This window comes from Mucilaginibacter sp. OK283 (assembly GCF_900110415.1).
Lineage (GTDB): Bacteria > Bacteroidota > Bacteroidia > Sphingobacteriales > Sphingobacteriaceae > Mucilaginibacter.
This window is the reverse complement of sequence record NZ_FODR01000013.1, coordinates 1-57,671: the sequence shown is the minus strand read 5'-3', so window position 1 is coordinate 57,671 and position 57,671 is coordinate 1. Positions and strand designations below refer to the sequence as shown.

Here is a 57,671-nt window from a genome sequence, read left to right as displayed (position 1 = left end):
ATGGTTGAGAGCGCGTTTACGCTGGTACCTATGGAGCCGATGTTGGCATTATCGTTATTGTTGTACACAATAAAACCATCTATAACATACAAAGGCGCATTACCAAACGATATGGAATTCCCCCCGCGTACCCTGATGGTGGCGCTGCTGCCCGGCTGCCCCGAGTTTTGGGTTACCGCTACACCAGATACGGCGCCCTGCAGTAAATTATCAAAACCCGCCGCCGGCTGGTTCAATATGTTTTTAGGAACTGATGCGATGGAGCCGGTGATGTCGCTCTTTTTTTGGGTACCGTAACCCACTACCACCACATCGTTCAGCTGGTTTAAACTTTCGGTAAGCAAAACGGTGATGGGACTGCCGTTTGCCACTACCTCTTTGGTTTTGTAACCAATAAAACTAATAACAAGTGTATAAGGAAACTTTTGGCCGGTAATAAACGAGAAACTGCCGTTTTGTGCCGCGGCAACGGCATGCGTGGTGCCCAGGATTTTGATTATCGCGCCAGCAATGGGTTGTTTGGTAGCCGAGTCGATCACCTTGCCCTCCAGGCGCGAATTGATGGTTGGGGGCGGTTCGGTTTGGGCCTGCAACAGGGCCGGAATGGTTGGGAGAAGCAGGAGTACAAAGAACTTAAAGGATATACTTTTTGCATGGATACATATTTCCATATATTTAACTGTTTTATGTTAATGACGTTAGTTGTTAGTAAAGCGGAAGGATAAGGGCCGGTGGTGATTGGCGTTACAGCCGGCTTTTTATCCTGATGACCGGCAAGGCTTCCTTGCCGGTTTTTTTGTATAATTATTTGTTATTTGTTCATTTTAATTGCAGTTTTTTTGAATAAAACCGGATTAATCTTTTACTTTTTTGGGAGTATCCGGTAATTCTTGATAATCAATAGGAGTATTAACTGGGGAGGGTGCCTGTTAGCAACAACAGGTACAACACATTCGCGCAGCACCGGCAGGTACATGCATTGCGGGTAAAGAATGGAGATGTAAAAAAGTCTTCATTACGGTTGTTTAACAGCGCAAATATATAAATTATTTTCAATTGCTATAAAGTCTATGGTTTTTATAGTGATTGATTAAATTTTTATGAATTTGATAATTACCACTCATTAGCTGCCTGTTTTTAAATTCAAAACTCACCATTCATAACTCACTACTGGCAACTCACCATTCACCATTTGCTACTCTACCATCAAAATGCTAATTTCCACCCATGCATCACCCTGAAGATAACCCCTGGAAAATAACCTCCGAGAAATCGGTTTACGATAACCCCTGGATCAATCTTACCGAGTACCAGGTAATTAATCCATCCGGCAACCCGGGCATCTATGGCAAAGTTCATTTCAAAAACCTGGCTATAGGCGTTTTGCCATTGGATAACGAACTGAATACCTATTTGGTTGGTCAGTACCGCTTTACCGTCAATGCCTACAGCTGGGAAATGCCGGAAGGGGGAGGCCCTGAAGGAACTGATCCGCTCGAATCAGCCAAACGCGAACTTCTCGAGGAAACAGGCCTGAAAGCTGGTAACTGGACAGAGTTAATGCGGCTGCATTTAAGTAACTCGGTGAGCGATGAATTGAGTATTATATACTTAGCCCGTAACCTTACCCAACACGAAGCCGAACCGGAAGATACCGAGCAGCTCATCATCAAAAAAATCCCTTTCGCCCAAATGTATAAAATGGTTTGCAACGGCCAGATTACCGATGCCATGACCGTTGCTGCGGTGCTTAAAGTACAATTATTGCTTTCAGAAAACCTTTTGTAACCCCGCACGTTTGCAAAAAATGCCTAAATTTGGCAGTCGATGAAAAAGTTTTTAGGCTATTTTCTTACCCCCGTGGCAACGGGAGTATTTTTATTGATACTGGTTATATTTCAGCCTATTCAATGGGTGTGTTTTCGTTTTTTTGGCTATTCGGCGCACAAAAAATCGGTTGATATCCTGAACCTGTTTTTATTGCGGTCGGTTTATTTACTGGGTAATACGGTAACCTTTGTCAATAACCAAAACCTGCCGGTTGGTCGTCCTATTATATTTTTAGCTAACCACCAGGGCTTGCTGGATATACCACCCATGATCTGGTACCTGCGTAAATACCACGCCAAGTTTATCTCTAAAATCGAACTTACCAAAAACATTCCCTCCATATCCTATAATCTGAGGCATGGCGGCGGTGCTAATATCGATCGTAAAGACCAGCGTCAATCCATCACCGAAATTATGAAACTTGGTGTGCGGATGAAGGAAAATAAATGGTCGGCCGTGATATTTCCTGAAGGGACGCGCTCTACAGACGGAACAATAAAAACCTTCCAGGTAGGAGGTATAGCCACGATACTGAAAAAGTGCCCCGAGGCGTTATTGGTGCCTGTTGCCATTAAGGATTCATGGAAGATGATCCGCTATGGCCAGTACCCCCTTAATACATTTACGCCCATGAAGTGGGAAGTACTTACCCCCATTGAACCAGCCGGCCGCCCGATAGAAGAAGTGGTATTGGAAGCCGAGAACCAGATCAGGGCTGCGCTATCTTCTTAATTTGAAGATTTGAAAATTTGAGGATTTGAAAATGCAGGGGTTGAGATGTGCATATTTCAAATTGTGCCCGATGTAATATTTATTGGGTGTAGGCTGTGCGGTTTAAAATCTTCAAATTAAAACCATTCCCGTATTACATTTTCAAATCCTCAAATTTTCAAATTCTCTTCAATTGTGTTGATATTCAGCTAAATGTTAACAAATAAATCACACCATCTTTACGTTTATATGAAACGTTATCGCTTATTTTTATAGACCTATAAAATGGGTCGGCTAAAATTTACTAAAAACAATTTTTATGACCTGGAGAAAATTTAGTGGAGAGGTGATCCAAACACCCATCATGGAGGAGGTTGAAAAGGCGATTGAACGCGAAGCCGCCCTCGGCAACAAGCTCAAAGTATGTATCGGAACAGATTCGCAGGTAAAAGGTAGTGTAACTGATTTTGCTACAGTTATCGTGTTTCTGCGCGAGAAACGTGGCGCTTTTATGTTTATCCACCAGGAGCGTACCTCGCAAAAAATGACCATTAAGGAAAGGATGCTGAGCGAAGTACAAAAATCAATTGACATAGCCTACAAGCTTTGCGACCTGCTTGACCTGTATGATGTGGAACTGGAAGTACATGCCGACATTAACACCAACCCAATGTTTAAATCAAATGCCGCGCTGCACGAGGCTATGGGGTACATTTTGAGCATGGGTTTTGTATTTAAAGCCAAGCCCGAAGCTTTTGCAAGCTCATACTGCGCCAATAAAATAGTGCAGTAAAAGCCTTGAAGTAAAGGGCGTGGTATTTATATTTGGTCTTTTACTACAAGACCGAACAAACTATGGCGCCACTAATTGAAATTAACGATCCGGCCCTTGCCGGCCCGAACACCATACTTATCGACGCCCGCGCCGGTAAAGATACCCATGACCGCTACCTTGCCGGTCACCTTAAAAACGCTGCGTATGTTGACCTGGACCGCGATTTAGCTGCCCACGTTACCGACGCCTCGGAAGGCGGACGCCATCCTTTACCTCCCATTGAAGATTTTGCCGCCCTTTTGGGCCGTTTAGGTATTACGCCGGAAAGCCATGTAGTGGTTTATGATGATAAATCTGCAGCTTTTGGCGGTGCCCGCTTTTGGTGGATGCTGAAGGCAATTGGTCATAACAATGTACAGGTATTAAACGGAGGCTTACAGGCTGCCAAAGATGCCGGCATCGAGTTAAGCACTGAAGAATTTACCCCAACCCCGGTTGATACCTACCCGGTACCTGCAGCCTACACCGGCACCGTGGCCATTGGCGAAGTGGCCATTGCCGCCCATGATGCAAACCGGATTGTGATAGATGTGCGTGAAACGCCGCGCTATTTAGGCCAAACCGAGCCTTTAGATTTGATTGCCGGCCATATACCAGGCGCATTTAACCTGCCATATGTTACCAACCTGGGTACCGATGGTAAATATCTTGATGCTGATACATTGCGCAAAATTTATGATGACGCAGTAGGCGATGTTGTCCACCAGGATATCATAGTACACTGTGGATCAGGGGTTACAGCTTGTCATACCTTGCTGGGTATGGAGTATGCCGGCATTACCGGGCCGCAATTATATGTAGGGTCGTGGAGCGAATGGTCAAGACGAAAATTGCCAATTAGTACGACTACGAGATAAAAATGTATATTTACAACGATATTGTACTTGATATTTGATTGTGAAAACATACGTTTTAAAAACCGAACAAAAAATACCGACTGGATTAGATGAGGCATGGGACTTTTTTTCCTCGCCCTTAAACCTGGCTAAGATTACACCGCCCGATATGAGCTTTGTGGTAACATCTGATTATACTGCCGATACCAAAATGTATCCCGGTATGATCATTACCTACAAAATTTCGCCGGTGGCAGGTATCAAGATGAACTGGATGACAGAGATAACCCAGGTTGCTGATAAACAGTATTTTGTTGATGAACAGCGCTTTGGCCCATATGCTTTATGGCATCACCAGCATCATTTTAAAGCCATCGAAGGCGGTGTGCAAATGAATGATATTTTGCACTATGCCATACCCTACGGCTTTATAGGCACTATTGCAAACAAGGTTTTTGTGGGTAAGCAAGTGAGCAAGATTTTTGCCTATCGCGAGAAAGCCATTGAGAGGCTATTTGGGTACTAACGGTGCCCATCAGTTGCATAACAGAGTTAGCCGGGTGCTACTCATGACAACTCAAAAAACGGAAGTCATCCCGAACTTGTTTCGGGACCCCACAGGACAGGTGACCCGCATGAAGCACACTTAGCATGTGGGGTGCCGAAACAAGTTCGGCATGACATTGGGGATTAAATCGTTCCGGTGGAACAGTTATTCCCCGTTCATGATCCATTCGTAATCATTACCAGATAAACAACGGTACCAGCCAAATTGGCGAGATGTAATAAGGGTCGTAGTAGGGTTCGTAGTACTCGATAGTTTCTTCTTCAACAATGGTAGTGGTGGTAGTGCCACCGCCGCCGTAATTGTTGTTGCTATTCTGTTTTTGCTCTTCCTCCATCAGTTTAATCATCAGCTCCGATCCCTGGTTTATCATATCTACCATGGCATCTTCGCCAACATCTTCGGGCTTAATAGCGGTGTTGCAAATTTCTTCTATTTCGCCCCAGGCGGTGTCGGCCATTAAATCATTTTGCCAGCCCGATACGCTGGTATCAAACCTGTTTTCGTTGATGAACGACATAAACACAATTTCGGCCGGGTCGGCTTTTTTAAACATGGCTACGGCAATGCGCAAATCGTCAAAACGCTCATTGTCGGTAAAGTTGAACCAGTCGTCGTCGGTATCAAAGTCGAAATAGCTGCTAAAAGCAAATTCGCCTTTTTCCAGGTCGACAAACGAAAAAACGTCATAAACTTTCAGGTATTCGGTATAGCGCTTCATAAAGGTATCAAACACGCCACGTCCCTTTGAGCTTACCTTATAAACCGAACCCGAACTGATAACGTAGCCGTTGGCAACAAGCTCATGAAACAGCGGCTGTAATACGGCATCGTCGCCATAAGCGCTGCTGCTAAACTGGTGGTTGCCATTTATCATTTCGTTTAAAACGATAATTGCTTTAAACGTTTTTTTATTATCGTCAGATAAAACGGTGTTTTTTCTTAATTGGATAGCCATAATTTAAGTAAATGTGAGCCCCCGCTAAATCTCCCCCGGTAGGGGAGACTTCAGGATTCAGTCTAATTAGAATATAAAAATTAATGAGATTGAAAATATTATCGCCTGCGGCCAAAACCACCGCGGCTGCGCCCGAACCCCGATCTGCTGCCCGAACTTCTGCCGCTGCCAAAGCTGCTGCCCGAACTGCTGCTACCAAAACCACCGCTCCTTACCCGGCTGCCCGAGCTGCGGTTGCTGAACGACCTTTGCGACCTGGTTGGCTGGCTCAAACTGCTCCGGCTGCTGCTCCTCGACGACATGTACGACGAGGTAGTAGGCCTGAACGTAGTATAAGTACGTGTACGGGTATAATAATGCGGATAATATCCGTAATGGTACACCGGCACATAATAAGCATGAGGGCGCATAAAATAGCTTAAGATCAAAAAGTCGGTTAACCCGAACGACGAGTGGTAATAGTTGTTATACCCCACATAGCTTGGATTACCCTGGATATCCAGGTTGGCGGTGTTGTTATTGCCCGTTGGCTGAACGTTAATGCTGGCCACCGTTACCGATTGCGAATTGCTAACATCATCAATTACGTTTAATTTGTTGTTGTCGGCCTCCTGTACCTTCAGGTAATCAATGTTGCCATCCTTATCCAAATCAAGGTTGTTGATCTGGTTGGCGGGGTTGTTAATGGCTTTTTCAAGGGTTTGCGGGTCGGTACTGTTTTTTACAAACTGGGCAAGCTTATTTACGTCAAAACCGGCAGTGGTATTGTTTTCGATAGTAACGTTGTTTTGCTGCGGCGGGTTTTGGCTGCATGCCGAAAGACTAACCACTAAACCTGTAAGTGCAATAAATATTTTTTTCATGATAATTTTATGGGTTGTTTGCCGGCACGGCGGTTTTTTGGTTTGGGTTACGCCGGCTGGCTTTTTTTGTATTTGTTTTTTTATTTAGATGCAGGATGTAATACGATGTTACAACTTTTTTTTAATAGCGTCAAGAATTAAGTGTCGGGATTCAAGATTGTGGTAACAACGATGCAAATAAAAGACTGTCATGCTGAGAGATAAAATTTAGCGAAACTCTGGAGGGGAGGTGACATTCAAAAATAAAAGACTGTCATGCTGAGGTACGAAGGATCTATTAGCTAACTTTTCTATCGGTCATGCACAGCTGATAGATCCTTCGTACCCCAGGCCAGCGAAATAAAATATGCCATAGTCAGGAACCAGGCAATCTAATTATGCTTGATGTTTTGCAGATTACAAAATTACTTTGTAGAAGCTACTACATCGGCCCGCTCATTCGCCGTGGGAGGGCTTGTTACTTTTGAAGCCCCAAAAGTAACCAAGACCGAGCATAGCGAGATAATGAGAACCATAAAAAACAAACAATAGCGAATAATGGCCGTCAGCAGGAATGCTTCTTTGCCGCACGGGCCTTTACCCTGCAAAACGACCAAAACCTGGGCTGGATTTATTTTGCCCCGGCGCAGTCGGCCCTCACACGTGCAAAAGCATCCTATGCCCTGCCACCGCATCACCCATCATCGTTTTGGCCGTTTTCGCCCGAAGCTCCCTCTGCTGACATTTTGGGGAAAACGAGATGATTTCGGCTTCCGAAGGCGATTTTTTCAGTTCCTTCCCTCGGGAGGGGCGCTATGGAAATGTGTGCAAAGGCAGGGAGGGGTTTAATGAGCTTTTTATTTTTCGGGGAACGATTTGGCAAAAACGCTTTGTTGTTGACGTTGTTAGCATAGCGGCGATTCGACTCACCCCGACGAGGCTACGCCCGTCACCCCTCTCTCCGACTGCGTCGCATAGAGGGGCAAAAAAAACAAAAAATAAGCTCCACCCTCTTTCCGGCGCAGCCGAAGAGAGGGGTGACGGGCGTAGCCTCGACCGGGTGAGTCTTCGCCAGCGTTCAAAGCCAATGTTAAGGTAAAACCAACTACTCCATCGGGCAACACCACCAGCTTTTCCCCCCTCCGCCAATTTGCCAATCCATCAAATATTAACTATTTTACCAACGCAGTTACCTATGGTTACACATTAAAAACATTACCTGTGTTAAAATATTGCCGCCTTATCGCTACCCTGTTTTTGTTGTTTACGGGCCCGGCATTTGCCCAGGTAACCGATTTTAGCAGCATTCCTAAAAGCAATTTAGACAAGTTGTTGAAAAACGGCCAACCTGCCGAACTCGGCCACAGCCATTTCCCTTTACTCGGGGAGTACCGGGATATGCACATTTTTACCATCAACGATTCTGTTTTTGGTGCGGTGCCCTTCAGGCTGTTTGTCCCCGAAACGTATAACCCATCGGTGCCAACGCCGCTGGTGTTATTGCTGCATGGCGCTGTAGGGGCATCTCATTTTAGCGATGCCATGGGACAGCACAAAGCCACCGAGGCCGACGACGATCCCTTTATTGGCAAATTGTGTAAAACAGGCAACATCATTATTATGCCTTATGGTGATGCAACCAAAAAGTTTAGCTGGGTGGTTAACGAATGGAGGCCCGGGGATAATCTCACTTTTAAAACATTGCTCAATATCATCAATGAAGTTAAACGATCAGTAAATATCGACGATGATAAGGTTTTTGCAATGGGACATTCTGATGGGTCCGACGGGGCTTTTGCGTTAGATGTGTATAACCCCGCGCCCTTTGCAGGTTTTTTGTGTTATAATTCTATGCTGACCAATATTTTTGCCAATGATATTTACCTGCCCAATGCTACCAACCGGCCGCTGTATGCCGTTCATTCTGATCAGGACGATATACGCCCCATTGAACAGGCAAGGGCAATTATTAAAGTGCTCGATTCGTTAAAGGTAAACGTTAAATATAAGGAATACTATGGTTACCAGCACTTTGATAAACACCTGGATATAGACTATCCCAACGCCCTCGAATTTATAAAAAACACCCAACGGAACCCATACCCCCATACCGTGTTCTGGGAAACCGGCAGCCATATCTTCAATAGCTGCGATTGGCTCGTTATCAATAATTGGGACTTTGCCTTACCTGCAGCCGGGTGGCACAAATCTTATTTTGTAAACAGTTACAATAAAATAAACAAGACCTGGTACAACAGAAGCAATTACGGTTATAACCCCAGCGCCGCTATAAAAGGGACTTTCAATAACAACGTGTTTGAAATTTCCACCTCGGGGGTAACCGCTTTTGAAGTTTTAATAAGCCCGCAAATGGTTGATATAACCAAAGAAGTAAAAATAATAGTAAACGGAAAAACGGCCTTTACCGGCAAGGTGAAGGCTGATGGCAATTTTTTCAAAAAGCAATTTGCGAAAACGCACGATAGGACGGCAGTTTGGGTTGCTGCGGTGCCGGTGAGGGTGGCTATTTAGTTATTTTTTCCGCGATCTGTGTCCTCGCCAGATTTGCTCCTGTTTCGCTTTGTTGCTGTTGTTCCATAGATTTCGACTTTAAAAAGAGCAGGGAGGTTATCGTTTCAAACAGCTCCGGTTTGAAACTTATCAATGAAAAATCGCGCGTAAATGTTCAACGTGACCTCCCTGTTCCAATACGCTTTAAATTATTTTTAATCATATTTGCAATATGATTAACCTAACCTTCAATAAAAACACAATCTGGCCCGTTGTAATGATCCCCATGGTATTGTTATCGCTTACCTCCTGTAAAAAACATCGTAATGAGCCCAATGTGCCTGTTAACCCCGAAAGTGCCATTGCTATTCTATCAATCAATAAAAATTCAGGGCCATATAAAACAGTGGTTGAAATTAGCGGTCGGGGCTTTAGCGAAGATGTTTCCCGCGACAAGGTTTGGTTTAACGGTAAGGAAGCGGATATTATAGCTGCTACGGCTAATAAACTTACCGTGTCGGTTCCTTTGTCGGCCGGGATTGGTAAAGTATCGTTTGCAATAGATAATGGCAAACCGGTAGCAGGTCCGGTATTTAATTACCAGTATACGATGTTGGTAACAACACTTGCCGGTAACAATAGGTGGGATAATACAGTATTGTTTAATAGACCTGTGAACCTGGTGTCAGATAACTTCGGAAATTTAATGGTTACTGATTTCGGCAATAACATGATACTTAAAGTTGATTCGACTGGGAGGACTACCACATTTGCGGGTACAACTACCGCCGGATTTCAGGATGGGCCAGTGCAAAACGCCACTTTTTCCGCTCCTCTCGGTATTGCTTTTCACCCCGATGGGAGTCTTTATATTTCTGAATCGGGAAACAACAGTATCAGAAAGATAGATACTTATGGTATTGTCAGTACTCTTTCCGGAAAATTCGGCGCACCGCAAAGTTTGCCTTCAGCTCATTGTATGGCGTTTGATAAAGATAAAAATATGTATATCTCACAATTCATAGCAAGCACAATTTATAAGGTTACCCCTTCGGGTAGTGTAAGTTATTTTGCCGGAAGCGGCACGCAGGGCTCGAGCGATGGTGTTGGTATCGCGGCTTCCTTCGCTTATCCACACGGACTGGTGTTTGATAAGGCCGGCAACCTTTTTGTAACCGATTGGTATAATAATACAATCCGAAAAATTACGCCATCGGCACAGGTAACAACCTTCGCCGGTAGCGGTGCCATCGGTGCCGCAAATGGCAAAGGCCGGAACGCGTCGTTCAATAACCCTGACGGTATTGCCATTGATAAAAATGGAAATTTATATGTAGCCGATTCGGTTAACAATATGATCAGGATGATAGACGCCACTGGGCAGGTAACCACATATGCAGGCACAGGTGCCATAGGCAATAAGGATGGCGCACCTGATAAATCATCTTTTTCATTTCCAACAGGTGTAACGGTTGATAGTAAAGGAATGGTATATGTTGCCGACCAAGGCAATAAACTGATCCGCAAAATAGGGTTGCAGTAGATTAGCCCCCCAGTGCCCCCGCAATAGGGATGGAAATGGATACCGCCCCGGCGCCTAAGGCCCTGTGCGCGTATGAATGTACAGCCCGGGCCGCAGGCATTGCCATGAAGAAGAATCAAGAATTAAGACAAACGATAGCGTTTTTATGGCTGATCCTGGTTAAATGATCGGGGCATCGAAGTGACTTGTATTGGCCAACACCAGGCACAAATGTTTGGGTGCGCCTAATTACGCTATCAGTTTAGTGTTAACCATGATAAAATATAAAGTGTTGATTATTAAATGATTATAAAAAATATATCTGAAATGTGTTAAGTTATGTTAACCATGTTTTATGCGTTTCCCAATATCTGCATGCCGGTTTACAGCCCTCCCTGCCCATGATATAATTGCAGAGGCTTGTCTAATTGTAGTTTGATAACGGTTATGTAAGGGTCTTTATATTTGTCGGGTACCTTGATGAAAACAAGGCCCGGTACCGGGCTCCAGGAAATTTTACCAACAATTTTGGGCTGTAAATGAGCGGTTGTTCCCACTACCTGTATATCTTTAATGGTGTTTTTCAAGCCCTTCAGCATAACATTTCCCGTGGTTTGTCCCGGTAAAAAAAGGTAAATGGTTGTTGAGTCTTTTGACAGGGTGGTAGGCCCGTAAAAATGGCCCTGGGGCAAACCGGGTAGTGTTCCAAAAATGGCTTCTCCATTTTTTTTGTTCCAGGCTCCAAGCTCTTTTAAAATATTTACCTGTTCGGCGGGGATGGTTCCATCTGCTTTGGGGCCAATATCTAATAAAAGATTGCCGCCGTTACTAACCGCATCTACAAAAATGCTGATTACTTCAAAAGGCGTTTTATAATTGACATCGTCGGGATGATAACCCCAGTTGTTGTTGGTTGTCATACATAATTCCCACCAATTAAAGTTAGGGCGGCTAACCGGGAAGTTTTGTTCGGGTGTCTCGTAATCTCCATAACCTTGCAGCCGGCCGTTAATGATAGCCGCCGGATTAAGGTTTAAAATTTGTTTCCTTACTTTTTCCGATTGCCATTCGGCAGCGCTGTGTTCCCAGTCGCCATCAAACCACCACAAGTCGGGTTTATATGCTTTATTTACCTCATCAATTTGCGCTTGAAAAAAATGCTGAAAGCGTTGCCAGCGCCCGGGATCATCGGCAACTTTATACCGGCTGCTGTCTTTTAAAAAACCGGGATAATCCGGATGGCTCCAATCTATCAAAGAAAAGTAGGCGCCGCGTTTAATCCCTTCTTTATCCAAAGCATCATAAAAAGGTTTTAACACATCCCTTTTTGCAGGCGAATTATCAACCACGTTGAAATGATGCTGTTTTGTGGGCCATAGGGCAAAGCCATCATGATGCTTGGTTGTGATAACTGCGTAGCGGGCCCCGCTTTGCTTAATTAAGCCGGCCCATTCGCCGGGGTTATACCGGGAAGCCGTGAAGCCTTTTAGCTGCTCCATATAGCTTTTGTAGCTTATCTTTTTGTTATGAAAGCTCCAGCTTTCATCAACCCCATTTACCGAGTAAATGCCCCAATGAATGAAAATGCCCAATTTTGCATCGGCAAACCATTGCATTTTTTTCCGGATAGAATCGGGTGCGGTTTTTTGCTGGGCGCAAACAGTTAAGGAATACGAAAAGAAACAGACAGCAATTACAATGCGCAGTGAGTTGTATTTAGGCATAAACAAAATTTGAAAAATAAAATTTATATAACTGGCTTGATCCAAATTGAAACCGGTGGTATACCTTACCCCGATAGACATTATTGTATTCGATCGTCACAAAGGTAAACAAACCGCTAATTGAGTTTTAGTTATTGAAATCATTTATCTAAATCAAACAATAGGAAGAGTGGAGGTTGCTTCGTGCTTACCGATGACATGTTAGGTGTTATACAAACATTGGCTTTGAACGCTGGCTAATACTCACCCCGGCGGGGCTGCGCCCGCCACCCTCTCTTCACCTGCGGTGTAAAGAGGGGCTTGAACGCTTAATATCAATATATTATAAAAAAAACAAGTAATAGATTTTCAAGCCCCTCTTTCCGGCGAAGCCGAAGAGAGGGTGGCGGGCGTAGCCTCGCCGGGTGAGTCTTCGCCGATACACGATATACGTCATTTCCTCTTTCAGAAACAGCGGATTCACCACGCAGCATAACGATCTTTTAAGAAAATAACCCTATTTTAGGGTTTACAACATCTACCTACCATGCTCAAAAACTACTTTAAAACCACTTTGCGATACCTGTGGAAGAACAAGGTTTTCTCCCTTATCAACATCATAGGCCTGGCCACCGGTATTTGTGTTTGTTTTTTTGCCTTGCTGTATGTTCATTTTGAATTAAACCGCGATAGTTATAATGAAAAGGCCGATAATATTTACCGCCTGGTAACTGATGTAAAAACGCCGGTAGGTGTTAATTACGAAAGTGCATCAACCCCTATGGGGCCGGCTATCAAAGCAGCCTTCCCCGAGGTAAAAGATATGGCCAGGGTGTTTATGGACGATATGATTTTGCAAAGCAACCCCGACAACGCGGTAAAGGAAGAAGTAGCCTACGCCGATTCGTCGGCCTTTAAAATATTTTCGTGGCCGCTGCTGCGGGGCGACATCAGCCACCTGTTTAATGCCCCCTGCGATGTGGTACTATCCGAAACCGCCGCCAAAAAATACTTCGGCAACGCCGACCCTATGGGCCAAACCATGCTCATCAACGGCAAAGCCAAATGCAGGGTAACCGGTATTATGAAGGATATTCCGTACAATTCGCACCTGCGGGTTGATGTTATTTTTTCTATCTCGACCCTGGTTGATGAAAACTGGAACCACTGGACCCGCTTTGGCTTTTACACCTATCTGTTATTACAACCCGGTGCATCCGCTGCAGCTTTGCAGGCCAAGTTCCCGGCTATGGTAAGAGCCAATATGGATCAAACCGATTTTAAGTACCAGCTATCTATCGAGCCGTTAAAAAAGGTTTATTTGTATGGCAAACCGCGCGGGCACCGTACAGGCACATCGGCCAGCGGCAGCATTACCAATGTGTATATTATATCCATCATAGCGCTGCTGGTGCTGTTTATTGCCTGTTTTAATTTTATTAATCTCACTACCGCGTTCTCGTTACAAAGGGCCAAAGAAATTGGCGTGCGTAAAGTGCTTGGCGCATCAAAATACCAGCTGATGCTGCAATTTTTTATGGATGCGGTAATACTTTGTTTAATTGCATTTATCATAGCCCTGCTGTTTGCATCGTTGTTGCTGCCCTTATTTAACCAGCTAACGGGCACTATTATAGCCGATGGTATCTTTCACAATGTGCAGCATGTATTATGGCTGCTGGCGTTGGCTGTTGGGGTAGGCATATTATCCGGCGCGTACCCGGCTTTATTTTTATCGGGCTTTAAACCCATCAGTAGCCTTAAAGGCAAAACGGGCTCGTCGGGTACGGGGCTTATGTTGCGGCGGTCGTTGGTGGTGGCGCAGTTTTGTATTTCTATATTCCTTATCCTGGCTACTACCATTGTGCATATGCAGCTTAACTTTATGCAAAACCAGCAGCTGGGTTTTCAAAAAGATCATAAGCTGGTGATTGATTACCAGTTTAGCAAAAGTATCAATCAACATACCGATGGGATAAGGCAGCAACTGGCGGCAATTCCGGGCGTTGGTATGGTTAGCCTGTCGTCGTCTATTCCCGGCACGTCAAACAACCAGTTTAATACGATGATTGAGAACAGCAAAGGCGAAAAGCAACAGCAGCGGCCCGACGTTTATTTTATTGACGATGTGTTCCTGAAACAATACCATATCGACCTGATTGCCGGGCGCGGGTTTCAAAAAAACCTGGCCCTCGATTCTATGAAGGCCATGCTCATTAACCATGCCATGTTAAAAAGCCTGGGCTTCAAAAAACCGGAGGATGCCATTGGTAAACATTTTAAACAGCTTAACCATACGGGCGAGATTGTTGGCGTGATCAAAGATTTTCATAACCATTCCTTTTTAGAAACCGTGCAGCCGCTTACCATAAGGGTAGATTTCAGCCATTTAACCAATATCACTATCGATATCACATCCACAGATGTACGGTCGACCGTGCATCAACTGGAAGCCACCTGGAAAAAAATACTGCCCGATGTGCCGCTGGTATACTTTTTTGCCGATGAAGCTTACAACCAGCAATATATAGCCCAGGAACGTTTTGGCAAGCTGTTCATCTGCTTTGCCATTGTGGCCATCGTTATCTCCTGCCTTGGGTTGTTGGGCCTGTCGGCTTATAACATAGCCCAGCGCAAAAAAGAGATCAGTGTACGCAAGGTATTGGGCGCCTCGGTCATGAACATCACCCTGCTTTTATCACAGGATTTTATCCGGCTTATTGTAATTGCCCTGCTCATAGCCTCGCCCATATCCTGGCTGCTGATGCACAACTGGCTCAATAATTTTGCCTACCGTATTAATATCCCGGTTTGGGTGTTTGTTTCATCGGGCCTGGCAGCTATGTTTATCGCGTTGGTGACTATTAGTTTTCAGTCTGTTAAAGCCGCTATCGCCAATCCCGTTAGGAATTTAAAGGCGGAGTAGGGGAGCAGTTTGGGCATTTCCCCGCCGGTAGAGGCGGGGCCGCGCTTTCCGTTCATACGCGCACAAAGCCTTAACCACGGGCCGGTATCCACTGCAATCGCTAATGCGGGGGAAGAGGGGATTTTGGGAAGACGAAAGACTTTCGAAGTTTCTAAAACTTCGAAAGTCTTTCGTCTTATTACACCGGCTGGGTCACCCTCCTTTGCTAAATCATTTCAGCTCTGGATAAGGCTACCGTGGATAGCTTTGTAAGTTTTTAAGGCTACCCAATTTTCCCCCAATAGCTAATCAATTTTTATACTGTCAAGCGCTCGCTCCATAGCGTTCTCCTTTACGCCGGGAACTTTTAATCCTTCGGCACGGAACACTGTCAGGTCTGTCATCCCTAAAAACCCAAGGAATGCTTTTAAGTAGGGTGCAACAAAGTCGTTTGCTTTTCCTGGGCCTTCTGAATAAACACCTCCCGAAGACATGGCCACATAAACTTTTTTCCCGGTTACCATTCCGATAGGGCCGTTTTCCCCATATCCAAAAGTGACCCCTGGCCTGGTAACATGATCAATCCATGCCTTTAGGGCCGAGTGGATGGTATAGTTAATCAGCGGGGCGCCAATAACGATGATATCCGCAGCAAACAACTGTTTAACCAGTTCATCAGACAGGCGGATGGATTCCACGTCTTCTGACGTAAGCTGATCTTTTGGAATAAAAAATGAGCGAAGCTCGGCAGCATTTAGGTGCGGAATCCCGATATCTGCCAGGTTTAATTCTTCCAGGGTGCTGCCCTGATATTTGTCCTGAATTTTGCTTACGATGGCATTACCCAGCTTAATGCTATACGATGATGCACCCTGGATGCTTGACTTTAAATGAAGGATATGTTTCATAATAAATTTGCTTTTGTATTTACGCGGAAAGGCTTTTTCCCTCCCGGATTATCGAAAGCAAAACTATGGTTACCAGGTGGCAAAAAGTGAGTAGTTACCCAAAGGTAAGCCGTTACATCCAGGTAAGTGATTACCTTTGCATCTATGAAAGTAATTAAAAATGAGACCATTCCGGGCAAGGCAGCATGTGCGCACTCGCTTAAAAACGTGCTCGACGCGCTGTACGTTTTGAACGGAAAATGGAAGCTGCCCTTGATACTTTCGCTTGTACAATCGCCCAAGCGTTTTAAGGAAATTCAGCACGAAATTACCGGCATATCGTCCAAAGTATTAGCCAATGAACTAAAAGACCTGGAGCTGAATGATTTCATCACGCGTAACGTATACCCCAGCACCCCGGTAAGCATTATTTATGAAGCAACTGCGTACAGCCGTACTTTAAAAAACGTTTTAGCCGAGCTAAGCGCCTGGGGCGAGCAGCACCGCGAAAAAGTAAAGCAAAGCATGCGGAAACAAGCCGGGGTACAAAAACAATCGCTTATAAATTGACAGGGAGATTAAAGAAATTTTGCCGCAGGTTAATGCTCTCAACAGGGGCCCGGCGCGTAAGCCGGTGGGCAGTAATGAGCCACACACTAAATCGATATGATAGGGCATAAACAATAACGGGCTACCCAAAGGATAGCCCGTTTTATAAAACCAGGTTAACCGGCGTTTACACCAATTGCGCCAAAGCTTCTTTGCTAAAACCTTTCAGCTCTTCGGTACGGTTATCGCGAATTTTTTGTGCCCAGTGCGGGTCGGCCAATAGGGGGCGGCCAACGGCTACCAGGTCAAAATCCCCACGGTCCATGCGGCGCAGCAATTCGTCTAACGAGCTTGGGTTTGAGCTTGCGCCACCAAAGGCAGCCAAAAACTCACCATCTAAACCAACAGAACCTACGGTAATGGTTGCTTTGCCCGTTACTTTTTTGGCCCAGCCGGCAAAGTTAAGGTCCGATCCTTCAAAATCGGTTTCCCAGAAACGGCGTTGCGAGCAATGGAAAATATCCACACCGGCATCGGCCATCGGGTTTAACCATGCTTCTAATTCCTGTGGGGTTTTTGCAAGCAGGTTGTTATAATCGGCAGGTTTCCATTGCGACAGGCGGATGATGATAGCAAAATCCTCGCCAACCTGTTTCCTTACTTCTTTAATTACTTCAACTGCAAAACGGCTACGTTCGGGCAGGGTTTTACCGCCGTAAACGTCGGTCCGTTGGTTAGTACCATCCCAAAAAAACTGGTCGATGAGGTAGCCGTGCGCACCATGAATTTCAACACAGTCAAAGCCTAATCTTTTGGCATCGGCGGCAGCACGGCCAAATGCGGCAATGGTATCGGCAATGTCAGCATCGGTCATGGTGGCGCCATTGGTATTGCCCGGCCTGTTTAAGCCGGATGGGCCTTCAAATGGCTGCGATGGCACCCAGCCTGAGCGGTGATTATCCATAATGCCCATATGCCAAATCTGTGGGCCCATAGCGCCGCCAGCGGCATGCACACCGTTAATCACATTTTGCCATCCGGTCAAAGCTTCGGTACCATAAAAGTGGGGGATGTTGGCATCGTTTGATGACGATATCCTATCGATAACTGTGCCTTCGGACAGTATCAAGCCCACTTCGCCTTCGGCGCGTTTGCGGTAATAAGCAGCAACGTCGGCAGTTGGTACACCGTTTGGCGAAAATGAGCGCGTCATGGGCGCCATTACAATGCGGTTTTTGATATTTAACGATTTCAGGCTAAACGGCCTGAACAAGGTGTTATTAGTGCTCATGTATAGTTTGTGTTTTGTAAATGCTTATTATAATTCCGATTCAATCAGTTTACTTAAGGTTGCAAAGGCTTCTTCGTTTCGTTTGTAGTAAGTCCACTGCCCAACACGGGTAGCCGTAACCAGCCCGGTGCGCTGCATTAGTGCCAGGTACTCTGATACGGTAGATTGTGTAAGCCCGGCCTTAGCCTGAATTTGACCAACGCAAACGCCGTTGGCAAACCCATATTCCTGCTGGGAGGGAAAATTTAGTTCGGGCTCTTTAAGCCATTGCAAAATTTGCAGCCGGGTTTTGTTTGATAGCGCCTTAAATATCTCTAACTGATCCATGGCACAAAGATATATCGACTTTTCCCGATATGTCAATTAATAATAGAGAGATGACATTGGCTTGATAGTTAATACCATTACATAATGTGCGTTTTTCTGTTTGATAAAATTTTATTCTGTTTATTTTTATAATACGGAATTAAATTTTGATATTTGAATTTATAAACATCTAAACCAAATAATTAGTATGAATACACTTTTTAAATTATTCGCTTTAATTTTACTGTTATTAACAACGTTAACCGGGTATGCCCAAAACAACACAAAAGAAAACATTGCCAAAGTTGAAAACGGTTTGTTTGCGCCTATCCAAATAGAGGGCGAAAAAAACTGGAATATATTGGATAGGATGGCCTTTTATAAAACGCCTGGGTTAAGTATAGCGGTTATTCAAAACTATCGGCTGGTTTGGGCAAAGGGCTATGGTTTTGCCAACGATAGTTCAAAAACGCCGGTTACCACGCAAACGCTTTTCCAGGCTGGTTCCATAAGTAAATCGTTAAACTCTGTTGGCGTACTTAAACTGGCGGAGGAAAAGAAAATCGATTTATATGCCGATATCAATATCTACCTAAAAAGCTGGAAGTTTCCATATGATAGCCTATCCAAAGGAAAAAAGATCACCATGGCAAACCTGTTGAGCCATACCGGTGGGATAAACCTGCAAGGCTTTGGAGGTTATCTGCCAGGCAAGCCACTGCCAACCATAGTGCAGGTTTTAAATGGCGAAAAGCCGGCCAACAGTCCCCGTATACGTTCTGCTTTTGAACCTGGATTACGACCTGAATATTCAGGCGGTGGGATTATCATTTCGCAGCAAATTGTAATGGATATCACCGGGCAGGATTATGCCGGTTACATGCAACAAGCGGTGCTAAAACCGTTGGGCATGAATAACAGCACCTTCAGCCAGCCTCCTGCCGCCGTTTATGAGGGCAAGCTGGCCACCGGTTATAATATAGTTGGCAACCCTATACCCGGAAGGTACCGTATTTTTCCGGAGCAAGCCGCCGCCGGCTTGTGGACGAATCCTACCGACCTGGCTAAATTTGTTATCGGAATGCAATTGGCTTACGAGGGTAAATCGGTTAAAGTTTTAACACAGCAAAGCGCCAGGCTGATGTTTACACCGTACCAAAATAAAATAGGAATAGCACTTGGTGCTTTTATTAATGTATTGGATAGTACAAAATATTTCACCCATCCGGGATCGACTGTAGGTTTTCAGAGTATTTATTATGGCAGCCTGCGGGGCGGCAATGGCGTAGTAGTGATGCTTAACAGTGGCAGCCAGCAATTGGCCACCGAGGTGGTAAATAGTGTGGCAAAGGTTTATGACTTTAAAGATCTGTACCATCCAAATATTAAAAAACGGATTTCTACGCCTGCTGCCGATGTATTACAAACCTATACCGGACAATTTCAGCTGGCACCCAACAGAGTTTTAACCATTTTATTTGAAGAAGGCCACTTTTATGTGAGGATGCAAGGCGAAATGAAGCGTGAACTATTGGCCGAGGCCCCAAACAAATTTTTCCTGCGCGACTTGCCTTATGAACTGGAATTTGCAAAGGATACCGATGGAAGTGTTAATTTGGTATTGTATGCCGATGGGCAAAAAGTACAAACCGAACGGGTGAAATAAAATGGAAAGGCAAGGGATCTGGTTAAAACATAGCGTGCACCGCTTTACATATTATACCATTTTTTTCTTTTTTATAACAAGTACTTCGTCATGTTTAAGTAACAGCAAAAAGAAAATAGCGCTGCCTAAAGGAGAAAGTCGCGCTGAATGGTGGCAGCGTATGCTTAACCGGGCAGAAAAAGATCATGAAATATATGGTGCTTTTGACGTATCTAAAGATACCATAATATTGCTAAGGCGTTCTGTTGGTATCGAGTTAAGTGCAGATAATAGTAAAACATGGAAGTGGTTAGGTAAAAAAATATTCCGCATAGATGAGTTTACAATTGATGATAAAGGAATATGGTGGGGATTGGAACGCTGGATGGGCATTCATGAACCAAGTTATTGCAGAATGCACTCCTCCAATGATGCTGGACAAACCTGGACAACATATGAGTTCAATACGAGTATCTTTTTTCCATTTCATATTAATTCAAAACCCCGCCAGCCACTTGAAGTAATTGATGGCTGGAGCAAAAAAGTTCATAGGCTCGTAGGTGGCGATGCCTCCCAAAACTGGCGGTTTATAAAACAACTGCCTGATAACGATAACGACATAACAGATCTGTCGGTGGGGAATTATTTTATCAGCAATGACAACGATCACAATAAACTTTATGTAAAAAGGCAAAACGGCAAAACAGATACTTTGATGAGCTTTACCAAAGCCTATAATATATATGAAATGGAGCTGAGCAAAAATACCATATATGTTGCTGGCCCGGATACCAGTGGCAAAAACTCCTATTTTGCAGTGATAAAAAATGAAAAGTTATTACATGAATTTACCATTCCCGGTGGCGATATCAATTTGATAAAAACGCAGTTTAACCATATTTATTTGACCAGCACCGATGGCGCATATCAATATAAAAATAATTCGGTAGTCAATATTTATAAATAAAATTCTTATCAACCCCAGGTTTTAAATGTTTAGCCGGCTCCCCGCAGCTTTGCGTTAAGGACAAAGTGGATACCGGCCTTGTGTGGGCATCGTGGGCTGGACGCGCCTAATGCCTGTGTAGTATGAACGGATGGCCTGGCCGCAGGCAACGCCCATAATATAGAAAGCTATCTACGCCAATTCCAGCTCCCTTTTCACCGCCGCCTGCCTTTTATACAGTGCCACCGCAAACAAAGCCCCGGTTACGGCCATTACAACCCCTACCAATTCGGGCGAGGTAAAGCCATAACCCATGGCAATAGGCAGGCCGCCAAGAAACGCGCCTAAGGCGTTGCCGGTGTTAAAAGCGGCCTGTGTGGCTGCAGCGCCCAGCATTTCGGCCCCTTTGGCGGTGCGGATCATAAGGATCTGGATAGGGGAGCCGATGGCCATAGACAGGCTGCCGGTTATAAATGTCATGACGAGCGACAACACCTGGTTGCCCGATACAAAATAGATGGTAGTGAGCGCCACGGCCATGCTGATGAGTAGTATTAAGCAGGCTTTTACAGGGGCAACCCAGTCGGCCAGTTTGCCGCCCATAAAATTGCCTATTACCATGCCAAGGCCGGCAATGATGAGCACCAGCGGTACCGTATCTTTCGAAAAATGGCTCACATCGGTCATGAGCGGGGCTATATAGCTGATCCAGCAGAACAGGCCGCCAGTGCCAATGGCGGTGATGAGTAAAATGAGCCAGGCCTCGCGGGTTTTAAAAAAGCCCAATTCGGATTTAATGTCGCCCTCACGGCTTACCGGTAAAGCCGGAAGCCAGAGCTGGATAAACAGTAGCGCCATCAGCCCGATAAAAGCGATAAGCCCAAACGTGTACCGCCACGAATAATGGTGACCGATATAGGTACCTAAGGGTACGCTTAGCAGGTTGGCAATGGTTAAACCGGCAAACATTACAGATATGGCCTGCGCTTGTTTACCTTTCTCGGCCAGGCGGCTTGCCACTACCGAGCCGACGCCAAAGAACGCGCCATGTGGCAAACCGGACAACAACCGGGCAATAAACAAGGCATTATGATCGGGCGCGAAAGCCGAGAACGCGTTGAAAACCGTGAACATGACCATTAAGGCGATCAGTATTTTTTTAGGTGGATAATTGCTGCTGATGGCCACCAGCAAAGGCGCGCCGATGACAACACCAAGGGCGTAGGCCGAGATAAGGTGCCCGGCCACGGGTATGCTCACCCGGAAATCTTTGGCGATATCGGGCAGCAGGCCCATCATTACAAATTCGGTGGTGCCTATGCCAAGGCCGCCAAGGGTAAGGGGAATTAAATTCTTTTTCAATGGGGGTTAAATTATGGTGATGCCTGCTTGCTTATAAGCGGTTAGCCTATCGTCGCTGGTTTCGGCATCGGTAACAATAATATCTATAGCTGTCGCGGGGCTGATGTAGTACGATTCGGCGGTATTTAATTTATCAATGGTGGATAGGGCGATGGTTTGGCCGGCCATTTCCATCATGGTACGTTTTACCTGTGCTTCATCGTGGTTTACAGTAGTGAGGCCCATGGTGGGGTGAATGCTGCAAACGCTCATGAGGCACAGGTCGGCACGGAAGTTTTTGAAAGTCTGGATGGTTTCGTAACCTATAGTGGTAAAAGCGGTTTTACAAAGCCGGCCGCCTGCAAATATCACTTCGGCCGTGGGATGATCTTCCAGCACACTCACTACCGGGAAGCTGTGGGTAACTACCGTGATCTTCATATCGGCAGGGATCAACTCGGCCAGTGCCTGGATGGAGGTACCGCCGTCGAGGAAAATTACCTGCCCTTCTTTTATAAATTGTAAGGCTTTGGAGGCTACAATACGTTTTTGTGCCATATCGTGCTTTTCCCTTGCCCGGAAGTGCCGCGGCGTAGGCGAATGTGCCACAGCCCCGCCGCGAACGGCTTTCAGCAAGCCCTGGTCCGACAGGATCTTGATATCGCGGCGGATGGTATCTTCAGATACATTGAGCGCGTTGCTGAGGTCCGTAAGTGATACGCTGCGCTGCCTTGCCACATGCGCCAATATTTGTTCTAAGCGTTCGTCCTTAATCATAGCTTAATTGCAATTTGTTGCAAACTTAAAAATAAAAAGTTGCAAAATATTGCAGAAAATGATTTTATTTGCGGAAAAATATTGCAAACCAAATGAAAAAAACGATAGCAATTGACATGGATGGCGTAATGGCCGATACCGAGCCCCATTTTTTTGACTACTATGAACAGGAAACCGGCATAAGGCTTACCCGGCAGGATATTGCAGGCATGACTGAGTACGATGCTTTTAAAGGCAAAGGCCATGGGATGGTGAATAAGCCCGGATTTTTCAGGACATTGCCGCTGATGGAAGGAGCGGTTGAAGCGGTAAAATCGTTAATGGAAGATTTTGACGTGTACATTGTATCGGCAGCCATGGAGTTCCCGCTGTCACTTCCCGAGAAGTATGAATGGCTTGCCGAGCACTTCCCGTTCATCCACTGGCGAAACATTGTTTTTTGCGGCGATAAAAGCATTATCAAGACCGACTTTTTAATTGACGACCACTGCAAAAACCTGGACTACTGCCACGGCAAGCCCATTATGTTTGATGCTTTCCACAATACCAACCTGCATCACCACCAAAGGGTTAATAGCTGGGCCGAGGTGCTGGAGTTGCTTGAAGGAGAACGGGAAAGAGTCAAGAATTAAGAATCAAGAGTTAAGTGGGGTAATTGATAAGTAGTGTGCTTTTGGCATTAAGATAGTCATGCTGAACTCGTTTCAGCACCCCACAGAGCAGGTAACCACCATGCTTTTATGCTATCCATGCCGCAGACTTAGGGTGTGAGGTGCTGAGATAAATTCAGCATGACAATAGGAGAATAAAGCACCCCCCTTTTTCATTTATTAAACTACTTTAATTTTATTGCGGCTAAGCCTCAGTTCCTTTGTATCACATTAAACGTAAACATCGCCAGAAGAAACCATTAAACAATACGTAGCCTCGTGGAACGTACAAGGCGAGGACGACATTAAAGCGGCATTCACAAAATGTTGGGCTGCGGGAGCTATTTACACCGATCCTAACTATGAAAATGTAACCGGGGTTGACGGCATTGCCGCGCTGTGCCTAGGGTCACACCAGTTAGCGCCAGGTCGCATCTTTCACGTACACACCCTGCCCGAGCATCACCATAATGTTGCCCTTTATACCTGAACGGTTGATATCCCCGGTAAAGAAACCAAAGGCGGTACCGATTATATTGAATTTGACGCGGAGGGTAAAATAGCAAGATTGGTAAGCTTTTTTCCGCCGTTGCAGTAGGGGGGGCACGGTGGAGAAAACTCACCCGACGAGGCTGCGCCCGTCACCCTCTCTTCGGCTCCGCCGGAAAGAGGGGCTTGAAGATTTGGTATGTCTACATTGCTGATTAATAGTTAATTAAATTTCAAGCCCTCTTTTCACCGCAAGGTGAAGAGAGGGTGCCGCGCGTAGCGCCGGCGGGTGAGTCTTAGCCAGCGTTCAAGCCGATATTTGTTTGTATATTAATATATCATGGGTAGTTAAAAAGCATCTACTCTACGCCTTACATAGTTTGCGCACAGATGCTTCGTACCTCAACATTGACAGGTGGCTTTTGTTATGATTAAAAATAATCTCCATATCTGAAATCTATAATCTGCACATCAAAAAATAAACCCCGCATCACTATCCGGGTTATCCAGTTTATCGCTCTTGCGCTCGCCGCCTACGGTTACGTGCAGCATGTTTATTTGTTGGGGGTGTTCGGTATAAAGCAAATCGTCATGCACATCAACCTTTTTGGGTTTGATGATGCCTTTGGCTTCAAAGTAAACCCAGGCGCCATCTTCCTGTATTTCGTAGCCCAGGTAGGTTAGGGCAATAACTTTATTATCGGCTTTTATTGCCAGGTGCTTTTTGATGTAGTCGTTCAGCATATCGTTCAGTTTAGCCTTGTCTTTGGGGTGAACGATATCAACCGGGGTTTTGTATTGCTTTTCTATGGTGCGCTCCAGGTCGTCGTAAAAAATGCGGCAGCTTACCTCAACGCTTTGGGTTTTGGCGTTGTGGGTAATTTCGGTAACGCTTACAAAAAAGGGGTGGAATAAGCTGAACAGGCTTATCATCATCAACTGTAACATCTCTCGCTCGGGTGTTTTATTTTCGACAAAAAACGTTATTTTTATTGGCAATTGCGAATTAGCTCAATGACTGACTTTTCATTATACTTCCAGTTAGGATGGCAACACATCTGTAACTGGGAGGGGTATGACCATATTTTATTCGTCGCCGTGCTTTGCGGTACCTACCTGCTGGCCGACTGGCGCAAGGTACTTGTACTCGTTACCGCCTTCACTATCGGTCATTCTATCACGCTGGTTTTAAGCGTGTTAAATGTTATTCATGTCAACACTTCGCTTATTGAGTTTTTAATTCCTGTAACTATTGTATTTACCAGTTTGGTTAATGTGCTTAATAAAAAGCGCACCACCAACACTATGCTGCTTAACTATGCGCTGGCCTTATTTTTCGGCCTTATCCATGGCATGGGCTTTTCAAATTACTTAAAAAGCTTGCTGGGCAGTAGTACCAATATCACTGGCCAACTGCTCGCTTTTAACCTTGGGCTGGAGTTTGGGCAGGTATTAATTGTAATATCTGCGTTACTTATCTCATTCCTGCTCGTCAAATTTGCCAAAACACCACAGCGCGACTGGACGATGTTCCTGTCGTCGGCCATATTTGGAATTGCTTTTATTATGTGTATCGAACGTTTTTTCCTAATTAAATTCAGATGAATAAATTTTACCCTGCCCTATTTTCATGCCTCATGCTGGCCTCGGCATCATGGGCACAACACGACAACAATCCCGGCTCAAACCACGGTAACCGTTTCGAGCAGCTGGGTACCATGCTAAGCACCCCAAACAGCTACCGTTCGGCATCTGGTGCGCCGGGCCCCAAGTATTGGCAACAAAAAGCCGATTACGAAATTAACGCCACGCTCAACGACGATAAGCAGCGTTTGGATGGATCGGAAATTATTACCTACAGTAACAACTCGCCCGATGCGCTTACTTACCTGTGGGTTCAGCTGGATGAAAACCAGCACATGAAGGATGCCGAAAGCTTTACTACTGCCGAAAGCAAAATGCAGGGCAAAATGACCATGCGCCAGCTACAAGGCGTTATGGGCCACAACCTTGATTTGGGTAACCACATCGAGAGCGTAAAAGATGCAAATGGCGGTACTCTTACGTATACCATTAACGAAACGATGATGCGTATTGAGTTGCCGACCACATTGGCACCGGGCGCAAAATTCAAGTTTAAAATTAACTGGTGGTACAATATATCTGATAGAATGACCATCGGCGGCCGCGGCGGGTACGAGTACTTTGCCGAGGATAACAACTACCTATACACGATGACGCAGTGGTACCCAAGGATGGCCGTTTACAGCGATTTCCAGGGATGGCAAAACAAACAGTTTTTGGGCAGCGGCGAGTTTGCCTTAACTTTTGGCGATTTTAAAGTGAACATTAATGTACCTGCCGATCATTTGGTAGGCGGTACAGGCCAGTGTTCCAACTATGCCCAAAACCTTACCGGCGCGCAGCTAAGCCGCTGGAACAAGGCACAAACAGCAGCCACGCCTGTGCAGATAGTTACTTTGGATGAAGTTAAAAACGCCATGAAAGGTCATGCAGCAGCACGCAAAACATGGAGTTTCCATGCCGAAAATGTGCGCGATTTTGCATGGGTATCATCACGCCGTATTGTTTGGGATGCCATGAGCGCCCAGATTGAGGGCGGCCGTAAAGCGATGGCCATGTCATACTACGGCCCCGAGGCTTACCCGCTGTACAGTAAATACTCTACCAAAGTGGTTGCGCATACCATCAAAACATATTCAAAACATACCATCCCGTACCCTTACCCGGTGGCTATTTCGGTTGAGGCGGCAAACGGTATGGAGTACCCAATGATTTGCTTTAACTACGGCCGTGCCGAAAAGGATGGTACTTACAGCGAGGCCACCAAAAACGGGATGATAGGCGTAATTATCCATGAGGTTGGCCACAACTTTTTCCCGATGATCGTGAACTCGGATGAGCGCCAGTGGACCTGGATGGACGAAGGCCTGAACACTTTTGTACAGTACTTAACCGAGCAGGAGTGGGACTCTAAATACCCATCGTCACGCGGTCCGGCCTATAAAATTGTTGATTACATGAAAATGCCGAAGAACCAGCTGGAGCCTATCATGACCAACTCTGAAAATATTATCATGTTTGGCCCCAACGCTTACGCCAAACCGGCCACCGCGCTTAACGTGCTGCGCGAGACCGTAATGGGCCGCGAGTTGTTTGATTATGCCTTTAAAACTTACGCCAAACGCTGGGCCTTTAAACACCCTACGCCCGAAGACTTGTTCCGCACCATGGAAGATGCATCGGCTGTTGATTTGGATTGGTTTTGGCGCGGCTGGTTTTACGGAACCGAGCCAGTGGATGTATCGCTTGATAGCGTGAAATATTACAAATTAAACAGTAAAAACCCCGCCCTTGAAGGCGCTACCGACCGTGCCGCGTATGACCATAATATGGAAAATATCAGCACCACCCGCAACAAAGCGGCTGGTATGCAAACGACCGTAGAGGCTGATACTTCCCTGCAGGATTTTTACAGCAAATGGGACCGTTTTGCCCCAACGCCTTTAACCGCTAAAGCTTACCAGGATATGTATGCCGGCTTAAGCCCTGACGAAAAGAAATTTTACGACAGCAAAACCAATTTTTACGAGCTTACCTTCAGCAACAAAGGCGGCCTGGTAAGCCCAATCATTATTGAGTGGACTTACACCGATGGCACCAAAGAAGTTGACAAACTGCCCGCCTACATCTGGCGCAAAAACGAGTTTAAAGTAAGCAAGGTATTTGCCAAAGCCAAAGAAGTAAAATCTATCAAGCTTGACCCATACCGCGAAACCGCCGACATTGACGAAGCCAACAACAGCTGGCCACGCGAATACGCCCCAACAAGGTTTGAACTGTTTAAACAGCAGGTATTACCACGGGGGGCCACATCGGGCAGTAACCCGATGCAGGATGCCAGGAAAACGAATTAATATAATGAAGCCCCCGATGATGAGTTGGGGGCTTTGAACAAGTCCCGTTAAATCGGAGAAAAAAAGAGGGGTTGTGTCATAAATCATGCCCCCCCCCTTTTCCTTGCCCTATAGGAGCAAACGACATAGCTTTGATTCGTACAAACGATTCTCAGAGCGTCAAATTGACTTTTTTAGCCTCAAATACTGAGGGGACTTTTTCAGTGCTCTCATGATGAGTTGGGGCTTTTTTTATTGGGTGTAATGTGATAGATTTATTTGAAATTTATCGTATAATCGTAGCTGTCCGTTATAACGTAAATGATGACAATAATAAGGTCGAAATAGATGGGACACAAAAAGGTTTGTTTATCATGCAGGCTATGCTTCAATAAAGATTTCGCTTATAACAGTGAACAAAAATATCCCTGCCCCCATTGTGGAATACCGATGAGACTTTTAAACCAGCGTTTTAGGCCGCCGAAAAAAGCTGACAAAAAAGGCTGGCAGCTGGTTGTGTTTTTAATTGAAACCGGATTTCCGTTTCAACATATTTATCAGATAGGTAAAAATGAGTATTTTAAAACCCCTTACGACAACTATATTCCCTACCCTAAGAATTTAAGAGATGCGAAGGAATTTGTCGAAAAATATAAAAGTCATATTCAAAAAGCTCAAACTTAATATTTTCCAATTCGGGAAATGATTTGGAATTTCTTTGTGTCGCCTTTGATCTCCCGATTATTTATTTTTTTGATCCCAAACCCCTGCTAATTATAGCACCTCCTAAAAGTCCGCATAGCGGACGGCCCATATATTAGCAACGGGTTTCAACCCGTTGATTAGGAATACCGTAAATGAATAGTTCCGTAGGAACGATCCATTTATATGCGCCAACCTACGGTTCGCTTTAATTTTCGTTTGTTTTTTTCAACGTGTTTCAACCCGTTGCTACAAAATGGGTCAGGGCTATGCCCTTAATGAGTTGAAGCCCCTACAACTCATACGACGATTTCCTGCTCACCTCACTCACCAATTCCTTAATCAATTCCCGCCCGCTTTTCCAGCGTTTTAAGCGGTTGGTTTGTTGAATATCCAGCCTGGTTTTAATTTCATTGTCGGGTTGGTAGTAGTCCTGCATTATGGCTTTCATGGCATCGTGTATATCAGCTGCATTGCCGTTTAGCAAAAACTCTGGTTTTGTTTTCACCAGGTCGGCAAGGGCATCGGCCATGCTGGTGGCGTAGTAGGGGCAGTCCCAGTCATGGCGGTAGGGGTTATCGCCTTTGATATTTACCTTTTGTAAAGGGTGCGAAAGGTCTTCCACTATCTCGGCTATCGCGTCGCCAAATACGTGCGAATATTCGGCAATAAAATGGTTCCACCAGCGCGGGTGATGGGGAAGGTCTTTAAGCAGGGTATCGCAAACCATTACACGGTGGGGGAAGTCGGGGTTTGCAGGGTCCATGATCACCAGCGATGTTCCAAAATGTCCCTCTTCCAGCGAATGCCTGCTGTAGATCACAAAAAATTGGGGCTGGGTTTCGCCTGCTTCATGCATTTGGGCTGTAAGCTCTTTTACATCATGTAAACGATCTTCCAAAAATCCACGCTCAAAAAGCACGTGCAAGTTGCCTGCCGACTTTGCCATGCAGTGCCTGCTATGTTCATCAAAAACGTTCCCGTTTGCCGGGCGACTGCTAAAATGATTGCCGCTGTTATACCTGATTTCTTCCGATCCCTCGGGATAGGTGCCGATATCCGCCGTGTCGCCAGCCTCGGTTTGCTTGTTGGGATGAACCGAGCGGAACGGCACATGCATACGTTCGCTGTCCATCCTGCGGGCAAGGTTATAAATGCGCTGTTCCGTGGGCGCCAATAAAGGGTCGCCGCTTATCGGGTCAAAGTAAACAGCCCGTGCACGCCGTCCCAGGTGGCAGGCGATGGAACGATTGGTTAATAATTGCTGTATAGGGTGCCGCGTATTCAAAAATAAATCGCGCAGCGCGTCATTTGCTAAATAATCGTCTAATGGCTGATCAAACTGCAGCAGCGTTTTATCCTCGTGGTTATGCACCCATGCACGCAAAAAATTGTGCACTTCCACCTCAAAGCTGCGGTTGGCAGCTTCTGCTATCTCCTTAATACAAGTGCGTTGTTTCATAAACTCCATGGGGGCAACAGTATCGCGGTGAAAAGCACGATGAAGGCCAAAAGATACTCATAAATTATAGGATTCTTTTGTCTGAACCGGAATTTATCGAATTAAAGAATTAACAGAATTTTTTGTCTGAATCGGAATTTTCAGAATAGTGAATTAACAGAATTTAAAAAGCAAATTCGAGAAATTCTTAAAATTCGTTTAATTCCGGTTCCGACAAATGCATTAGCGATAGTAGCGGATACCGGCCCGCGCCTAATGCCATGTGCGCGTATGAGCGAATAGCGCGGCCCGCAGGGAATGCCATCATTAGGTCTTTGATGATGTCCCCTTAATATTTTAATAACCATTAATGCTGGTTAGCGCTTTTATTTTTTTCTTATATTGTCTTCACCAAATAAAACCCTATGCCACAGCACGCAAAAAACAAAATTGTACCCAAACACGATGGCGAGAAACTGGAGATTTACACCGTGCGCGACTGGAAAGAATATGTAGGCGAATCGCTGCTGATTGTGTTCAGCGTATTTTTGGGATTGTTTTTTACCGAGTTTATCAATAGCCGGCACGAAAAAAAAGAAACACAGGAACTGGTAAACAACATCAGGGCCGAGTTGATTAAAAACAAACAATTTACTGTTGAGCAATACGCCTACGATCAGCAGGTTTTGAAATCGATAGATTCGGCTTTGGCCGATCCGAAATTGCAGGCCAGGATTGTAACTAACGATGAGTTTCATTTGAACTACATTGCCCCTGCCGGGGTTTTATACCGCTACCTTGATAATGTTGCCTGGGATGTGGCCAAAGGGCATAACATTCTTTCGAAGATAACATTTAAGCAAGCCGCCCTGCTTACCCGCATTTATGACGAGCAGGCCCGGATTATGAAGGTGGAAGATGAAGTAGCCAAAGTGATGTTTGATCCGCAAGCGCGTAAAACGCCCAACGCACATGCCACGCTTATGCTGATAAAAGATAATTACCACGCCTGGGCAGTGGATAGGGTACCAGGCCTGCTAAAACAGTACGACGAAGCCATTGAATTGCTAAAGGAGGATTGATAAAAAGCGTTACCGGTTTTCGGTTTTTATTCGTGGTCTGCAAAAAGGTAGTTTCTACGAGCAATGCTATTAAAATAAGAGAAGCAGAAATTGAGAAATAATATCGAACACTGAATTTCGAATATCCAACACCGAAGTTTTTCCTTCATTATTCGAAATTGGGCATCGGGTGTTCGATATTAAATTGGCCTTAACTTTTAACTTAATAGCATTACTCTACGAGGCAGCTTAACAGGGTATTATTTCCTTGCCCCTTTATAACTGAACTTTTAACTTAAATCTTATACCTTTGCCCCTGTGAAATTCCTTTGCTACCTATCGGCCATTATTGTGCTGCTGCTTACAGCTAAGCCTTGTTGTGCCGATAATGATTGTAGCATTAAAAACACTGCCGCAAAAAACGCCCCATCCAAATCGTCATCTAAAGAAAAAGATTGCCAGGGTTGTTCGCCATTTTTTGCGTGTGGCGCATGTACCGGGTTTATCGTTGCCAAAGCGGTTGATCACAGTCCGTTTTTATTGCCCGAAACGCATGTTAAGCATGTTATTGCTTATCATCGCCCACACCCCGAAGATGTTGCCCTTTCCATTTGGCAACCACCCCAGATAAGTTAATACAACTCACCATTACAGCTAAGCAGCTGGTTATTGTATTACATAGAGTCTATTAGCTTTAAGCTTTGTGTATTCTGCTTTTAGCCTCTACATAACTAATTAACTTATTTATGAAAAAAATTACAGTGCTTTTTACAGCACTTTTATATACCGCTACGGCGTATGCCCAGGATACGTTTAAAGCTATTATTAAAGATGCTAAAACTAACGAAACCCTTATTGGCGCAATAGCATTACTACAGGGAACTAATAAAGGGGCTACTGCTGATGCCGCGGGCCTTATTATATTAACCGACATACCCCCGGGTAAGCAGTTTATCCGCTTTAGTTATATAGGGTATGAAACCCGGCTGGATACATTAACTTTCCCGTTGACCCAAACAGAACCAATAACCATATTGTTGGAACCTAAAGGAAAGGGCGATGGCGAGGAGTTGGGCGAGGTTACTGTTTCATCCACCCGAAGCAGCCGTACTATTGCCAATATTCCTACCCGGGTGGAGGTGATATCGGGCGAAGAACTGGACGAAAAGGCCAACATGAAACCCGGCGATATCCGGATGATGCTGGCCGAAAGCACGGGTATCCAAACACAGCAAACATCGGCGACCAGCAACAATTCCAGCATCCGCATCCAGGGGCTCGATGGCAAGTACACCCAAATTATACGGGACGGTTTCCCGCTGTACTCCGGCTTTTCGGGCGGTTTGGGTTTGCTGCAGATAGCGCCGCTCGATTTAAAACAGGTGGAGGTCATTAAAGGTTCATCGTCAACCCTGTATGGCGGCGGCGCCATAGCGGGCCTGGTTAACTTAATATCTAAAACGCCAACAGATCAAAGGCAGCTCAACTTCCTTTTAAACGGCACATCGGCATTTGGTTTGGATGCCAGCGGTTTTTACTCGCAGAAGTTTAAAAAGGTGGGCGCCACCATATTTGCGGCCTACAATCATGGTACGGCTTACGACCCGGCCCATATAGATTTAACGGCCATCCCTAAGTACAATCGTTTTACACTCAACCCTAAATTATTTTTTTACCTTGACGATAAAACCACGCTGATAACAGGTATCAACAGCACTATTGAAAACCGCATAGGCGGCGACCTGCATTATATTGAGGGCGATGGCAATGCGCAGCATAGTTATTTTGAAAAAAACAAAACGGGCAGGTACAGCACGCAACTGGAGCTTGACCGCAACCTGAGCGATAAAGAAAAACTGGTGGTTAAAAATAGCGTAAGCTATTTTGACAGGGCTATTGACCTGCCTGGCTACCGCTTTTCGGGCCTGCAGTTTTCTACGTATAGCGAGGCCACTTATTCGCGTAAAACCGAAGGGTCTGATTGGGTTGCCGGGCTAAATTATCTTTCAGAAAAATTTAGTGAGGATCATAACAGTAGTTTCGCGCTCCGGGACTATAGTTACAATACCATCGGCGGCTTTATACAAAACACCTGGGATGCTACCCAAAAGCTAACGGTTGAAAGTGGCCTGCGCGGCGACTATCACAACAGGTACGGCTTTTTTATCCTGCCCCGTATATCGGCTTTGCTGAAGATCAACTCCCATTTTTCGACGCGTTTAGGAGGCGGGCTTGGTTATAAAGCACCTACGGTGTTTACCGAGGATGCCGAACGCATTCAGTTTAGGAACGTGTTGCCTATTGATGTTAAAAACACCACAGCCGAGCGCTCATATGGCGCCAGCTATGACCTTAATTACCGTACAGGTTTATTTGATGATAAGGTGAGCTTTAGCATCAATCAATTGTTTTTTTATACCCGGATAGAGAAACCTATCCTGCTTGCTTCGCTGCCGGATGGTAACCTCCAATACCAGCAACCCCGCGGCGATCTGAACACAAAGGGACTGGAAACCAATGTAAAGCTAACCTATGCCGATTTTAAGCTTTTTATAGGCTATACGCTGGCAGATGTAACACAGCATACAGGCAACAACATTACCACATATCCTTTGGTATCCAAACACAGGCTGAATAATGTGTTGGTGTATGAGCTGGAGAATAAGTTGAAAATTGGTTTGGAAGCTTACTATTTTAGTCCGCAACATTTAAATGATGGCAGCAGCGGCAGGGGCTACTGGACAACCGGATTGATGGCTGAGAAGATATGGGAACGTTTTTCGTTATTTATCAACTTTGAAAACCTGACCGATACCCGGCAAACCAAATTTGACTCCATTTATACCGGCAGTATTACCAACCCGGTATTTAAGGATATTTATGCGCCGTTGGATGGTTTTGTTGTGAATGGAGGGATAAAGATAAGGTTGTAATAATATTTTGCGGTGGTAATCGTTTAAAAAGCCAATGAGAGCAATTTCTTTTGTTATGTTAGTTTGCTTGCTGCTCCTTTCGGTTATTCCGGCAAGGGTGATGGCCGTTGCTAATATGCCCAAAAAGGATTGCTGCCACAAAATGGCTGCTGCTCCTTGCGGGCACAGCTCAAAAAAAGCCTGCGATGGCGGGATGTGCGCTACCATGTTATCATGCGGCACTTGCTGCTTTGTAAAAACAGAGCCGATTAGTGTTGCACCAATAACTGCCACTTTTGGGGCTAAAAATGTTACGCCATACCGTATGGGCTATTTGTCTGATTATTCCATCACCTGCTGGAACCCGCCCAAAGTTTAATAAAATCATCTGCCTTTTTCAGAACGTATTTTTTATTAAACATTAATCATTCAAAATCATGAAAAAAATTCTTTTCATCACAACACTGATGCTTTTTACTATTTGTAATATATCATTTGCCAATACACCTTGCTGCAATACCAAAATGAACCAATGCAACAAGTGTACTAAAGCATGTACCAAACCAAACTGTTTGGATACCTGTGGCAAAGCCTGCAAAGCATCGGGCGAATGCACACGGAAGTGTAGCAAATAACAAAAATGCCCCGGCCTTGGCCGGGGCATTTTTGTTATGCTTAAAAAAGTTTTACAACGTTGGTGTTGCCGTAAAAATACTTTTGTAATATTTAAAGTAAGCAATGCCTAAAAACAGGTTCAAAATAACAATAGCCAGCCCCATTGGCATACCAGCTGGTGCAAGCAAGGTATGAAAAAGGAAAATATTTAACGAAATGGGGAAAAGCACAAGCACAAACAAGGCGGTAAAACGGTTAATAAGCAACCCAACGCCGCAAGTAATCTCGATAACCTTCATATACTGAAAAAAGTAACCCGAGCCAAACAGTCCGCCGCTAAAAGCCTGGGCTTTATCGCTCATAACCGGCTGCGCCATGGGGATAAAATGGAAGAAGAAATTAAGGCCAAATACAACGAAGATGAGGCCCAGCAATATGCGGGCAATTAATACTGCAATTTTCATAATGTTGAGGTTAATATAAGTTTAAACACGAAGTTTGGTAATTTAAACGGAAAAAACAAATAGTGTTTCGCCGCAAATACCTACCCGGTGTTTAAACTTTGTATAAAATTACAGTCTCCTTAATTTCAACTAACCTTTTCGGTTTTATAAATCACAATTGTGCCGTCAATTATTTCTTTAACCTGTTCTATAAATATTTTAATATGCGGTTGTTGCTCGTGCACGTCCAAACCCTCCTGGCTGGCCCAGGTTTCGTGGAAGATGAACCGGGTATCATCATCTGTTGATTGGTACAGCTCATATTGCAGGCAGGCTTCCTCTTTGGTCGATGCTGCTACCAACTGATTAAGGTAACCTTTTAGCTCGTCGGTATTACCGGCTTTACACTTCACTAAGGCTGTTAAGTACACTTTCATGGTTGTTGTTGTTGTTGTTGTTGTTGTCGATAAATAGCTTGGTTAAATGCTCCTGGTAATTTTGCAGGTTGGCTTCAATGTTGGCGTTTTTCATCACATCATAAAAATGAATGCTTTCTAAAGGTTCCATGCCTGTAAAGGCATTCATACGGTGAAAGCCAAACAGCGGGCCTTCATCAACACTGTGCTCATTAAAAAATTCGCCGGGTAGGGTAAAGGCTGTTACCGGCGCGTTCCATGAGGTGGTTAGCAGGTATTTTTTGCCATGCATTAAGCCGCCGGTACCATAGTTAATGCCGGGGTTTTCGGCTGTGCGGCCGTCGCTGCGGTAAATGCCGTTTTGATAGCCGGCTGTAAAAACTTCATCAATATACTTTTTAAAACCATGAGGTAGCTGAAACCACCAAACCGGGGTATGGTAAATAATTACGTCGGCCCATTTATAGTTTTCGGCCTCCTGTGCGGGGTCATAAGCGTTGTTGATATCGGTCGACCGCACTTCAAAATCAGGGTTTTCCTCAAAGTATTTTACGGTTGTATCCAGCAATGTTTTATTGAACAGGCCGCCGGAATGGGCGAAGATCTGCCCGCCATTTATAACAAATATATTTTTCATTTTTATCTCGTGTTAACTGGCATCAAAATTACGACGCTGTTTACTATAATTAAAATAACATAAGTTATACATTTGTATTATAATTATGATGATTTGTTATGATGAATTTAGAATGGTTCCGCACGTTTAAGGCGATATATGAAACAGGTTCGTTAACCGGCGCGGCCGAATCCTTGTTTATTTCGCAGCCGGGGGTAAGCCTGCATTTAAGCTCACTTGAAAGTTATGTGGGCTACAAGCTGTTTGATCGCTCATCGCGCAAAATGGTATCAACCGAGCGGGCGAAGATATTGTATAACTATATACAGGAATCGATTTGTAAATTGGAGGAGGCCGAGCGGCATTTTCATAAAAGTACCGAAAAAGATGTGCCTACGATCAGTATAGGCATGTGTTTTGAAACTTTTCAGTTTACACTGGAATCGTACCTGCCCACACTGCCCTTTAACGTGATCATTAAATTTGGCGAGTACCCCCAAATGCTGGCCGATTTGGATAGTGGTATTCTTGATATGATCATCACCCCGCAAAAAGGTGATTATAAGGGTTTAGAATATAAGCCGTTTTTTAAAGAGCGTATTGTAGTACTGGCGGGGCCGCAAACCGATGTGGATGAATTTAACAAGTTGCTCCTAACAAAAGATTTGCCTCAAATACAGGATTGGCTAAAAAACCAAACCTGGTACGGCTCATCGGGCGATATGGAGCACCTGCGACGCTTCTGGCACACCAATTTTGGCAAACGCCCCGATTTTAAACCCAATTTTATAGTGCCCAACATGGGTTCCATCATTCGCTGCCTGAGCGGCGGAAAAGGTATTGCGGTGATCCCCGATTTTTTGTCAAAAACTGAGCGCGACCTGGGTAATATTAAACTGCTTTGGGAAGGTTATAATATTATAGAAAACACGCTGTATTTTGGCACACGCAAAAAATCAATCTATGCCAGGGAAGTGGCTATGGTACAGGAGATTTTTGAAAGGGAAATGGTGTGAATAAAAAGGTAACCGCTTAAGCAACCTGGTTTAGCTTCCTTTTATCTACCCGTTTTACAAACTCATCTGTCCGCATAAATTCATAGCCTTTTGATTTTCCCCAACTGATAAAATCTTCCAGCCGTTTTGCAAAAGGCTGCCCCGAGTTTTTAACCACATATTTGGGGAACCCAAACCGGGCATCGTTCAGATTGGTAAATTCCCATGGGTGAAAATACAGGTTAAGGTAGCCGTCCTTTTTATGGGTGATACCGCTCATCCATTTTAATAGCCCCATGGGCAGGTTATGAAAGCTAAGCCAAAATAACGGGAAACGGATCAACGGCGATACGGATGCCGGTATTTGTAACACATCCTGATCGTAAAACCAGCTGCGGGGCTTGCCAAAGTTATTGTACCTGCCGGGGATAAATGTGGGATTGATGGATGAATTATAGGCGTAATCGGCCTTAGCTATTTCCCGCTCATCAACCGGCATCATCCTGGCCATACGGAAACCGGTTACCTCGGCCCCGGATATTTCTTCCAGCTTAGTTTTCGATTGCGCCAGGTGCTCGGGTTTAAAATCTGAATGATAGTAACCGTGCGAGGCTATTTCATGGCCTTCGCTTACAATCTGGTTAATAACTTCCGGCTTATGCACAGCATAATTTGCTGTACAAAAAAAGGTAGCCTTTATTTGTGACGATTTTAGGATGGCCAAAATAACGTTAGTGCCCTCGGTTGATATGGATAACTGCTCTGCGAACGATATTTGTTTGCCATACTCTAATGGCATGTCAAACTCTTCGATATCAAACCCCAATAAGATCATTATTTATATTTACAAGGTTGGTGGACCGGACAAGATAATTTGGACGTGCTTTTGACTGCATAAATATTTTGCCTACGTAAACGCCAATAATGCTTAAAACCATCAACTGCAAACCACCAAAAAAAGCGATGGTAGCTATTATGGATGCCCATCCGTTAACGGCATAGCCTTCGGCAAAGCTAATTAAAACATAAGGGATGTAAAAAATGGTCATCAGTGAAACGGTTAAGCCAACGCCGGTCATGATATACAAGGGCCTTGCGCTAAAGGCCATAATGCTGCCAATAGCCAGCTTTACCAGCTTAATAAATGAGTAGCTAACTTCACCGGTATGCCTTTTGGATGGCGTATAGGGGATGCCAACCTGTTTAAACCCCGTCCATTTAATGATGCCTCTTAAAAACAGCTCATGTTCGTCAATCAGCTTTAACTGGCTTACCATATTCTCGTCCATCAGCCGGAAATCGGCAGTGCCATCTTCAAGTTTAATATCCGATAGCATGTTGATGCCTTTATAAAATAGTTTGGAAGTAACTTTCTGATATATTTTGGCGTGCGGATTGGCGTTTTCCCTGTAGGTGTAAACAATATCGTAGCCGTTTTCCCAATGTTCCAGCATCTTTAATATCAGCTGGGGCGGATGCTGCATATCGGCATCCATAGTTATCACAGCATTGCCGGTGGCTATGGCTATGCCGGCCTTTAACGCGTTATCTTTTCCAAAGTTTTTTGAAAGCTCTACATAGAAAACATTGGAATATATATTGGCGTTGAATTTTATCTCGTCCACAGTGTTGTCTGTGCTGCCATCGTCAACAAAAATCAGTTCGAAATTGTAACGGGTATCGTTTAATGTTTTAGTGAGCGCCTGGATAAGGAAGCCAACATTATTCTGCTCATTATGGCAGGGTATAATAACAGACAGCTTCTTTTTTGAAACGGAAATCATGCAAATGTTAAAAGGATATAGGTAATCAGAGAACAGTACAATTGGTTTTCAACTATCAGGGACCTTTTTAACATCCCCTTTGTAAATGTAATTTTTTTATTACAAATAAAACAAATTATGTATCATTTTAATTATAAACCGTTGCATTATACGCACCAAATCTGTAGAGACGCTGGTTTTTTAACATCACCGTAAAAACAGGCATACGATTTATGCAACGCGGGCTATTTGCCGCTTCACAAAGTTGCGGGTGAGGGTTTCATAAATTATCTTCAGCCAGATTAAAAAGCAGGGCAGCGACTTTAATTTGTAAGGCAATACGTACGTTTCGCGGATAGATCTGGGGAAAAGATCGGATGGCGATAGGGTGGTTAAAATGATGGCCAGTACCAGTAAAAATATTTCGAAACCGGTTACGGGCCTGTTTAAATTCATAAACCAGATGCCTACACCTGCAAACGCGATAATATAAGTAGGCGACTCGGACCCACTGCTGAAAATCACCGCGAAAATTAATGCCGATGCCAGGATAAGTAACCGGTAAGGTGTCGATTTAAAACAGTTTATCCGCAGGTACGAAAGGGCGAAGAGCGTCATTGCCGGGATTATTACCACCGCGTTTTTAAGTCCCGGGTAGTTTAATATTTTGCGGAAAAAGCCCATTACACAAATATCCTGCATAATAGAGCCTTCGTTTTGTAAGTTTTTACCTTTCAAATCTACATACCAATCGCGGTAGGTTTGCACAATAAACGCAGGCGACGATATGAGCATCGGCAATACAAACATGACTACCGACCAAAAAATAAAACTGGCGATGAACTTGAGTTTGTTGTCGGAAAAGAAGAAGAACGCCAGGCCCACAATACCATACAATTTGATGAACGTGCCCAATGCAATCATCAGCGCTGCCCAAAAATCCTGCTTTTTGTTGATGAAGTTGAAACTTAAAATAATAAGCCCCGCCACCAGGGGATTACTTTGCACGTGGGCGGATGCCGTCATTAATTCATGGGCGCAAATAAGTAAAACGATCAGATATTGATTCTCCTTCAGCGGCAGCAACTGGATGGCTTTAAACAGCACAAATGCGTTAAACATCACCCAAAGCATAATGCCCACGTAATCGGGAAAAAACGTAAAGGGCGCAAATATGATTGAAAATATAGGGCCGTAATGATTCAGGTCGTAATAATGTTCAGGGTAAGCGGCATACAGGTTTTGCTGGTGCAGCGTATGTAAAAAATTGTATTTAAAAATGGTGTAGTTATTAAAACCCTGATGGTTCAGGATCTCTTTTAGCACAATGAGGAAACTCAAACCAAACCACGCGGCATATACAAAGGGTTTATTATAAATGAGTTTGGATAGTTTTTGGATCATGAGGGATAAAGCAGGGCTCAAATATAGTATTCTATCAAGAATGTTACGTGGGTTTTAATCAATTGATGGTCTACTTGCATCGCTGTTGTGCATTTCCATGGTCAAAATCCTTACACAGTAATGAAACAAAAAGGAACGCAAATGAGTATTTTTACATCATGTTACAGCCTTTATTATGGAGCTGTTTATCAATTAAACAAAACAATAAAATGCCTTCAAATATTCAAAAAATAACTTTCGGCAATGGGTGCTTTTGGTGCACCGAGGCCGTTTTTCAATCGCTTAAGGGAGTAATTTCGGTAACGTCGGGCTACATGGGCGGCCATGTTGATAACCCAACCTATAAACAAGTTTGCACCGGCACCACGGGCCATGCCGAGGTAATTGAGCTGGAGTACGATGCCGATGTGTTATCTTTAGACGAACTGTTGCTGGTTTTTTTTAAAACTCATAACCCAACAACACTTAATCGCCAGGGCAATGATGTAGGGACGCAATACCGCTCGGCGATATTTTATACAACCGCTGAGCAAAAGGACGCGGCCATTGCCATGATTAATACCCTAACCAATGAAAAGGTTTTTGACAGCCCGATAGTAACCGAGGTAACACCGGCCGGCCAGTTTTATAAGGCCGAAGATTATCATCAAAATTATTTTAACGATAATCCGGGCCAGTCGTATTGCGCGTTTGTTATCCAGCCGAAACTGAATAAATTTGCCAAAGAGTTTACGGATAAAATTAAGCCGGAACTGTTGTAAATTAATAGATTTTTTGTCACGCTGAACGGAGTGAAGCATCTTATTCGCCGTGCTTGATCGCCCTGCACAGCCTGCGAATAGATCCTTCGTTCCTCAGGATGACAAAATATAAAGTCAATTCTGCCATCGCCATACATGAAAAAAAGTTACACACTTTCAATACTGCTGCTGCTGTTCACAGCCTGCGCAACCACAAAAAAAACTGCTACCGACAGTGCCTTTTCTATCACTAATAATGGCAAAGTATGGGGCTCCATATGGCAGCAAAGGGCGGCAGAATACAAGGCTTTGTGTTTCCAGGCCTATAATATTGCCAGGCTTCGGGTTGATGAAGGTATAAAAAATTCCGGCAGCAAGCCACTGGCCATTGTTACCGATATTGACGAAACGCTATTGGATAATAGCCCCTATGATGCAGCCCGCGCCCTGCAAAACAAAGACTATACCGATGCAACCTGGAAAGAGTGGACCGACAAAGCAGTGGCCGATACGGTGCCCGGCGCTCCGGCATTTCTAAAATACGCCGCATCAAAAGGTATCACTGTGTTTTACATTACCAACCGTAACGAAAATGAGCGGGGAACAACCCTTAAAAATCTGCAGTTATATGGCTTGCCAAACGCCGACGACGCACACCTGCAATTAAAAACGGGTACATCAAGCAAAGAAGCCCGGAGGTTAAACGTGCTGAAAACCCACAACATCCTGCTGCTTTGCGGCGATAACCTGCCCGATTTTGATATACTGTATGATAACCACCCATCAGAAGAAAACCGCGTGGCAACCACTCAAAAACTGGAAAAAGAATTTGGTACTAAGTACATCATCATCCCTAATCCATCGTATGGTGATTTTGAGGGGGCGCTATTCGGGTTTAATTATAAGCTTACAAACGCGCAAAAAGACTCAATCATCAGGACTAAAATCAAGACGGATAAGTAAGTTTTTATTCAGCTTTTTTGGCATTTGATAATGACCAATGTGTTTTTTTGACACAGATAGCCTATCTTTAGCCATTATGGCTGCAAAAAACTTGCCTCATAAAACCTGTTCAGTTTGCAAAAAGCCATTTAGCTGGCGAAAAAAATGGGAAAAATGTTGGGAAGATGTCAAATATTGCAGCGAACGGTGCAGGAGACATAAATTAATTGCAAATTTGTGGTCTGCATTAATACAGTTAACTCCCTGTTTAACTATGAGCGATAGAACGATATTGGTTTGGTTTAGAAATGACTTGCGGATACATGATAACGAAATTTTGTTAGAAGCCGTGCGCAAGGCCGATAAAGTTCTGCCGGTGTATTGTTTTGATCCATATTACTTTCAGCAAACAGCATCTGGTGCCAGCAAAACAGGAAGTTTCAGGGCACGGTTTTTATTAGAGGCCGTAGCTGATTTACGTAAAAACCTACAGGGTTACGGTGCCGAACTGATTATCCGCGTAGGTAACCCGGCCGAAATTATACCCCAGCTGGCTGGTCAATACCACGTAAGTGAAGTATATCATCACCGGGAGGTGGCCTACGAAGAAACAGCAAAATCGGAAGAGGTTGAGGCTGCCCTTTGGAAACTACGACTTAACCTGAAACACTTTATAGGGCATACCATGTACCACAAGGAGGATTTACCCTTCCCGATAAAAGATATTCCGGATAGTTTTGCCGTATTTAAAAAGAAAGTTGAGCGCGACAGCAACGTACGGCCATGTGTGCCCACACCCGAACATATTTATACCCCAGATATCGCCGAAGCGGGCGAACTGCCAACCCTGCAGCAGTTGGGCTTACATCAACCTGTTGACGATGTGCGTGCTACCAATTATTTTCAGGGTGGCGAAACAGCGGCGCTGGTACAGCTGCATAAATATTTTTCAAAATCCGACCTTGCCGTTAAAGCCAAAAGTAAAGCAGGCATCATTACCAATACCTCAAAATTATCGCCCTGGTTGGCTGTAGGCTGTATTTCGCCAAGGCAGGTTTACTGGGAAATATTTAAGCATAACGACGCCCAAAGCAGCATGCTGAAACTGGAGCTGTTATGGCGCGACTATTTCAGGTTTATGTTTAAAAAGCACGGACAGAAATTCATTCAGGCAAAAAACACCGAAGAAACAGCTGCCGTAAATAACGAAAGCTTTGATAAATGGGCGGCGGGCAAAACCGGCATCCCGTTCATTGACGCCTGTATGCATGAGTTAAACGCTACTGGTTACATTTGCAACCAATGTCGCCAGATAGTAGCCACTTACCTGGTGAACGATTTAAAAGCCGATTGGATTAAAGGGGCCGCCTATTTTGAAGAAAAACTGATAGATTACTCGCCTGCCAGCAACTGGGGCAACTGGGCATTTATCGCTGGCGTAAACGATGCCAAAGTAAGCAAGTACACCATAGCCGCAATCCCGCAAAAAGAATTGGATACCAAAAGCGATTTTGTAACCACCTGGGAGTCATCACCTGTAGATGAGGCCGGGGATTTGGTAGGGGTGTGAGGATTTTATGCCTGAAAATTGAGGCAATCGTCATTGCGGGTATCCATCCGAATGATCCTGGAAAAAATGGGGATGACGTGTTGGCTTTAGAGCCTCACAACAACCATGTCATTGCGAGCGCAGCGTGGCAATCGCGAACAGTGCAAGTCCACTTGTATTGTTCATGATTGCGTTTAGTGGGCTCTTTTCAATCCTAACCAACCATATTTTACCCTCCAAACCACTCATTCCCATCAAAACTGCATCATTTTTAACTGAATTTCTTTACAATTAATTGTGAAGTATATTACCGTATATGCTTACTTTTGCACTGTTTTAAAGATCATTTTCACATGGATCGTCTAAATTATATCAATAGCGGCAACGCAGACTACATCAATTCCTTATACGAAGCATACAAACAAGACCCCGAATCGGTAGATTATGGCTGGCAAAAGTTTTTCGAGGGGTTTGAATTTAACATAAACACAAATGCAACAGGCACAGCAGCTTCAACAGCTGCACCTGGCGTTGATGATAAAACTTATGATCATTTTTTAAAAGAGATCAAGGTGCTTAACATGATAGATGGGTACCGCTCACGCGGCCACCTGTTTGCTAAAACCAACCCGGTTCGCGAGCGCCGTCACTATTATCCGGGTAAAGAGCTGGAAACATTCGGCTTGAGCGAGGCCGACCTGGATACTGTTTTTAACTCTGGTGTTGAAGTTGGCCTGGGTGCTGCTAAGCTGAGCGACATTCGCCAGTTACTGGAAGATACTTACTGCCGTGCCATTGGCGCCGAGTACAGGTACATTCGCAATCCTATCAAAATCAAATGGTTTGAGGATAGGATGGAAAAAAACCGTAACACACCGTCTTTCACCATCGACGAGAAAAAATCGATGCTGAACAAGCTCAATGAAGCCGTTACGTTCGAAAACTTTTTGGGTACTAAATTCCTGGGGCAAAAACGCTTTTCGCTCGAAGGAGCCGAAGCGCTGATCCCATCCATGGATTCGGTTATTAAAAAAGGGGCCGATCTGGGTATCGAGGAGTTCATCATCGGTATGGCTCACCGCGGTCGTTTAAATGTGCTTACCAATATTATGGAGAAAACCTATAAAGAGGTATTCTCGGAGTTTGAAGGCAAAAATTTTGATTCCGAATCGCCTTTTGGTGGGGATGTTAAATACCACTTAGGTTTTTCAACCGATGTAATCACATCAAACGGAAAAAAAGTACACTTAAGCCTTTGCCCCAACCCTTCGCACTTAGAGGCGGTTGACCCGGTTGTGGAAGGTATCACCCGTTCAAAAATCGACTTTAAATATAATGGCGATCATTCAAAAATCGCCCCTATATTGATCCATGGTGATGCATCTGTTGCGGGCCAGGGTATTGTTTACGAAGTTTTACAAATGGAAAAACTGGATGGCTACCGCACCGGGGGCACCATTCACCTGGTTATCAATAACCAGATAGGTTTTACCACCAACTATAAAGATGCCCGTTCAAGTACTTATTGTACCGATGTGGCAAAAACTGTTTTATCCCCGGTATTCCACGTAAATGGCGATGATGTGGAGGCTTTGGCCTACGTTGTTAACCTGGCCATGGAGTACAGGCAGGTATTTAACGAGGATGTATTTATAGATATCCTGTGTTACCGCCGCTACGGCCACAACGAGGCTGATGAACCAAAATTCACCCAACCATTGTTGTACAAGGCTATTGAGGCGCATGCTAACCCGCTGAAAATTTACAATCAAAAACTGATTGATGAAGGCAGCATTGATGCCACTTACCTTAAAGGGGTTGAGAAAGCATTTAAGGATGAGTTGCAGCAAAAGCTGGATGAATCAAAAGCCGAAGACAGGTTTACCGATACCATTGCCATGTTTGAAGGCGCCTGGAGCGGTTTACACCTGGCCAGCCATAAAGAATTTGTGAAAGCGATTGATACATCGGTACCCGAAGAGGAATTACTAGCGATTGGTAATAAGTTAACCACATTGCCGGCCGACATGGAGTTTTTCAAAAAAATTGAAAAATTGTTTGAAGACCGCAAAACTATGGTGAACCAGACCAAGGTTTTTGACTGGGCCATGGGCGAACTTTTAGCTTACGGAACCTTATTAAAAGAGGGCTACCCTTTGAGGTTAAGTGGTGAAGATGTTAAGCGCGGTACTTTCTCGCACCGCCACGCTGTATTAACCCTTGCCGATTCGGAAGATGAGTATACGCCATTGGCAACCATCGAAACCGACGCTAAACTGAGTATTTACAACTCCCTGCTATCTGAATATGGCGTACTTGGTTTTGAGTACGGTTACGCTTTGGCCAACCCTAACGCACTAACCATTTGGGAAGCGCAATTTGGCGATTTCTTTAACGGCGCCCAAATTATTGTTGACCAATATATTGCCAGTGCCGAAACTAAATGGCAGCGCGGCAATGGCCTGGTGATGTTGTTGCCTCACGGTTATGAAGGCCAGGGCCCTGAGCATTCATCGGCCCGTGTGGAGCGCTTTATGGAGCTTTGCGCCGATGATAATATCCAGGTAGCTAACTGTACTACGCCTGCAAACTTCTTCCATATATTAAGGAGGCAAATGCACCGCGATTTCCGCAAGCCGCTTATTATATTTACGCCTAAAAGTTTATTGCGCAGTCCTAAGTGCGTATCGCCGATAGAAGATTTTACCAGCGGCAAATTCCACGAGCTGATTGACGATACTTACGCCGATCCTAAAAAGGTTAAACGTGTGCTGCTTTGTACCGGTAAAGTTTATTACGATTTGCTGGATAAGCAACAGGCTGATAAGCGCAAAGACGTAGCCATCGTTCGTGTAGAGCAACTATACCCAACCCCGGTTACGCAAATACTAAAAGTAAAAGCCAAATACGAGAAAGCTACCGAGTTTATCTGGGTACAGGAAGAGCCTGAAAATATGGGGGCGTGGCCATACATTTGCCGCAAATTCCATAACGATACGGTAATTAACCTGAATGTGATATCACGTAACGAGGGCAGTAGTACCGCTACCGGTTTTGCCAAACAGCATGCTGCGCAGCAATTGTACATTGTTTCAAAAGCATTTGAAGCACCAGCCGGTAAAGTGGTAAAAGAAGCAATAAAAAAGACAACCAAAAAAATGGCTGATGCCGGAGCGGATTGAGTTAGGTTTTGAGTTATAAGTGATGAGTTTTGAGTTTTTAAGCTCATAACTCATTACGCAACAATCAAACTTAACAAACTACTCACAACTCAATACTCAAAACTTACAACTTACTAAAAAATATGAGTTTAGCGATCAAAGTACCTACCGTAGGTGAATCAATAACAGAAGTAACCCTGGCAAGCTGGAAAAAAAAGGATGGCGATCACGTGGAAATGGATGAGGTTATTGCCGAGTTAGAATCGGACAAGGCCACTTTTGAACTTACTGCCGAGCGTGCGGGTACTTTACAAATTGTTGCCAAAGAGGGCGATACTTTAGCCATTGGCGCATTGGTTGCCAATATTGAAGAAGGCGGAGGCGCTGCTGCTCCTGCGCCGGCTGCACAGCCACAGCCCGAAGTTGTAGCTAACGCACCAGCACCGGCCCCAGTTGCCGCTGCCGCGCCTGTTGCTGCTCCGGCACCTGTTGCAGGTGGTGGTTCTTTAGAGATTAAAGTACCAACCGTGGGCGAATCAATCACCGAGGTTACTTTATCCCGCTGGATAAAAAAAGATGGCGATGCTGTTGAAATGGACGAGGCCATTGCCGAACTGGAATCAGATAAAGCCACATTTGAATTGACTGCCGAAAAAGCAGGGGTATTAAAAACCATAGCCAAAGAAGGCGACGTATTGCCAATTGGCGCTGTTGTTTGTACCATTGAAGGTGTAGGCGCTGCCCCTATTGCAGTTACCCCCGCAGTAGTAAGCGCAACCGACGAGTCGCCCCGTGGTGGTGCGGCGGTACAGCCAGGAGGTGTTACTTACGCATCCGGCACCCCATCGCCTGCGGCTGCTAAAATATTAGCCGAAAAAGGCGTTGACCCTAAAGCCGTATCCGGTACAGGTGTTGATGGCCGCATTACCAAAGGTGATGCATTAGGCGCGCAAGCTTCAAGCCCTAAGCCTATAGTCGAAAGTCCAAAGTCTGCCACTGCAGCTCAAACTCAAAACTCAGAACCCGCGACTCAAAACTCAAGGAGCGAGAAACGTGAGAAAATGACCTCGTTGCGTAAAACTGTTGCCAAACGTTTGGTAGCTGTTAAAAACGAAACAGCCATGCTTACCACTTTTAACGAAGTGGATATGCAACCTATCATGGAATTGCGCAGCAAGTACAAAGATAAATTTAAAGAGAAACATGGCGTTGGTTTAGGCTTTATGTCGTTTTTCACCAAGGCAGTTACCGAGGCACTGAAAGACTGGCCGGCTGTAAACGCCCGTATAGAAGGCGAAGAGATTGTATACAGCAACTACGCCGATGTTTCTATCGCAGTATCGGCCCCTAAAGGGCTGGTGGTTCCGGTTATTCGTAACGCGGATAGCATGAGCCTGGCCGAAATTGAAAAGGCCATTGTTGTATTGGCTGGTAAAGCCCGCGAAAACAAACTCACCATCCCTGAAATGACAGGCGGTACCTTCACCATCACCAACGGCGGTGTGTTCGGATCAATGATGTCGACCCCGATATTAAACTCGCCGCAATCGGCTATCCTGGGTATGCACAATATTATTGAGCGCCCCGTTGCCGTAAATGGACAGGTGGTTATCCGCCCCATGATGTACCTGGCCCTGTCATATGATCACCGCATCATCGACGGCCGCGAATCGGTAAGCTTCCTGGTACGCGTAAAACAACTGTTGGAAGATCCTGCAAGGTTATTGTTAGGGGTATAAATTTCCTGAAATTATAATATTTGAGAAGCCCGGCAAAGTCGGGCTTTTTGCATTGATGATATTTTTATACGAGCGACGAGTTGCAAAGCGGGCGTAAACAGCTGATTTAACCCCTGCCTCCCCTTCCCCAAGGAAGCAATCGCACACACCCTGCACTTTTTTTATTTCTTCCGAACACCTATGGAGGCGACAACACCAATAGGAAACATAGGGATTCCTATGGAGGACCATCACAATGTACCTCAAGCCGAACGAGTCGATTTCGGCAGGATAGCGTGTGTGTGGACTGCCCCATATTGTATACCATGCTATTAACTGTTCGATGAGTAACGGGAAACTGTAATATGAAAAACTTAAGGGAATGTTTGTTTTTAACAATTAATTGTAATTAACTTTAGTAAGTTACTACTTAACTGATATTTAGTACTTAAAACCTGACTTTTTCGCTATGCGCTACTTCAACAACACGGGCAATGTGTCGCTGTTCCTTTACCTTTTATTTGTGGGTATTGCTATATTGGGAATGATCTTTATCTGTTACCTTATTTTTAAAAGTAAGTTGGAAATGGAAAGGATTGACAAAATAATTGATGTTTTTAAATCTGTAATAGTTACGACGGCCATTGGCACGGTTACGCTGATCATTACCGACCTGTTTAAAGAGCGCAAACAACAACTGGAGGAAATGAGCGCTTTTAAAGATTACCTTCCTTATGTAACCGATAATAAAAAAAATCTCAATGACATGAAGTTTTTGTGCGATTTTATGGTATCTGTGGCGCCGGAGGGTCTGAAAAAATCGTGGGAAGATTGGCGCACAAAACTAAATGGCAAAGAGGATACCCTTAAAACAATAGCTGCCCTGCAGACGGCTATTGTTAAACAACCCGATAAACCAAGCATACAGCAAATAAAAGATTATAATAAGTTGGAGGATAAAAAGCAAGCAATTTACCAGGACCTTAATTTAAACGTAAATAATAGCTACCTGGTTGTAATAGGCGCCAATAAAACTGTTGGCCCGGCGGCGACTGAACTGAAGTTTGCAAAAGATAGTATAAGCCAAAATGCCGCCATTTATAAAAAAGGAAACTGGTACCGGACAGTGATCCCGGTAACCACCAATTACGATGATGCCAAAGCGATAGTTAGCCTTGTAAGCGAAAAATCCAAAGGTAAAAAAGTAGCCTACATTGTATCGCTTAAAAGCTGGTGTAATTCGCCCACCTTTTCCGCAACCGAAAACTGTTACATTTGCAACCTGTGAACGGGCTTAGCAACATTGGGTGAGGAGAATTGCATTCGAAAAATCGCTATTCTTTTACCAGCTCTTGCCGCCACCTCGATAAACATCGGGATGGCCCGCATGCTAAGTATACGCCGTGCTTTTAGGACAATTGACTATTATCTCTCGTCAACATCGACCCTTTCGCTTTACAAATTGGGGTTCCGTTTAAAATACAAAATATCGGATATGAATTAACATCCGGGATTTGCATATTCATTACTTAAAGGCTAAAATCATTATATCATCCTTTAGGTTCCGAGCCTCAATCTCCCAAAAATACAAACTACTTTGTATTGCACGCCTTACCTCCGCGCCGTAAAATTGTATCAACAAACAACCAAAACCACCATGACAAAAACATACTTATTTAGTCCCTGATCTGCGCAAGTAAATTGCATACACAATCGCTCCCTACACCCCTTTTTAAAACCCAGTTAACCTAAAAAAATGGAATACCTGATAGCTACAATTGTAATCATGCTGTTTTGCATAACAGCGCTTGCGCAGGAAAGATCTTCCGAGAGCGCGATAATAATATCACGGGATAACCCCAAGCCCTTAAAACCAGGCAAGGAGCACGCAAAGCGAATGACAAAGCACATTTGCCTCCCAGCCTTTACAGATTTGCCTAAGTTTACCGGGCTGCTTTGTTTGGATGTAGTCCCGATAAACGGAGACCGGGCGTTAACCATATACTTACCGGCCTGGTATGGCAATGTAACGGTGCCACAATCGTCGTGGGCAAATCGTTATCAGCGACCATCCGCCGTTGGTATTGCAACAGAAACAGGAGGCTATATAGCTATATTGCCGCAGTTTAAGCTTGTTAATTTATTTGGCAAAGCATTGTGTTTTGCCGTAAAAAAATTACAACTTAGTTAAAGCATAACCAGCCTGTTGCCAATTAGCAGGTGCTATAATTAACGGCCTACTTATTACTTAACCTAATCTCCCTCACTATGATTTGCAAATCACGGCTGCCATTCATGTATTGTGCGGTAATTGCACTTTGCCTGTTAGCTCAATCAGCATTAAGCCAAAACTTATTCGAAAAAGAACTAAAGCAACAAATTGATTCGTTTTTAGCGGTGAAACCCAATGTGGTTGTCACGCAGGACGTGCCACAGGTGGGCCAGCGCGAACTTTACCCCAGCGATGCACCCGCCGCGCTTTTAACGCCTACCGGTTTTGGAGGCTATGGGATGTATATTTTCGGCGGCCTTGGTGGCGCATACCCGGAAGTGTACAGAAACAACAAGGCTGATTTAATTGCCTCGGCAGGCGCCTGCATAGGCGATCCAATTAAGGCGGTTAATTTTGCAGCCAGTTTAAATATGACCGATGTTCACAAGTTCAGAAATTTTTCAGGAAATTTTATCCTGAGCCGTAAACTGTTTCCAGGTACAAGCATAGCGGCAGGTGCGCTTCAAATGTTTGCAGCCGATAAATATTCGGATTCGCCGGGTTCCACCTTTTTTATGGCGATAAGCCATGCGGTACAAACAATGCCATCGTTAACGCCAGGCAGTTCAAGACTTAGCTATACCATTGGCTTAGGCAGCGGCCGGTTTTATGAAAAAAGCCCCAAAGATATTGCCGCCGGTAAAGGCAAGCACGGTACGGCCGTATTTGGAAGCGTATCGTTTGAAGTGGTGCGCCATTTAACCTTAAACACCGAATGGACAGGCATGAACCTGGGCCTATCGGCCGGTGTACGGCCATTTAAAACGCCAATTAGCCTGGGCATTGGCGTGGCCAACTTAACCAAGTACTCGTCAGATAAGGCCAATATGGTCTTTTCGATAGGACTGCCACTTTCCCTTACCCGATTAATGAACAATAATTAAAACTATGAAAAAGATAATCATAACATCAATGTTTGCAGCAGCAACATTGCTGGCAGGCGTAAAGCATGCCAATGCACAAAGAGGCAATCGCTCGGATTGGAATGTACCACCGCCAATACCGCCCGTACCGCCTATAAAAATGCCGCCGCCGATACCAACGCCGCCGCCAATACCAACGCCGCCGCCGATACCAACGCCGCCGCCAATACCAACACCGCCGCCAATACCAACGCCGCCGCCGATAACACCGCCGCCGCCGATACCGACGCCGCCGCCAATACCAACGCCGCCGCCGATACCGACGCCGCCACCGATACCGACGCCGCCGCCAATACCAACGCCGCCGCCGATAACACCGCCGCCGCCGATACCAACGGTGCCGCCAATACCAACGCCGCCGCCGATACCAACACCGCCGCCGATACCAACGCCGCCACCGATACCTGGCTTAAAACCATTGCATTAATAAGAAATGGTTGTTTGCTTATGATTCATGGTTGATAGTTCATAGCCCTTAGCGGATCTGATAGAAAACGTTTGCGATAAATTTTTTCGCCACGGGCTATAAGCTACGAACAAAACCATGAACCATGATCTATGAACCATGAACAAAATAAAGCTACGGCCCCAATCAAAAAAAAGATAAAATGAGAACATACATAAAAAAACGAAAAGCCATTTTAACGCTATCGCTTGTAGTGGTTGCGGGGATGTGCTTTGCCCAAACGGCACCATTGAAGCTTGAGATGAAAAAGGTGACAGAATTACCGGCAAACGCTCTTTTAAATACTACCCCGGCTATATCTTTAACAACGCCTGCGGCTGTTGCGGATGAGCACCGCCTGCTGGCGTTTAAAAAAGGTGACGGGTACCAAAAAACAACACTGGTAAACTCAAACACTATTTTGGCGCGGTATGATCAAAAATTTACTATCAGCAGCAACTCATCGGTAACAAAAAACTATAACATTACCGATGCCACAAAATCGGATTTCCAGGTTGCGGTTACTACCAAGCGCATTGCCGATACTATATTTGCTATGGGTAAATCGATGGCGTATAATTCCGATCAGCCATCAGATACAAGTTCATATATCCAAAAACGGTTTACAGCAATGGTTGGGCAAACGGCAAACGTTACCCTGGGCCTGCGCGATACTATTTTTGATATTAAAGGTAGCAGCAATCAGGCAATTAATGATACATTGTATGCATTTACGGGTTTACAAAACGATCAGCTGGTTAAAGGCGGCTCCTTAGGGCTCACTGTAGATTACGCAGCACTTCAAACCATGAAGAAGGGCTATACGTGGGTAGATACTACCACCAGTGCCGGTACCAACGTGAAAAATACATTCTGGATTGAATCAAAAACGGATAAAACCACAACTGTAGCTTTTGAAAGCGCCCTGCGCCGGCAATATTCAAATAGCAATACCAATGGTGTTTATGTAATTGATAATGCCACCGGGGTTGTTTTAATACGCCAGATGCGAAGTGTTACCACCGGTTACCAAATATTAAACAATGTAGTATACGCAGCGTCCCGAAGCACAGCCTCTATCGAAAGTTGTTATAAAATACAATAGGCCCCCAGCCCCTGAAGGGGGAGCTTTTGATTTGCAGGGTGTATTTTCAGGGGAAGCATAATAACAAAACAGTCCGGCTATCAATAGTGATGGCCGGACTGTTTTATTAGCGATTGTGGCAATGGAAAAAGGTATCGGGCATTAAATGCGGCTGTCTTTTTTACCGTTGATGCAGATACTGTTTAAACGTATAAAAACTTGTATTTTTTTTGTAATTTGTTGATGCCTCATTATAGATTATTTGCAATTAATTCTATAAAAATTGCAATTTTTTACCGTATTTTAGCATTGAAATTAATTTTAAGAAGTTTTTTGGGGTAATTAATGTAGGATTTTCTTCCGCTCCTTACTCGCCGGGTTTAAATAACCATTGTCGGCCAGCCAGTCGGCCAAACGTTGTGGCCAGGTGCTGATGGTTTGTAGTTTCGAGCGTTTGCCCATGTTAAAACCGTGGGCTCCCTGGGCATACAAATGCACTTCGATGGGCACCTTGGCCTCGCGGTATTTTTGCATCAAACTTACCACCGGCACCGCGCAGCATGGGTCGTCATTGGCAGCTAATAAAAAGGCTGGCGGTGCGTTGGCCGGTATCACATCCGGTATGTATAAAGGGCCGGGGTAAATTTGTATGATAAACTTAGGGCTGGCACTCTGTCTGTCAACAGAATCGGCAGCCTTAGGGTCGCCTTTACCATCGCCAAAAGCAACCATATCAACAACCTCTCCGCCTGCCGAGAAACCCATTAGCCCTATTCTGTTGGTATCCAGGCCATACTCTGCCGCCTTGCTCCGTACCAGCCGCATTGCCCTATATCCATCCTGTTTGGCGTGTACATCAATTTTATAAGGCGATAGGGTATCACGGCCTAAACGGTACTTTAGCACAAATACAGTAATCCCCAACTCGTTGAGATACCTGGCCGGTTCGACACCCTCGGCAGTATAAACTAACAAGCGGTGGCCGCCGCCAGGGCATATCACCACAGCCGCGCCATTGGCTTTACCTGTCGGCGGAGTAAAAACCGTAAGTGACGGGTTGTGGATGTTTTTTACCCAGTAATCCTTTGCCTGCTCGGGCTCATTTCGCCTGTTTTCGAAACCGGGTGCACCATTTGGCCAAAGTGGTATAACGGTAGGTTTGTCTTGCGCCAAAGCAGCAAACGAGGTAATAAAAAGTGCCAGCATTAGGTAAATACCGGCTGTTGTGCTCTTGTTCATAATCAATAGTTGAGGGTTCATAGTCGGAAAGTCATATTTCCAATTAAGCGTCTGTTCAATAAACTTTTATCTAAAATAATGGTTATTATTGATAATGATAGCTAATAACTATTAACCATCAGCAATCGACTAAATAGTAAAAAAATTATGGCAAATTTCCAGGATATAATAGCTTCAGAAATTCCGGTACTGGTTGATTTTTCGGCCGAGTGGTGCGGCCCCTGTAAAATGATGCCGCCTATACTAAAGGATGTAAAACACGCCCTTGGCGATAAAGTAAAGATCATCAAGATTGATATTGATAAAAACCCGCAAGCGGCAAGCGCATACCGTGTACAAAGTGTACCAACGTTAATGATATTCCAAAAAGGACAAACCAAATGGCGCCAGGCCGGTGTTGTGCAGGCAAGAGAACTGCAGCGTACGGTGGAGATGTTTATATAAGCCTCACCCCGGCCCTCTCCAAGGGAGAGGGGGTAAAACAACGATCTATTAAATAATTACATAACCAACGCGCCAATCAAAAGTGCTCTCCTTTGGAGAGGATTTAGGTGAGGCCAATGAGATCAAATATGGCAACTATCGAAAGTATCCAGAACGCATATATTGATTATGTGCTAACCGAAGGCTCGGAGCCTAAGTCGGTATATATATTCGCGAAGCAAAACGAAATGTCCGAAGCTGAGTTTTACCAGTTCTTTGGCTCATTTGAAGCCGTGGAGCAGGCTATTTGGGCAGGTTTTACAAATAAAACTATCGCCGAAATAAAGAGCCAGGAAGTTTGGGCGCAATATTCTGCCCGCGAAAGGGCTTTGTCTTACTTTTATGGTTTTTTTGAGTTGCTTAAGGGCAGCCGAAGCTTTGCTATTTATTCCATCAAAAAACAACCAAGAGGTTTTACTACGCCACGTGTGTTTGAACCGATGAAAACGGCATTCGAAAGTTTTGCCGAAGATATACTGAAGGAAGGGATAGAAACCACAGAACTTACCGACCGTAAATTTTTTAGCAAACGTTATAAAGACGCGCTTTGGGTGCAATTTGTATTCGTACTCAACTTTTGGGTAAATGATAACTCTACGGGATTTGAGAAAACGGATGAGGCTATCGAAAAAGGCGTCAATGTAACGTTCGACCTTTTTCAACGCTCGCCCATCGACAATTTGTTTGAGTACGGAAAATTCCTGGTGAAAAACGGCGGGATGTAAAGAAGTATGGACTTTTAAAATTATTATGACAGATAGCGAAACAGATTTTCCATCAGCTGGTGGAGAATATTCACAGGGAGCTTCGCCCGAACAAAATAGCATACCAACAACCAAGGTAGAACGTAGCGCCAAATTTGTAAAAACAGGGTTTAAAATAGGCGGCAATTATATTAAGCATTACTCAAAAAAACTGTTCAACCCGGATATGGATAAATCTGAGCTGAACGAGGATAATGCAGCTGATATTTACCAATCATTGAGCGAGCTTAAAGGCAGCGCCCTTAAAGTAGCACAGATGCTCAGCATGGATAAAAACCTGCTGCCACAGGCCTATGTAGATAAGTTCACACAATCGCAATACAATGCGCCGCCACTTTCGGGCCCGCTGATTGTGCAAACGTTCAGGAAATATTTCGGTAAAAATCCTGATCAGATCTACGATAAATTCAACATTCGGTCGAACAATGCCGCATCGATAGGGCAGGTTCACCAGGCCGAACTCAACGGTAAGAAACTGGCCGTAAAAATTCAGTATCCCGGTGTGGGCGAATCTATCTCGTCCGATCTGAAACTGATCAAGCCATTTGCCTTCAGAATGCTGGGCATGAGCGAAAAGGAATTGAATGTGTACATGAGCGAGGTTGAAGAGCGCCTGCTGGAAGAAACCGACTACGAACTGGAAGTACGCCGCTCTATAGAATTCTCTACCGCTTGTGCCAATTTGGATAATGTAGTATTCCCTACTTATTACCCGGAGTTGAGCAGCAAGCGCATTATTACTATGGATTGGCTGGAAGGTAAACACCTTAAAGAGTTTTTGGCCACCAACCCATCACAGGAATTGCGGAACCGGGTAGGACAGGCCCTTTGGGATTTTTACAATTTTCAGCAACACGAGATGCGCGCTGTGCATGCCGACCCGCATCCTGGTAACTTCCTGATAACACCCGAAGGCAAATTGGGATGTATTGATTTTGGTTGTATTAAAGAGATGCCCGAGGATTTTTACTATCCTTTCTTCTCGCTTACTTCAACCAATCTGTTGGATAATAAGGAAGAAACTATTAAAGCCTTTCGTTTGCTGGATATGATCCGTAAGGATGATACCCCAACGCAGGTTGAGTTTTTTTATGGGCAGTTTAAAGAAATGATAAGCCTGTTTGCTATGCCTTATATTGATGATCACTTCGATTTTAGCCAATCAGAGTTCTTCGACAAGCTTTTTGCCTTTGGCGAGCGCCTTTCAAAAATGCCCGAGTTTAAACAGGCGCGGGGCGTTAAACACTTTATATATGTAAACCGCACCAACTTTGGCCTGTACAATATATTACATGAATTGAAAGCCGAAGTAAAGACAGATACATTTAAGCCACACGTGGTTTTGGAATATTGATAACTACCGGCCCTCTCTTTCTGGAGGGGGCTTTTGAATTTGCATATCAAGTAGTTTCATAAGGACGCCATATAATTAAGTTATCCGCTGCATCTCTTCTATTAATCTGCTAATAATAGCTATCCGTATTATTTTTCCTGCCTGATAATTAGCACCTTAAACATTTAAGTCAAGTAAATATTAAAAACAGTTTGCATAAGTGTTAAAAGCGCGTACCTTTGCAGCCCGCAAATAAGGAAGCGGGAAAGTTCTTAGAAAGGTTATTGAAGGGTTTTTTGAAGCAGGAATAGGGGAGAGGGAATAAAAACGAGGCTCAAAAAAACTTCAGATAAAATTTCGGAAAGCAAAAAAGTTTACTACTTTTGCACCCCGCCACCGAGGGAGAAAAGAGAGAGGGGTAGGCGGACAAAACGGAAGGGATTCTTTGAAGATCGAGAGATAAAAAAAAGAAAAAATAAGTTTTGGAAAAGTAAAAAGGAATACTACCTTTGCAGACCCAAACGGAGGGTTGCTTTGAGGAGCAAAAGAAGTTAAAAAGCCGGAGCGATTCCGGTAATAGAAATGACAAATCAGACAAGGTAACTTGTAAAGATTATATAGCGGATTCGGATGA

The 57,671-nt window shown here is 44.6% G+C and carries 52 protein-coding genes and 1 pseudogene (1 of these 53 running past the window's edge); 34 read left to right on the top strand and 19 right to left on the bottom strand.

The window, feature by feature from the left end:
- Positions 1-671, bottom strand: partial view of a SusC/RagA family TonB-linked outer membrane protein gene (locus BMX56_RS24330; protein ID WP_090652305.1) — the 5' portion only. Its footprint begins 2,464 nt before the window's first position; the window shows 671 of its 3,135 coding nt (coding positions 1-671); its start codon is at positions 669-671; the stop codon falls past the left edge of the window.
- A gap of 556 nt (positions 672-1,227) precedes the next feature.
- Here BMX56_RS24330 and BMX56_RS24325 point away from each other — a divergent pair.
- From BMX56_RS24325 to BMX56_RS24305, 5 genes are all read left to right on the top strand, one after another.
- Positions 1,228-1,788 (top strand): NUDIX domain-containing protein, encoded by a 561-nt coding sequence (locus BMX56_RS24325; RefSeq protein WP_090652304.1) that lies wholly within the window; start codon positions 1,228-1,230, stop codon positions 1,786-1,788.
- Positions 1,789-1,827: 39 nt separating this feature from the next.
- Positions 1,828-2,562 carry a lysophospholipid acyltransferase family protein gene (locus tag BMX56_RS24320; RefSeq protein WP_090652303.1) on the top strand — a complete coding sequence of 245 codons (735 nt, stop codon included), beginning with the start codon at positions 1,828-1,830 and terminating at the stop codon, positions 2,560-2,562.
- A gap of 298 nt (positions 2,563-2,860) precedes the next feature.
- Positions 2,861-3,334 (top strand): ribonuclease H-like YkuK family protein, encoded by a 474-nt coding sequence (locus BMX56_RS24315; protein WP_090652302.1) that lies wholly within the window; start codon positions 2,861-2,863, stop codon positions 3,332-3,334.
- A 62-nt stretch (positions 3,335-3,396) separates the two neighbouring features.
- Positions 3,397-4,233 carry a sulfurtransferase gene (locus tag BMX56_RS24310; protein ID WP_090652301.1) on the top strand — a complete coding sequence of 279 codons (837 nt, stop codon included), beginning with the start codon at positions 3,397-3,399 and terminating at the stop codon, positions 4,231-4,233.
- Positions 4,234-4,273: 40 nt separating this feature from the next.
- Positions 4,274-4,738, top strand: a complete 465-nt coding sequence (locus BMX56_RS24305; RefSeq protein ID WP_090652447.1) for an SRPBCC family protein — start codon at positions 4,274-4,276, stop codon at positions 4,736-4,738.
- 217 nt (positions 4,739-4,955) lie between these two features.
- Here the strand turns inward: BMX56_RS24305 and BMX56_RS24300 are convergent, their stop codons facing one another.
- On the bottom strand, positions 4,956-5,735 hold the full coding sequence (locus BMX56_RS24300) for a hypothetical protein (RefSeq protein ID WP_090652300.1): 780 nt from the start codon (positions 5,733-5,735) through the stop codon (positions 4,956-4,958).
- A 98-nt stretch (positions 5,736-5,833) separates the two neighbouring features.
- Positions 5,834-6,598 (bottom strand): putative periplasmic lipoprotein, encoded by a 765-nt coding sequence (locus tag BMX56_RS24295; protein ID WP_090652299.1) that lies wholly within the window; start codon positions 6,596-6,598, stop codon positions 5,834-5,836.
- A gap of 1,200 nt (positions 6,599-7,798) precedes the next feature.
- Between BMX56_RS24295 and BMX56_RS24285 the strand changes: the two genes are divergently transcribed.
- Positions 7,799-9,109, top strand: coding sequence for a hypothetical protein (locus BMX56_RS24285; RefSeq protein WP_090652297.1), 1,311 nt, complete (start codon positions 7,799-7,801; stop codon positions 9,107-9,109).
- A gap of 211 nt (positions 9,110-9,320) precedes the next feature.
- Complete coding sequence (locus BMX56_RS24280) at positions 9,321-10,631, top strand: NHL domain-containing protein (RefSeq protein ID WP_090652296.1); 1,311 nt, start codon at positions 9,321-9,323, stop codon at positions 10,629-10,631.
- Positions 10,632-10,993: 362 nt separating this feature from the next.
- Here BMX56_RS24280 and BMX56_RS24275 read toward each other — a convergent pair whose 3' ends face one another.
- Positions 10,994-12,334, bottom strand: coding sequence for an alpha-L-fucosidase (locus BMX56_RS24275; protein ID WP_090652446.1), 1,341 nt, complete (start codon positions 12,332-12,334; stop codon positions 10,994-10,996).
- A 526-nt stretch (positions 12,335-12,860) separates the two neighbouring features.
- On the opposite strand from BMX56_RS24275, the gene BMX56_RS24270 reads away from it, so the two are divergent.
- The gene (locus BMX56_RS24270) at positions 12,861-15,239 is read left to right on the top strand and encodes an ABC transporter permease (RefSeq protein WP_090652295.1); all 2,379 of its coding nucleotides are present in this window, start codon (positions 12,861-12,863) and stop codon (positions 15,237-15,239) included.
- Between the two features lie 284 nt (positions 15,240-15,523).
- Here the strand turns inward: BMX56_RS24270 and BMX56_RS24265 are convergent, their stop codons facing one another.
- Positions 15,524-16,126, bottom strand: coding sequence for an FMN-dependent NADH-azoreductase (locus BMX56_RS24265; RefSeq protein ID WP_090652294.1), 603 nt, complete (start codon positions 16,124-16,126; stop codon positions 15,524-15,526).
- Between the two features lie 144 nt (positions 16,127-16,270).
- Between BMX56_RS24265 and BMX56_RS24260 the strand changes: the two genes are divergently transcribed.
- A complete protein-coding gene (locus tag BMX56_RS24260) occupies positions 16,271-16,675 on the top strand; it encodes a winged helix-turn-helix transcriptional regulator (protein ID WP_090652293.1) in 405 nt (134 codons plus the stop codon).
- 166 nt (positions 16,676-16,841) lie between these two features.
- Here BMX56_RS24260 and BMX56_RS24255 read toward each other — a convergent pair whose 3' ends face one another.
- Together BMX56_RS24255 and BMX56_RS24250 are read right to left on the bottom strand one after the other, a co-directional pair.
- Positions 16,842-17,945 carry an NADH:flavin oxidoreductase gene (locus BMX56_RS24255; protein WP_090652292.1) on the bottom strand — a complete coding sequence of 368 codons (1,104 nt, stop codon included), beginning with the start codon at positions 17,943-17,945 and terminating at the stop codon, positions 16,842-16,844.
- 27 nt (positions 17,946-17,972) lie between these two features.
- A complete protein-coding gene (locus BMX56_RS24250) occupies positions 17,973-18,272 on the bottom strand; it encodes an ArsR/SmtB family transcription factor (protein WP_090652291.1) in 300 nt (99 codons plus the stop codon).
- Positions 18,273-18,459: 187 nt separating this feature from the next.
- On the opposite strand from BMX56_RS24250, the gene BMX56_RS24245 reads away from it, so the two are divergent.
- Positions 18,460-19,917, top strand: coding sequence for a serine hydrolase (locus BMX56_RS24245; RefSeq protein ID WP_090652290.1), 1,458 nt, complete (start codon positions 18,460-18,462; stop codon positions 19,915-19,917).
- A gap of 1 nt (position 19,918) precedes the next feature.
- Positions 19,919-20,863: a hypothetical protein gene (locus BMX56_RS24240; RefSeq protein ID WP_090652289.1), complete on the top strand. Its 945-nt coding sequence runs from the start codon at positions 19,919-19,921 to the stop codon at positions 20,861-20,863.
- Between the two features lie 171 nt (positions 20,864-21,034).
- Here the strand turns inward: BMX56_RS24240 and BMX56_RS24235 are convergent, their stop codons facing one another.
- Together BMX56_RS24235 and BMX56_RS24230 are read right to left on the bottom strand one after the other, a co-directional pair.
- Positions 21,035-22,204 (bottom strand): MFS transporter, encoded by a 1,170-nt coding sequence (locus BMX56_RS24235; RefSeq protein ID WP_090652288.1) that lies wholly within the window; start codon positions 22,202-22,204, stop codon positions 21,035-21,037.
- A gap of 6 nt (positions 22,205-22,210) precedes the next feature.
- Complete coding sequence (locus BMX56_RS24230; protein WP_090652287.1) at positions 22,211-22,960, bottom strand: DeoR/GlpR family DNA-binding transcription regulator; 750 nt, start codon at positions 22,958-22,960, stop codon at positions 22,211-22,213.
- 92 nt (positions 22,961-23,052) lie between these two features.
- Here BMX56_RS24230 and BMX56_RS24225 point away from each other — a divergent pair, with 92 nt between their 5' ends.
- Complete coding sequence (locus BMX56_RS24225; RefSeq protein ID WP_090652286.1) at positions 23,053-23,592, top strand: 5' nucleotidase, NT5C type; 540 nt, start codon at positions 23,053-23,055, stop codon at positions 23,590-23,592.
- Positions 23,593-24,570: 978 nt separating this feature from the next.
- On the opposite strand, the gene BMX56_RS24215 is transcribed toward BMX56_RS24225, so the two are convergent.
- The gene (locus BMX56_RS24215) at positions 24,571-25,047 is read right to left on the bottom strand and encodes a DUF6702 family protein (protein WP_255369909.1); all 477 of its coding nucleotides are present in this window, start codon (positions 25,045-25,047) and stop codon (positions 24,571-24,573) included.
- A gap of 66 nt (positions 25,048-25,113) precedes the next feature.
- Between BMX56_RS24215 and BMX56_RS24210 the strand changes: the two genes are divergently transcribed.
- The 3 genes from BMX56_RS24210 (at position 25,114) to BMX56_RS24200 (ending at position 28,700) form a co-directional block, all read left to right on the top strand.
- Complete coding sequence (locus tag BMX56_RS24210; protein WP_090652285.1) at positions 25,114-25,704, top strand: HupE/UreJ family protein; 591 nt, start codon at positions 25,114-25,116, stop codon at positions 25,702-25,704.
- Positions 25,701-28,037 carry a M1 family metallopeptidase gene (locus BMX56_RS24205; protein ID WP_090652284.1) on the top strand — a complete coding sequence of 779 codons (2,337 nt, stop codon included), beginning with the start codon at positions 25,701-25,703 and terminating at the stop codon, positions 28,035-28,037. The genes BMX56_RS24210 and BMX56_RS24205 overlap by 4 nt, the downstream gene beginning before the upstream one ends.
- Positions 28,038-28,466: 429 nt before the next feature.
- Positions 28,467-28,700: a hypothetical protein gene (locus BMX56_RS24200; protein WP_090652283.1), complete on the top strand. Its 234-nt coding sequence runs from the start codon at positions 28,467-28,469 to the stop codon at positions 28,698-28,700.
- 310 nt (positions 28,701-29,010) lie between these two features.
- On the opposite strand, the gene BMX56_RS24195 is transcribed toward BMX56_RS24200, so the two are convergent.
- Positions 29,011-30,180: a hypothetical protein gene (locus BMX56_RS24195; RefSeq protein WP_090652444.1), complete on the bottom strand. Its 1,170-nt coding sequence runs from the start codon at positions 30,178-30,180 to the stop codon at positions 29,011-29,013.
- A 404-nt stretch (positions 30,181-30,584) separates the two neighbouring features.
- On the opposite strand from BMX56_RS24195, the gene BMX56_RS24190 reads away from it, so the two are divergent.
- The 4 genes from BMX56_RS24190 (at position 30,585) to BMX56_RS24175 (ending at position 34,511) form a co-directional block, all read left to right on the top strand.
- Positions 30,585-31,241, top strand: a complete 657-nt coding sequence (locus BMX56_RS24190) for a hypothetical protein (RefSeq protein ID WP_090652282.1) — start codon at positions 30,585-30,587, stop codon at positions 31,239-31,241.
- 297 nt (positions 31,242-31,538) lie between these two features.
- Positions 31,539-31,856: a hypothetical protein gene (locus BMX56_RS24185; RefSeq protein ID WP_090652281.1), complete on the top strand. Its 318-nt coding sequence runs from the start codon at positions 31,539-31,541 to the stop codon at positions 31,854-31,856.
- A 110-nt stretch (positions 31,857-31,966) separates the two neighbouring features.
- On the top strand, positions 31,967-34,153 hold the full coding sequence (locus BMX56_RS24180; protein WP_090652280.1) for a TonB-dependent receptor: 2,187 nt from the start codon (positions 31,967-31,969) through the stop codon (positions 34,151-34,153).
- Positions 34,154-34,187: 34 nt separating this feature from the next.
- Positions 34,188-34,511 carry a hypothetical protein gene (locus tag BMX56_RS24175; RefSeq protein ID WP_143065521.1) on the top strand — a complete coding sequence of 108 codons (324 nt, stop codon included), beginning with the start codon at positions 34,188-34,190 and terminating at the stop codon, positions 34,509-34,511.
- A gap of 42 nt (positions 34,512-34,553) precedes the next feature.
- Here BMX56_RS24175 and BMX56_RS24170 read toward each other — a convergent pair whose 3' ends face one another.
- The 4 genes from BMX56_RS24170 to BMX56_RS24155 all read right to left on the bottom strand — a co-directional run bounded on the left by BMX56_RS24170 (position 34,554) and on the right by BMX56_RS24155 (position 36,243).
- Complete coding sequence (locus BMX56_RS24170) at positions 34,554-34,796, bottom strand: hypothetical protein (RefSeq protein ID WP_090652278.1); 243 nt, start codon at positions 34,794-34,796, stop codon at positions 34,554-34,556.
- 22 nt (positions 34,797-34,818) lie between these two features.
- Positions 34,819-35,211, bottom strand: a complete 393-nt coding sequence (locus BMX56_RS24165; RefSeq protein ID WP_090652277.1) for a DoxX family membrane protein — start codon at positions 35,209-35,211, stop codon at positions 34,819-34,821.
- 125 nt (positions 35,212-35,336) lie between these two features.
- Positions 35,337-35,627 carry a putative quinol monooxygenase gene (locus tag BMX56_RS24160; RefSeq protein WP_090652276.1) on the bottom strand — a complete coding sequence of 97 codons (291 nt, stop codon included), beginning with the start codon at positions 35,625-35,627 and terminating at the stop codon, positions 35,337-35,339.
- Complete coding sequence (locus BMX56_RS24155) at positions 35,593-36,243, bottom strand: NAD(P)H-dependent oxidoreductase (RefSeq protein WP_090652275.1); 651 nt, start codon at positions 36,241-36,243, stop codon at positions 35,593-35,595. Before BMX56_RS24155 ends, BMX56_RS24160 begins: the two co-directional genes overlap by 35 nt.
- A gap of 98 nt (positions 36,244-36,341) precedes the next feature.
- Here BMX56_RS24155 and BMX56_RS24150 point away from each other — a divergent pair, with 98 nt between their 5' ends.
- Complete coding sequence (locus BMX56_RS24150) at positions 36,342-37,238, top strand: LysR family transcriptional regulator (protein ID WP_090652274.1); 897 nt, start codon at positions 36,342-36,344, stop codon at positions 37,236-37,238.
- Between the two features lie 16 nt (positions 37,239-37,254).
- Here BMX56_RS24150 and BMX56_RS24145 read toward each other — a convergent pair whose 3' ends face one another.
- From BMX56_RS24145 to BMX56_RS24135, 3 genes are all read right to left on the bottom strand, one after another.
- A complete protein-coding gene (locus BMX56_RS24145) occupies positions 37,255-38,052 on the bottom strand; it encodes a polysaccharide deacetylase family protein (RefSeq protein ID WP_090652273.1) in 798 nt (265 codons plus the stop codon).
- Positions 38,033-39,001, bottom strand: a complete 969-nt coding sequence (locus BMX56_RS24140) for a glycosyltransferase family 2 protein (RefSeq protein WP_177183902.1) — start codon at positions 38,999-39,001, stop codon at positions 38,033-38,035. The genes BMX56_RS24145 and BMX56_RS24140 overlap by 20 nt, the downstream gene beginning before the upstream one ends.
- Before the next feature lie 210 nt (positions 39,002-39,211).
- Positions 39,212-40,384, bottom strand: a complete 1,173-nt coding sequence (locus tag BMX56_RS24135; RefSeq protein WP_255369908.1) for a glycosyltransferase family 87 protein — start codon at positions 40,382-40,384, stop codon at positions 39,212-39,214.
- 209 nt (positions 40,385-40,593) lie between these two features.
- Between BMX56_RS24135 and msrA the strand changes: the two genes are divergently transcribed.
- From msrA to BMX56_RS24080, 11 genes and pseudogenes are all read left to right on the top strand, one after another.
- Positions 40,594-41,145 carry a peptide-methionine (S)-S-oxide reductase MsrA gene (msrA, locus tag BMX56_RS24130; protein ID WP_090652441.1) on the top strand — a complete coding sequence of 184 codons (552 nt, stop codon included), beginning with the start codon at positions 40,594-40,596 and terminating at the stop codon, positions 41,143-41,145.
- 135 nt (positions 41,146-41,280) lie between these two features.
- The gene (locus BMX56_RS24125) at positions 41,281-42,087 is read left to right on the top strand and encodes a 5'-nucleotidase, lipoprotein e(P4) family (protein ID WP_090652272.1); all 807 of its coding nucleotides are present in this window, start codon (positions 41,281-41,283) and stop codon (positions 42,085-42,087) included.
- A gap of 37 nt (positions 42,088-42,124) precedes the next feature.
- Positions 42,125-42,274, top strand: a pseudogene (locus BMX56_RS30415) (DUF2256 domain-containing protein); the annotation flags it as partial.
- A 66-nt stretch (positions 42,275-42,340) separates the two neighbouring features.
- On the top strand, positions 42,341-43,636 hold the full coding sequence (locus BMX56_RS24120) for a DASH family cryptochrome (protein WP_218152486.1): 1,296 nt from the start codon (positions 42,341-42,343) through the stop codon (positions 43,634-43,636).
- Between the two features lie 332 nt (positions 43,637-43,968).
- Positions 43,969-46,797 carry a 2-oxoglutarate dehydrogenase E1 component gene (locus tag BMX56_RS24115; protein ID WP_090652270.1) on the top strand — a complete coding sequence of 943 codons (2,829 nt, stop codon included), beginning with the start codon at positions 43,969-43,971 and terminating at the stop codon, positions 46,795-46,797.
- A 122-nt stretch (positions 46,798-46,919) separates the two neighbouring features.
- Positions 46,920-48,515 (top strand): 2-oxoglutarate dehydrogenase complex dihydrolipoyllysine-residue succinyltransferase, encoded by a 1,596-nt coding sequence (gene odhB / locus BMX56_RS24110; RefSeq protein ID WP_090652269.1) that lies wholly within the window; start codon positions 46,920-46,922, stop codon positions 48,513-48,515.
- Between the two features lie 448 nt (positions 48,516-48,963).
- Positions 48,964-49,782, top strand: coding sequence for a hypothetical protein (locus BMX56_RS24105; protein ID WP_090652268.1), 819 nt, complete (start codon positions 48,964-48,966; stop codon positions 49,780-49,782).
- A gap of 468 nt (positions 49,783-50,250) precedes the next feature.
- Positions 50,251-50,685, top strand: a complete 435-nt coding sequence (locus BMX56_RS24100) for a hypothetical protein (protein WP_090652267.1) — start codon at positions 50,251-50,253, stop codon at positions 50,683-50,685.
- A 77-nt stretch (positions 50,686-50,762) separates the two neighbouring features.
- On the top strand, positions 50,763-51,650 hold the full coding sequence (locus BMX56_RS24095; RefSeq protein WP_143065520.1) for a hypothetical protein: 888 nt from the start codon (positions 50,763-50,765) through the stop codon (positions 51,648-51,650).
- Between the two features lie 96 nt (positions 51,651-51,746).
- On the top strand, positions 51,747-52,151 hold the full coding sequence (locus BMX56_RS30265; protein ID WP_177183900.1) for a hypothetical protein: 405 nt from the start codon (positions 51,747-51,749) through the stop codon (positions 52,149-52,151).
- A 146-nt stretch (positions 52,152-52,297) separates the two neighbouring features.
- Positions 52,298-53,239: a hypothetical protein gene (locus BMX56_RS24080; RefSeq protein WP_143065519.1), complete on the top strand. Its 942-nt coding sequence runs from the start codon at positions 52,298-52,300 to the stop codon at positions 53,237-53,239.
- Positions 53,240-53,560: 321 nt separating this feature from the next.
- On the opposite strand, the gene BMX56_RS24075 is transcribed toward BMX56_RS24080, so the two are convergent.
- The gene (locus BMX56_RS24075) at positions 53,561-54,457 is read right to left on the bottom strand and encodes an alpha/beta hydrolase (protein ID WP_090652263.1); all 897 of its coding nucleotides are present in this window, start codon (positions 54,455-54,457) and stop codon (positions 53,561-53,563) included.
- Positions 54,458-54,604: 147 nt separating this feature from the next.
- Between BMX56_RS24075 and trxA the strand changes: the two genes are divergently transcribed.
- From trxA to BMX56_RS24060, 3 genes are all read left to right on the top strand, one after another.
- Complete coding sequence (gene trxA / locus BMX56_RS24070) at positions 54,605-54,901, top strand: thioredoxin (RefSeq protein ID WP_090652262.1); 297 nt, start codon at positions 54,605-54,607, stop codon at positions 54,899-54,901.
- Positions 54,902-55,029: 128 nt separating this feature from the next.
- Complete coding sequence (locus tag BMX56_RS24065; protein ID WP_090652261.1) at positions 55,030-55,665, top strand: TetR family transcriptional regulator C-terminal domain-containing protein; 636 nt, start codon at positions 55,030-55,032, stop codon at positions 55,663-55,665.
- A gap of 25 nt (positions 55,666-55,690) precedes the next feature.
- Positions 55,691-57,058, top strand: a complete 1,368-nt coding sequence (locus BMX56_RS24060) for an ABC1 kinase family protein (RefSeq protein ID WP_090652260.1) — start codon at positions 55,691-55,693, stop codon at positions 57,056-57,058.
- Positions 57,059-57,671 lie beyond the last annotated feature (613 nt).

Excerpts from the sequence above, each read along its gene's own strand:
- BMX56_RS24165 (WP_090652277.1), bottom strand. The coding sequence starts at position 35,211 with ATGAAAATTGCAGTATTAATTGCCCGCATATTGCTGGGCCTCATCTTC.
- BMX56_RS24215 (WP_255369909.1), bottom strand. The coding sequence starts at position 25,047 with ATGTTACAGTTGATGATGATAAGCCTGTTCAGCTTATTCCACCCCTTT.
- BMX56_RS24065 (WP_090652261.1), top strand. The coding sequence starts at position 55,030 with ATGGCAACTATCGAAAGTATCCAGAACGCATATATTGATTATGTGCTA.
- BMX56_RS24060 (WP_090652260.1), top strand. The coding sequence starts at position 55,691 with ATGACAGATAGCGAAACAGATTTTCCATCAGCTGGTGGAGAATATTCA.
- BMX56_RS24195 (WP_090652444.1), bottom strand. The coding sequence starts at position 30,180 with ATGAAACAACGCACTTGTATTAAGGAGATAGCAGAAGCTGCCAACCGC.
- BMX56_RS24150 (WP_090652274.1), top strand. The coding sequence starts at position 36,342 with ATGATGAATTTAGAATGGTTCCGCACGTTTAAGGCGATATATGAAACA.
- BMX56_RS24280 (WP_090652296.1), top strand. The coding sequence starts at position 9,321 with ATGATTAACCTAACCTTCAATAAAAACACAATCTGGCCCGTTGTAATG.
- BMX56_RS24320 (WP_090652303.1), top strand. The coding sequence starts at position 1,828 with ATGAAAAAGTTTTTAGGCTATTTTCTTACCCCCGTGGCAACGGGAGTA.
- BMX56_RS24295 (WP_090652299.1), bottom strand. The coding sequence starts at position 6,598 with ATGAAAAAAATATTTATTGCACTTACAGGTTTAGTGGTTAGTCTTTCG.
- BMX56_RS24270 (WP_090652295.1), top strand. The coding sequence starts at position 12,861 with ATGCTCAAAAACTACTTTAAAACCACTTTGCGATACCTGTGGAAGAAC.
- BMX56_RS24120 (WP_218152486.1), top strand. The coding sequence starts at position 42,341 with ATGAGCGATAGAACGATATTGGTTTGGTTTAGAAATGACTTGCGGATA.
- BMX56_RS24125 (WP_090652272.1), top strand. The coding sequence starts at position 41,281 with ATGAAAAAAAGTTACACACTTTCAATACTGCTGCTGCTGTTCACAGCC.
- BMX56_RS24180 (WP_090652280.1), top strand. The coding sequence starts at position 31,967 with ATGAAAAAAATTACAGTGCTTTTTACAGCACTTTTATATACCGCTACG.
- BMX56_RS24325 (WP_090652304.1), top strand. The coding sequence starts at position 1,228 with ATGCATCACCCTGAAGATAACCCCTGGAAAATAACCTCCGAGAAATCG.
- BMX56_RS24200 (WP_090652283.1), top strand. The coding sequence starts at position 28,467 with ATGAGACTTTTAAACCAGCGTTTTAGGCCGCCGAAAAAAGCTGACAAA.
- BMX56_RS24135 (WP_255369908.1), bottom strand. The coding sequence starts at position 40,384 with ATGATCCAAAAACTATCCAAACTCATTTATAATAAACCCTTTGTATAT.
- BMX56_RS24175 (WP_143065521.1), top strand. The coding sequence starts at position 34,188 with ATGAGAGCAATTTCTTTTGTTATGTTAGTTTGCTTGCTGCTCCTTTCG.
- BMX56_RS24155 (WP_090652275.1), bottom strand. The coding sequence starts at position 36,243 with ATGAAAAATATATTTGTTATAAATGGCGGGCAGATCTTCGCCCATTCC.
- BMX56_RS24115 (WP_090652270.1), top strand. The coding sequence starts at position 43,969 with ATGGATCGTCTAAATTATATCAATAGCGGCAACGCAGACTACATCAAT.
- BMX56_RS24145 (WP_090652273.1), bottom strand. The coding sequence starts at position 38,052 with ATGATCTTATTGGGGTTTGATATCGAAGAGTTTGACATGCCATTAGAG.
- BMX56_RS24300 (WP_090652300.1), bottom strand. The coding sequence starts at position 5,735 with ATGGCTATCCAATTAAGAAAAAACACCGTTTTATCTGACGATAATAAA.
- odhB (WP_090652269.1), top strand. The coding sequence starts at position 46,920 with ATGAGTTTAGCGATCAAAGTACCTACCGTAGGTGAATCAATAACAGAA.
- BMX56_RS24075 (WP_090652263.1), bottom strand. The coding sequence starts at position 54,457 with ATGAACAAGAGCACAACAGCCGGTATTTACCTAATGCTGGCACTTTTT.
- BMX56_RS24210 (WP_090652285.1), top strand. The coding sequence starts at position 25,114 with ATGACTGACTTTTCATTATACTTCCAGTTAGGATGGCAACACATCTGT.
- BMX56_RS24100 (WP_090652267.1), top strand. The coding sequence starts at position 50,251 with ATGGAATACCTGATAGCTACAATTGTAATCATGCTGTTTTGCATAACA.
- BMX56_RS24080 (WP_143065519.1), top strand. The coding sequence starts at position 52,298 with ATGAGAACATACATAAAAAAACGAAAAGCCATTTTAACGCTATCGCTT.
- BMX56_RS24240 (WP_090652289.1), top strand. The coding sequence starts at position 19,919 with ATGGAAAGGCAAGGGATCTGGTTAAAACATAGCGTGCACCGCTTTACA.
- BMX56_RS24160 (WP_090652276.1), bottom strand. The coding sequence starts at position 35,627 with ATGAAAGTGTACTTAACAGCCTTAGTGAAGTGTAAAGCCGGTAATACC.
- BMX56_RS24260 (WP_090652293.1), top strand. The coding sequence starts at position 16,271 with ATGAAAGTAATTAAAAATGAGACCATTCCGGGCAAGGCAGCATGTGCG.
- BMX56_RS24190 (WP_090652282.1), top strand. The coding sequence starts at position 30,585 with ATGCCACAGCACGCAAAAAACAAAATTGTACCCAAACACGATGGCGAG.
- BMX56_RS24275 (WP_090652446.1), bottom strand. The coding sequence starts at position 12,334 with ATGCCTAAATACAACTCACTGCGCATTGTAATTGCTGTCTGTTTCTTT.
- BMX56_RS24250 (WP_090652291.1), bottom strand. The coding sequence starts at position 18,272 with ATGGATCAGTTAGAGATATTTAAGGCGCTATCAAACAAAACCCGGCTG.
- msrA (WP_090652441.1), top strand. The coding sequence starts at position 40,594 with ATGCCTTCAAATATTCAAAAAATAACTTTCGGCAATGGGTGCTTTTGG.
- BMX56_RS24205 (WP_090652284.1), top strand. The coding sequence starts at position 25,701 with ATGAATAAATTTTACCCTGCCCTATTTTCATGCCTCATGCTGGCCTCG.
- BMX56_RS24170 (WP_090652278.1), bottom strand. The coding sequence starts at position 34,796 with ATGCCCCGGCCAAGGCCGGGGCATTTTTGTTATTTGCTACACTTCCGT.
- BMX56_RS24105 (WP_090652268.1), top strand. The coding sequence starts at position 48,964 with ATGCGCTACTTCAACAACACGGGCAATGTGTCGCTGTTCCTTTACCTT.
- BMX56_RS24140 (WP_177183902.1), bottom strand. The coding sequence starts at position 39,001 with ATGATTTCCGTTTCAAAAAAGAAGCTGTCTGTTATTATACCCTGCCAT.
- BMX56_RS24315 (WP_090652302.1), top strand. The coding sequence starts at position 2,861 with ATGACCTGGAGAAAATTTAGTGGAGAGGTGATCCAAACACCCATCATG.
- BMX56_RS24230 (WP_090652287.1), bottom strand. The coding sequence starts at position 22,960 with ATGATTAAGGACGAACGCTTAGAACAAATATTGGCGCATGTGGCAAGG.
- BMX56_RS24245 (WP_090652290.1), top strand. The coding sequence starts at position 18,460 with ATGAATACACTTTTTAAATTATTCGCTTTAATTTTACTGTTATTAACA.
- BMX56_RS24095 (WP_143065520.1), top strand. The coding sequence starts at position 50,763 with ATGATTTGCAAATCACGGCTGCCATTCATGTATTGTGCGGTAATTGCA.
- trxA (WP_090652262.1), top strand. The coding sequence starts at position 54,605 with ATGGCAAATTTCCAGGATATAATAGCTTCAGAAATTCCGGTACTGGTT.
- BMX56_RS24225 (WP_090652286.1), top strand. The coding sequence starts at position 23,053 with ATGAAAAAAACGATAGCAATTGACATGGATGGCGTAATGGCCGATACC.
- BMX56_RS24255 (WP_090652292.1), bottom strand. The coding sequence starts at position 17,945 with ATGAGCACTAATAACACCTTGTTCAGGCCGTTTAGCCTGAAATCGTTA.
- BMX56_RS24310 (WP_090652301.1), top strand. The coding sequence starts at position 3,397 with ATGGCGCCACTAATTGAAATTAACGATCCGGCCCTTGCCGGCCCGAAC.
- BMX56_RS24265 (WP_090652294.1), bottom strand. The coding sequence starts at position 16,126 with ATGAAACATATCCTTCATTTAAAGTCAAGCATCCAGGGTGCATCATCG.